General features: G+C 64.6%; 52 protein-coding genes, 1 tRNA gene and 1 pseudogene (1 of these 54 cut by a window edge). 33 read left to right on the top strand and 21 right to left on the bottom strand.

Annotation, left to right across the window (positions count from 1 at the left end; all coding sequences use genetic code 11):
- Positions 1-783: 783 nt before the first annotated feature.
- Together ELY13_RS05530 and ELY13_RS05535 are read right to left on the bottom strand one after the other, a co-directional pair.
- A tRNA-Arg gene (locus ELY13_RS05530) sits at positions 784-860 on the bottom strand.
- A 92-nt stretch (positions 861-952) separates the two neighbouring features.
- Positions 953-1357, bottom strand: a complete 405-nt coding sequence (locus ELY13_RS05535; protein ID WP_126172905.1) for a DUF6152 family protein — start codon at positions 1355-1357, stop codon at positions 953-955.
- Positions 1358-1544: 187 nt separating this feature from the next.
- On the opposite strand from ELY13_RS05535, the gene ELY13_RS05540 reads away from it, so the two are divergent.
- The 7 genes and pseudogenes from ELY13_RS05540 to ELY13_RS05570 all read left to right on the top strand — a co-directional run bounded on the left by ELY13_RS05540 (position 1545) and on the right by ELY13_RS05570 (position 8493).
- Positions 1545-2366, top strand: coding sequence for a hypothetical protein (locus ELY13_RS05540; protein ID WP_126172906.1), 822 nt, complete (start codon positions 1545-1547; stop codon positions 2364-2366).
- 85 nt (positions 2367-2451) lie between these two features.
- Entirely contained in the window at positions 2452-2982 is a 531-nt protein-coding gene (locus ELY13_RS05545; protein ID WP_164549705.1) for a MarR family winged helix-turn-helix transcriptional regulator, read from the top strand.
- Positions 2982-4655: a thiamine pyrophosphate-requiring protein gene (locus ELY13_RS05550; protein WP_126172908.1), complete on the top strand. Its 1674-nt coding sequence runs from the start codon at positions 2982-2984 to the stop codon at positions 4653-4655. The genes ELY13_RS05545 and ELY13_RS05550 overlap by 1 nt, the downstream gene beginning before the upstream one ends.
- A 310-nt stretch (positions 4656-4965) precedes the next feature.
- Positions 4966-5118: pseudogene (locus tag ELY13_RS05555) on the top strand (NADP-dependent isocitrate dehydrogenase); the annotation flags it as partial.
- A gap of 321 nt (positions 5119-5439) precedes the next feature.
- Positions 5440-6369 carry a methyltransferase domain-containing protein gene (locus ELY13_RS05560; RefSeq protein ID WP_420897419.1) on the top strand — a complete coding sequence of 310 codons (930 nt, stop codon included), beginning with the start codon at positions 5440-5442 and terminating at the stop codon, positions 6367-6369.
- Positions 6366-7550 carry a 5-methyltetrahydropteroyltriglutamate--homocysteine S-methyltransferase gene (locus tag ELY13_RS05565; protein ID WP_126172910.1) on the top strand — a complete coding sequence of 395 codons (1185 nt, stop codon included), beginning with the start codon at positions 6366-6368 and terminating at the stop codon, positions 7548-7550. The genes ELY13_RS05560 and ELY13_RS05565 overlap by 4 nt, the downstream gene beginning before the upstream one ends.
- 568 nt (positions 7551-8118) lie before the next feature.
- On the top strand, positions 8119-8493 hold the full coding sequence (locus tag ELY13_RS05570) for a DoxX family protein (protein ID WP_241233559.1): 375 nt from the start codon (positions 8119-8121) through the stop codon (positions 8491-8493).
- Between the two features lie 391 nt (positions 8494-8884).
- Here ELY13_RS05570 and gyrB read toward each other — a convergent pair whose 3' ends face one another.
- From gyrB to ELY13_RS05580, 3 genes are all read right to left on the bottom strand, one after another.
- The gene (gene gyrB, locus ELY13_RS05575) at positions 8885-11386 is read right to left on the bottom strand and encodes a DNA topoisomerase (ATP-hydrolyzing) subunit B (RefSeq protein WP_126172912.1); all 2502 of its coding nucleotides are present in this window, start codon (positions 11384-11386) and stop codon (positions 8885-8887) included.
- Between the two features lie 292 nt (positions 11387-11678).
- The gene (locus ELY13_RS15545; protein WP_277600635.1) at positions 11679-11801 is read right to left on the bottom strand and encodes a hypothetical protein; all 123 of its coding nucleotides are present in this window, start codon (positions 11799-11801) and stop codon (positions 11679-11681) included.
- Between the two features lie 240 nt (positions 11802-12041).
- Positions 12042-12344 (bottom strand): UrcA family protein, encoded by a 303-nt coding sequence (locus tag ELY13_RS05580; RefSeq protein ID WP_126172913.1) that lies wholly within the window; start codon positions 12342-12344, stop codon positions 12042-12044.
- A 236-nt stretch (positions 12345-12580) separates the two neighbouring features.
- Between ELY13_RS05580 and guaA the strand changes: the two genes are divergently transcribed.
- Complete coding sequence (gene guaA, locus ELY13_RS05585; RefSeq protein WP_126172914.1) at positions 12581-14155, top strand: glutamine-hydrolyzing GMP synthase; 1575 nt, start codon at positions 12581-12583, stop codon at positions 14153-14155.
- Between the two features lie 19 nt (positions 14156-14174).
- Here the strand turns inward: guaA and ELY13_RS05590 are convergent, their stop codons facing one another.
- The 3 genes from ELY13_RS05590 to tldD all read right to left on the bottom strand — a co-directional run bounded on the left by ELY13_RS05590 (position 14175) and on the right by tldD (position 16639).
- On the bottom strand, positions 14175-14729 hold the full coding sequence (locus ELY13_RS05590; protein ID WP_126172915.1) for a DUF924 family protein: 555 nt from the start codon (positions 14727-14729) through the stop codon (positions 14175-14177).
- Between the two features lie 5 nt (positions 14730-14734).
- Positions 14735-15148 (bottom strand): hypothetical protein, encoded by a 414-nt coding sequence (locus ELY13_RS05595; protein ID WP_241233560.1) that lies wholly within the window; start codon positions 15146-15148, stop codon positions 14735-14737.
- A 66-nt stretch (positions 15149-15214) separates the two neighbouring features.
- Positions 15215-16639 (bottom strand): metalloprotease TldD, encoded by a 1425-nt coding sequence (gene tldD / locus ELY13_RS05600; protein WP_126173173.1) that lies wholly within the window; start codon positions 16637-16639, stop codon positions 15215-15217.
- A 498-nt stretch (positions 16640-17137) separates the two neighbouring features.
- Here tldD and ELY13_RS14950 point away from each other — a divergent pair, with 498 nt between their 5' ends.
- The 6 genes from ELY13_RS14950 to ELY13_RS05625 all read left to right on the top strand — a co-directional run bounded on the left by ELY13_RS14950 (position 17138) and on the right by ELY13_RS05625 (position 21130).
- Positions 17138-17284 carry a hypothetical protein gene (locus ELY13_RS14950; protein WP_164549706.1) on the top strand — a complete coding sequence of 49 codons (147 nt, stop codon included), beginning with the start codon at positions 17138-17140 and terminating at the stop codon, positions 17282-17284.
- 57 nt (positions 17285-17341) lie between these two features.
- The gene (locus ELY13_RS05605; protein ID WP_126172916.1) at positions 17342-17851 is read left to right on the top strand and encodes a hypothetical protein; all 510 of its coding nucleotides are present in this window, start codon (positions 17342-17344) and stop codon (positions 17849-17851) included.
- Positions 17852-17978: 127 nt separating this feature from the next.
- Positions 17979-18269, top strand: a complete 291-nt coding sequence (locus tag ELY13_RS05610; protein WP_241233561.1) for a GIY-YIG nuclease family protein — start codon at positions 17979-17981, stop codon at positions 18267-18269.
- A 293-nt stretch (positions 18270-18562) separates the two neighbouring features.
- The gene (locus ELY13_RS05615) at positions 18563-18904 is read left to right on the top strand and encodes a hypothetical protein (protein WP_126172917.1); all 342 of its coding nucleotides are present in this window, start codon (positions 18563-18565) and stop codon (positions 18902-18904) included.
- A 56-nt stretch (positions 18905-18960) separates the two neighbouring features.
- Positions 18961-20538, top strand: coding sequence for a sensor histidine kinase (locus ELY13_RS05620; protein ID WP_126172918.1), 1578 nt, complete (start codon positions 18961-18963; stop codon positions 20536-20538).
- On the top strand, positions 20531-21130 hold the full coding sequence (locus ELY13_RS05625; RefSeq protein ID WP_126172919.1) for a response regulator transcription factor: 600 nt from the start codon (positions 20531-20533) through the stop codon (positions 21128-21130). The genes ELY13_RS05620 and ELY13_RS05625 overlap by 8 nt, the downstream gene beginning before the upstream one ends.
- Before the next feature lie 120 nt (positions 21131-21250).
- Here the strand turns inward: ELY13_RS05625 and ELY13_RS05630 are convergent, their stop codons facing one another.
- A complete protein-coding gene (locus ELY13_RS05630) occupies positions 21251-27058 on the bottom strand; it encodes an autotransporter domain-containing protein (protein WP_126172920.1) in 5808 nt (1935 codons plus the stop codon).
- Between the two features lie 200 nt (positions 27059-27258).
- Here ELY13_RS05630 and ELY13_RS05635 point away from each other — a divergent pair, with 200 nt between their 5' ends.
- The 7 genes from ELY13_RS05635 to ELY13_RS05665 all read left to right on the top strand — a co-directional run bounded on the left by ELY13_RS05635 (position 27259) and on the right by ELY13_RS05665 (position 31538).
- Positions 27259-27906 (top strand): alpha/beta hydrolase, encoded by a 648-nt coding sequence (locus tag ELY13_RS05635; RefSeq protein WP_126172921.1) that lies wholly within the window; start codon positions 27259-27261, stop codon positions 27904-27906.
- 118 nt (positions 27907-28024) lie between these two features.
- Positions 28025-28312 (top strand): putative quinol monooxygenase, encoded by a 288-nt coding sequence (locus ELY13_RS05640; protein WP_126172922.1) that lies wholly within the window; start codon positions 28025-28027, stop codon positions 28310-28312.
- An 84-nt stretch (positions 28313-28396) separates the two neighbouring features.
- Positions 28397-28801, top strand: coding sequence for a MarR family winged helix-turn-helix transcriptional regulator (locus ELY13_RS05645; protein WP_241233562.1), 405 nt, complete (start codon positions 28397-28399; stop codon positions 28799-28801).
- Entirely contained in the window at positions 28798-29046 is a 249-nt protein-coding gene (locus ELY13_RS05650; RefSeq protein ID WP_126172924.1) for a putative antibiotic biosynthesis monooxygenase, read from the top strand. Before ELY13_RS05645 ends, ELY13_RS05650 begins: the two co-directional genes overlap by 4 nt.
- Positions 29047-29183: 137 nt before the next feature.
- Entirely contained in the window at positions 29184-30506 is a 1323-nt protein-coding gene (locus ELY13_RS05655) for an Hsp70 family protein (protein ID WP_126172925.1), read from the top strand.
- A complete protein-coding gene (locus ELY13_RS05660) occupies positions 30503-30970 on the top strand; it encodes a GreA/GreB family elongation factor (protein WP_126172926.1) in 468 nt (155 codons plus the stop codon). The genes ELY13_RS05655 and ELY13_RS05660 overlap by 4 nt, the downstream gene beginning before the upstream one ends.
- A gap of 52 nt (positions 30971-31022) precedes the next feature.
- Positions 31023-31538, top strand: coding sequence for a hypothetical protein (locus ELY13_RS05665; protein WP_126172927.1), 516 nt, complete (start codon positions 31023-31025; stop codon positions 31536-31538).
- Between the two features lie 40 nt (positions 31539-31578).
- On the opposite strand, the gene ELY13_RS05670 is transcribed toward ELY13_RS05665, so the two are convergent.
- Positions 31579-32286 (bottom strand): hypothetical protein, encoded by a 708-nt coding sequence (locus tag ELY13_RS05670; RefSeq protein WP_126172928.1) that lies wholly within the window; start codon positions 32284-32286, stop codon positions 31579-31581.
- A gap of 285 nt (positions 32287-32571) precedes the next feature.
- Here ELY13_RS05670 and ELY13_RS05675 point away from each other — a divergent pair, with 285 nt between their 5' ends.
- Positions 32572-33519 (top strand): alpha/beta fold hydrolase, encoded by a 948-nt coding sequence (locus tag ELY13_RS05675; RefSeq protein WP_126172929.1) that lies wholly within the window; start codon positions 32572-32574, stop codon positions 33517-33519.
- Positions 33520-33561: 42 nt separating this feature from the next.
- On the opposite strand, the gene ELY13_RS05680 is transcribed toward ELY13_RS05675, so the two are convergent.
- Positions 33562-33816 (bottom strand): zinc-finger domain-containing protein, encoded by a 255-nt coding sequence (locus ELY13_RS05680; RefSeq protein ID WP_126172930.1) that lies wholly within the window; start codon positions 33814-33816, stop codon positions 33562-33564.
- Positions 33817-33941: 125 nt separating this feature from the next.
- Here ELY13_RS05680 and ELY13_RS05685 point away from each other — a divergent pair, with 125 nt between their 5' ends.
- The 9 genes from ELY13_RS05685 (at position 33942) to ELY13_RS05725 (ending at position 46571) form a co-directional block, all read left to right on the top strand.
- Positions 33942-34880 (top strand): ABC transporter ATP-binding protein, encoded by a 939-nt coding sequence (locus ELY13_RS05685; RefSeq protein ID WP_126172931.1) that lies wholly within the window; start codon positions 33942-33944, stop codon positions 34878-34880.
- A gap of 97 nt (positions 34881-34977) precedes the next feature.
- Positions 34978-36576: an L-aspartate oxidase gene (gene nadB, locus ELY13_RS05690; protein WP_126172932.1), complete on the top strand. Its 1599-nt coding sequence runs from the start codon at positions 34978-34980 to the stop codon at positions 36574-36576.
- A 185-nt stretch (positions 36577-36761) separates the two neighbouring features.
- Positions 36762-37004, top strand: a complete 243-nt coding sequence (locus ELY13_RS14955; RefSeq protein ID WP_164549707.1) for a hypothetical protein — start codon at positions 36762-36764, stop codon at positions 37002-37004.
- 625 nt (positions 37005-37629) lie between these two features.
- On the top strand, positions 37630-39639 hold the full coding sequence (locus ELY13_RS05700) for a ribonucleoside-diphosphate reductase subunit alpha (RefSeq protein ID WP_126172934.1): 2010 nt from the start codon (positions 37630-37632) through the stop codon (positions 39637-39639).
- Positions 39640-39835: 196 nt separating this feature from the next.
- Complete coding sequence (locus ELY13_RS05705) at positions 39836-40093, top strand: GlsB/YeaQ/YmgE family stress response membrane protein (protein WP_126173175.1); 258 nt, start codon at positions 39836-39838, stop codon at positions 40091-40093.
- A gap of 275 nt (positions 40094-40368) precedes the next feature.
- Entirely contained in the window at positions 40369-41580 is a 1212-nt protein-coding gene (locus ELY13_RS05710) for an efflux RND transporter periplasmic adaptor subunit (protein ID WP_126172935.1), read from the top strand.
- Complete coding sequence (locus ELY13_RS05715; RefSeq protein ID WP_126172936.1) at positions 41577-44747, top strand: efflux RND transporter permease subunit; 3171 nt, start codon at positions 41577-41579, stop codon at positions 44745-44747. The genes ELY13_RS05710 and ELY13_RS05715 overlap by 4 nt, the downstream gene beginning before the upstream one ends.
- A gap of 85 nt (positions 44748-44832) precedes the next feature.
- On the top strand, positions 44833-46047 hold the full coding sequence (locus tag ELY13_RS05720) for a DUF445 domain-containing protein (RefSeq protein WP_126173176.1): 1215 nt from the start codon (positions 44833-44835) through the stop codon (positions 46045-46047).
- An 11-nt stretch (positions 46048-46058) separates the two neighbouring features.
- A complete protein-coding gene (locus tag ELY13_RS05725; RefSeq protein WP_277600643.1) occupies positions 46059-46571 on the top strand; it encodes a GNAT family N-acetyltransferase in 513 nt (170 codons plus the stop codon).
- Between the two features lie 39 nt (positions 46572-46610).
- On the opposite strand, the gene ELY13_RS05730 is transcribed toward ELY13_RS05725, so the two are convergent.
- The 6 genes from ELY13_RS05730 to sucC all read right to left on the bottom strand — a co-directional run bounded on the left by ELY13_RS05730 (position 46611) and on the right by sucC (position 51537).
- On the bottom strand, positions 46611-47501 hold the full coding sequence (locus ELY13_RS05730; protein WP_164549708.1) for an energy transducer TonB: 891 nt from the start codon (positions 47499-47501) through the stop codon (positions 46611-46613).
- Between the two features lie 118 nt (positions 47502-47619).
- On the bottom strand, positions 47620-47748 hold the full coding sequence (locus tag ELY13_RS15550; protein ID WP_277600636.1) for a hypothetical protein: 129 nt from the start codon (positions 47746-47748) through the stop codon (positions 47620-47622).
- Between the two features lie 219 nt (positions 47749-47967).
- Positions 47968-48483, bottom strand: a complete 516-nt coding sequence (locus ELY13_RS05735) for a hypothetical protein (RefSeq protein WP_126172939.1) — start codon at positions 48481-48483, stop codon at positions 47968-47970.
- Positions 48484-48532: 49 nt separating this feature from the next.
- A complete protein-coding gene (locus tag ELY13_RS05740; RefSeq protein WP_126172940.1) occupies positions 48533-49468 on the bottom strand; it encodes an electron transfer flavoprotein subunit alpha/FixB family protein in 936 nt (311 codons plus the stop codon).
- Positions 49465-50214 carry an electron transfer flavoprotein subunit beta/FixA family protein gene (locus ELY13_RS05745; RefSeq protein WP_126173177.1) on the bottom strand — a complete coding sequence of 250 codons (750 nt, stop codon included), beginning with the start codon at positions 50212-50214 and terminating at the stop codon, positions 49465-49467. The genes ELY13_RS05740 and ELY13_RS05745 overlap by 4 nt, the downstream gene beginning before the upstream one ends.
- A 123-nt stretch (positions 50215-50337) precedes the next feature.
- Entirely contained in the window at positions 50338-51537 is a 1200-nt protein-coding gene (sucC, locus tag ELY13_RS05750; protein ID WP_126172941.1) for an ADP-forming succinate--CoA ligase subunit beta, read from the bottom strand.
- A gap of 95 nt (positions 51538-51632) precedes the next feature.
- Here sucC and ELY13_RS05755 point away from each other — a divergent pair, with 95 nt between their 5' ends.
- Complete coding sequence (locus ELY13_RS05755; RefSeq protein WP_126172942.1) at positions 51633-52421, top strand: 3'(2'),5'-bisphosphate nucleotidase CysQ; 789 nt, start codon at positions 51633-51635, stop codon at positions 52419-52421.
- 68 nt (positions 52422-52489) lie between these two features.
- Here ELY13_RS05755 and ELY13_RS05760 read toward each other — a convergent pair whose 3' ends face one another.
- Positions 52490-53176, bottom strand: a complete 687-nt coding sequence (locus ELY13_RS05760; protein WP_126172943.1) for a YiaD family glycine zipper/OmpA-like lipoprotein — start codon at positions 53174-53176, stop codon at positions 52490-52492.
- 135 nt (positions 53177-53311) lie between these two features.
- On the opposite strand from ELY13_RS05760, the gene ELY13_RS05765 reads away from it, so the two are divergent.
- Positions 53312-54637 carry a hemolysin family protein gene (locus tag ELY13_RS05765; protein ID WP_126172944.1) on the top strand — a complete coding sequence of 442 codons (1326 nt, stop codon included), beginning with the start codon at positions 53312-53314 and terminating at the stop codon, positions 54635-54637.
- Positions 54638-54668: 31 nt separating this feature from the next.
- On the opposite strand, the gene ELY13_RS05770 is transcribed toward ELY13_RS05765, so the two are convergent.
- The 3 genes in view from ELY13_RS05770 to ileS are tightly spaced (each overlapping or abutting the next) and all read right to left on the bottom strand, a layout consistent with a single transcriptional unit that may run on beyond the window.
- Positions 54669-55088: a DUF3035 domain-containing protein gene (locus ELY13_RS05770; RefSeq protein ID WP_126172945.1), complete on the bottom strand. Its 420-nt coding sequence runs from the start codon at positions 55086-55088 to the stop codon at positions 54669-54671.
- Complete coding sequence (gene lspA / locus ELY13_RS05775) at positions 55088-55618, bottom strand: signal peptidase II (RefSeq protein WP_241233563.1); 531 nt, start codon at positions 55616-55618, stop codon at positions 55088-55090. The genes ELY13_RS05770 and lspA overlap by 1 nt, the downstream gene beginning before the upstream one ends.
- Positions 55615-56545: the 3' end of an isoleucine--tRNA ligase gene (gene ileS / locus ELY13_RS05780; protein ID WP_126172947.1), read on the bottom strand. The gene runs 1916 nt beyond the window's last position; only the last 931 of its 2847 coding nucleotides appear in the window; its start codon lies beyond the right edge, outside the window; the stop codon is at positions 55615-55617. The genes lspA and ileS overlap by 4 nt, the downstream gene beginning before the upstream one ends.

Genomic DNA, 56545 nt, shown 5'->3' on the forward strand with positions numbered 1-56545 from the left:
TCAAGCAACAGCGCCGTATTGCCACCCGCTATGACAAAACCACCCTGTCCTTTGAGAGCTTCCTCAACCTCGCCGCCACGCGCCTATGGCTGAAGTCTTTTGTCAACACGGCCTAGCAGATCCGAGCGTCTCTTATTCACGGTCGCGCAATGGCACTCGAAGCTAACTTCCCGACCCAAGCCAGTGGTTGTCATCGTCGTGGCGGAAATCCGCTTAAGTTCGCCAACTTCCTCCAGAACCTTTTTTCGGATCTTATCGGGGTCGCCGTACTCGTGAATTGGATCATCACTTTGTTTCGGAATGCTGACGTGCAAGGCGAGCTCCGACAATGCGTTCCAAAGGCTGGTAATCCGCTTTGGGTTCAACCCGACCTGGGTGCCAATTTCGACATAATCGTAATCGCTTGGCGCCACCCCGTCCCGGAGTGATTCTGTGGCAACGGATAGCGTCACCGTTGCGCCGGCGTTTCGGTCGACATCGGTGATGAGCTGGCCAACGATCTTTGCAGGTTGCCAGCCCTTCAGATCCTCATGGGCGATGTAGCCATGACACTGCCTCAAGCGATCGTAACAGGCGCGCTCCAACGCAAGTCTCGCTTGGAGGGCGGCCTAGGTCACGCTTCCCTCATCGCCTGCCTCAAGCAGATTTTCGATTCGCGCGATTGCGGGCTTCAGGTCGATCATCGCGGCCCCATCCAGAAACGCCGATGGCCGATTCTTACCCCCTGCTTTCCATGCTTATTCCGTACGGGGTTCTCGGCATGGCGCTAACTGTTTGAAAAGCTGGTGCACCCGACAGGATTCGAACCTGTGACCTCTGCCTTCGGAGGGCAGCGCTCTATCCAGCTGAGCTACGGGTGCGTGTGAACGGCGGTTAGCAACAGGGGAGCGGCCCGCCAAGACAAAAGCGCGCCTGCTGTGAAGGCTTTTGAACTTTCGGTAATCCCGGACGTCTAGTCGCCGGCGGGAAGCTGGTGCAGTTCCTTGCCGTCAGCCTTCCGGACCGTGACGTTGAAGCCGCCTTTGCGAGGATCGCGCAGCGGATAATACGTCAGGTCGATCCGGTCGCCTGCACGAAGCGAGTTCTTCGACCAGCCGGCGCGCGCCAAGTGATTTGGGCTCATCCCCTCAAACGCCCAGCGTTCCGTCTTGCCGTCCTTGCCGGCCGCGGTGACGTAGAGGAACGTGTGGGGATTGGTCCATTCCCACTTGGTGACCGTGGCGTTGGACAGCGTCACTTCCTTGCCCCATTCGAACATCGCGGTCGAATGGTGGGCGATCGCCGGGATCGAAAAGGCCGCGACGCCGGCCGCTGTAACACTCCCGGCCACAGCCAGGCGAACGAACATCGTTGGCATTCTTCTCTCCTGGACCCGGATCTTGCGTCCGGTGAATTCGCGTCGGTCCCTGCCGTCCCCGGTTCTCTGCCCGGAAGCGATCCGCTTTCCTTTCACCGTATTTTCCGGACACAATCAACCCGTTGCTTGACTTCGCAACGAAAAAGACAGCAACCTTGCGAAAAGCAGAGGATTGCGGAGGGACAGGATGCCAGTCATTTTCAATCGCGCGGCCGTTGCCGCGGGGCTCGCGCTTGCCGTGTCGGCGGGACCGGCGGTAGCGCAAGATGCCTCGGCGAGCGCTCCCATCCCCCGCGCGAGCGGTTATGCCGGCATCGCCGCCCTGCCCGACTGGAGCGGAGTGTGGAACCCTGAATGGTCGCTGCTGTTCGGCGCCAACGGCCGCCGCCCGCTGGAGCCGAAGCTGACCCCGGCGGCGCAAGCGAAGCTGGACACGTTCAACGCGGAAAAAGAGCAGGGCCTCCACCTCCAGGGCCAGGACGCCAACTGCGTTCCGCCCGGGATGCCGCGCATCATGCGCATGCCGTACCCGATCGAGTTCATCTTCTCGCCCGGCCGGGTGACGCTGTTCAACGAAACGTACAGCCAGGTGCGGCGTATCCATACCGACGGACGGCCGCTGCCCGAAGATCCCGATCCCTTCTTCAACGGCAGCTCGATCGGCCACTGGGAAGGCGACACGCTGGTGGTCGATACCATCGGCTTCCATCCCTCGACCACGATTGCGGAAGGTGTCGGCCACGGTCCGAACATGAGGATTCGCGAACGGATCCGGGCTAAGGCGCCGGACGTGATCATGATCGAGACGACGATCACCGACCCCGATACGCTGGCGGAACCTTTCGTGCAGACGATGGCCTACGAGCGGCAGCCCGGCTGGGAAATTCGCGAATACGTCTGCAATGAAAACAACCGCGACGCCGCCGATGAGCAGGGCCGCCCTTCGATGGACCTGGGCCTCGACGGCGGACCGGACGATCCTTTCGGCCCATTGCCGGCGGATCAGTAGGTCGCAAATCAGGGCTGACGTGACGGCAACAACGAGCGGTCTTTCCCGATTGCAAGGGACGAACCTTTCATACAGGCCGTGCGGCATGGACACGAGGACAAGCGCAATTCTCCCAGGGCACACTTTGGAAGCGGGCAGCACTTTCCCGATTTACCGGGATGGGGGAACGACGCCCGAAATCCAGTTCACCGTCTCACTGGTACTCGTCGCGCGGCGCTGGCGCGCGCTGCTCGATGAGCGGTTGCGCCACATCGCCCAGAGCTCCGCGCGAATGGAAGCAATGGCGGCGATCATCAATGCTCCCCTCAGCGCGCAAGTGGACATCGCCCGGCGCCTGCGGATCGAAGGCCCGACGCTTACCCGCATGCTCGCCACGCTGGAGGCGGACGGACTGGTCGAACGACTGGCCGATCCCGGTGACCGGCGCGCCAAGCAGCTGCGCATCACCCCGTCCGGAGAGCAGGCGCTGGAGGAGATCTTCGGGATCGTCGAGGAACTAAGAGCCCGGCTGCTCGAAGGGGTGCCGCCGGAAATGATCGAAGTGCTCAATTCCTCCCTGTCCGGGCTGCTGGAGCGGCTGGACGCAGGATTGCCCGACGAAGCGGAGCAAGGCTGATGCGCGGCGGCGACGGCGATTCGGGCCAGCCGGTCAATTCGCGCGGCACGGTGGCCGATGCGATTGCCGCCGTGCTGAAGCGCGAAGGGGTGGAGATCGTCTTTGGCTATCCACGCAATCAGATCCTCGAAGCTGCGGCCCGGATCGACATCCGTACGGTGATTGTCCGGCAGGAGCGGACTGGGCTCCACATGGCTGACGCGATCAGTCGGATGACCAAAGGTGCGAAAATGGGCGTCTTCGTGATGCAGCAAGGGCCGGGGGCGGAAAACGCGTTCGGCGCGGTGGCCCAGGCGTTCTCCGAAAGTGTGCCGGTGCTGGTGATGCCGCAAGGCTATGCCCTGTCGCAGATGCACGTGCCGTTCAACTTCAACTCCACTCGTTCTATGGCGAGCGTTGCCAAGCATGCCGAGCCGCTGACCAGCGCGGAGCAGGTGGTGCCGGTAATGCGCCGCGCGTTTTCGATGCTGCGCAACGGCCGCCCGCAGCCGGTGGTGATCGAACTGCCTTATGATATCCTGCAGCAGCCTTTTTCAGGCACGCTCGATTACGCCCCGGCCAAGGTGGCGAAGTCGCAGCCGTCGCACGAGGGGATCGAAGCGGCGGCCGAGCGGCTGATCGCGGCGGAAAATCCCGCGATCTACGCGGGGCAGGGCGTTCATTGGGCTGAAGCGTACCAAGAATTGCGCGAACTGGCCGAACATCTCGCGGTTCCGGTGATGACCAGCCTACCAGGCAAGAGCGCGTTCCCTGAAACGCACCCGCTTTCCCTGGGATCGGGCGGCAACGGGATCAACGGCGCGGTGCGCAAGTGGCTCGACGAGTGCGACCTCCTGTTCGGAATCGGCTGCAGCTTCACCGCCACTTCCTTCGGGCTGACAATCCCGCCGGGAAAGCCGGTCATCCATGCAACACTCGATCCGATCGATATCGACAAATCGATCCCGTGCGAGGTTGCGCTGGTGGGGGACGCGAAGCTGACCTTGCAGGCGCTGATCGGCGCGGTGAAGTGCAGGGTGCCGGTTCCGCGCGACTGTTCTCCGGTGGCGGAGCGGATCAGCCGGGTACAGGCCGAATGGCTCACGGCGTGGTTGCCCAAATGCACACAGGCGACGAGTCCGCTTTCGCCGTACCGCGTGCTGTGGGACCTGCAGCGCACCGTCGACGTCGCAAACACGATCATCACCCACGATGCCGGATCTCCCCGCGATCAGCTGGTGCCGTTCTGGAAGACCGTGACCCCGCACAGCTATATCGGCTGGGGCAAGTCGACCCAGCTCGGCTATGGACTAGGCCTGATCATGGGTGCCAAGCTGGCGTTTCCCGACAAGCTGTGCATCAACGTCTGGGGCGATGCGGCGATCGGGTTCACCGGCACGGACTTGGAGACTGCGGCGCGCGAACGCATTCCGATCCTGTCGATCCTGCTGAACAATTCAGCCATGGCGATGGAAATTCCAATCATGCCGGACGCTTCGGAAAAGTACCGCGCGACCGACATATCGGGCGACTACACCGGATTTGCCCGGTCGCTTGGCTGCCATGCCGAACGAGTCGAGGCAGCAGACGACATCGTCCCCGCAATCCGCCGCGCAATTGCGGCGACCGAGCAGGGCCGGCCGGCGCTGATCGAATTCATCACCGAACGCGAAACGGCGATTTCGCGCGGGTAAGCCCTGCGCGATTTTAGGTTTTCAAAGAATCCTGCAGCCGGCGGTTGCTGATTTGCTGGTTTTTGAACGCGTGGATTTCACACCTGTCTCCACCTCTGCTCCATCGAAAGTACCTCCCTCCCGCCGGCTGAAAATTTCGCGGGAGACCTGGCCGGCGAGAGTCCGCTTCTCTGTCTCTGGTTGCTTCCGCGATCCAGAACGTCCCCGGCTGATCCCGGGCTAGACCGATCCGATCGTCGTCGGCCGCCACGCCTTTGGCGACCAGTACCGCGCGACCGACTTCAAGGTGCCCGGCCGCGGCAAGCTGCGCTGCATCCAGACCGTCGAAAGCGGCAAGATGACCAAGGACCTCGCCTTGCTGATCGGTCCGGACCAGAGCTGGATGACCACCGAGCAGTTCTTCGAGGCGATCGTCGAGAACCTCAAAAAGGAAATGGCGAACTGGACCCTGATCGCAGCGTAATCAGCTCTCCGGGTCGGTTGGCCTTATCGTCGCCGCCCGATTGCACTGGCCCCGCTCTGAGAAGGGCAGGGCGTTTTTCAATCCCGAGTTTCAGGGCTGGGGGAATCTCTCAGGAATACGTGCTGCGCTGTTGAGACACCGGATGAGGCAACTCGGCACGACGGGACGTTCTGCGGGCCAGAGGAGCAGGGCGGGTACGAGCAACATCGATGGTTGCGGATATAAAGATATCCTTATATATGATCACGCATGCGCACCGAGCAAGTCATTGCTGCCCTTGCGGATCCGACCAGACTGCGGATCATGCGCCTTCTGGCGCATATGGAACTGGCAGTCGGCGAGCTTGCGCAGGTTCTTGGCCAGAGCCAGCCTCGCGTATCGCGTCACATCGCCATCCTGTGTGACAGCCGCCTCGCCGAGCGGCGGCGTGAAGGAAGCTGGATATTTCTCCGCCAGTGCGTGTCGAAGCATTCTGGCAGGCCCCTTTCCGCAGCCATCGCAGGCCTGCTTGATGCAGCGGAAAAGGAAGACGAGGCATTTGCTGCGCGCTGCGCCGAGGATCGCCGTCACCTTGCTGCGATCCGCGAGGCCCGCGAGAAGAACGCCGCGGAATACTTTGCCCGGCACGCCGGGGAGTGGGATCAGATCCGGGCGCTCCTGGGTCCCGGAAGTACGGTTGAGGCAGCGCTTGTTGGGAGCCTCGGTCGCGACGACAGGCTGGGACGTCTTCTTGATGTCGGCACAGGCACAGGCCGTATAGCCGCCTTGCTCGCCGACAGATGCTTTCACCTCGTCGGGTTCGACAAGAGCACGGAGATGCTTCGGCTGGCCAGGGCGAAGCTGCAGGATCTCCCGGTCGAGAAGTGGGAGCTCGTCCAAGGCAACTTCAATGCGCTGCCTTTTGAGGAAGACAGCTTCGACACGATTACCCTGCACCAGGTGCTTCACTACGCGCAGGATCCTCTGCGAGTGCTGAGGGAAGTGGCGCGGGTCTGCCGATCGGCTGGCCGCGTCCTGATCGTGGATCTGGCGGCCCACGAGCGCGAGGAGCTGCGTAAGCGGCACGCGCACGTCCGGCTCGGGTTTTCGGATGAGCAGATGCTCGAGCTCCTCAGCGAAAGCGGCTTTGCACCAGACCCGCCGATTACGCTTCCGGGCGAAGCCCTGACTACCAAGCTGTGGACCGCTTCGCGGGCCGCGGCAACCAAAGTACCATCGAAGCACCAGCAGGCAAAAGGAACGACGACATGAACCAGACTGTCGCCCAGATTCGCACCGGCGAGGCGGAATCGCGCATTCCCGAAGCAGCTTCTCTCGGGAGGGTGCAGAACCTGCTCCCCTCGCGCGCCGACCATGTCGGATCGTTCCTGCGCCCGAAGGCGGTGCTCTATGCTCGCCAGGAACTGGCGGAAGGGCGGATCGGGCCTGACGAGCTGCGCGCGGTCGAGGATGCGGCGATCGCCGAGGTGGCGAAATGGCAGGAGGACCTGGGCCTGAAAGTAATCACCGACGGGGAGTTCCGGCGGTATTTCTTCCACACCGATTTCTTGCTCCAGCTTTCGGGCGTGGAGGAGCACGGCGGGATTGCCAAGGCGTTCAAGAACGATGCCGGCAAGGACGTCCATTTCGCGCCGCCCAAGATGGTCGTGACCGACAAGGTCGCCCACACGAAGCCGATCCAGGTGCGCGACTTCGCGTACTTGAAGTCGGTTACCACCGAAATACCCAAGGTTTCGATCCCCTCGCCGACGATGCTCCACTTCCGCGCCGGCCGGCAAGGCATCCCCGTTGATGTCTATCCCGAGATGGACGCGTTCTACGCCGATGTCGCGGCCGCCTACCGCAAGGAAGTGGCGGCGCTGGCTGAGGCGGGCTGCCGCTATCTCCAGATGGACGACACGAACCTCGCGTATCTGTGCGATGAGGAGCAGCGCGCCGATGCCCGCGCGCGCGGGCTCGACCCGGACGATACCCCGCGCCAGTACGCGCAGCTGATCAACGACAGCTTCCGCGATTGTCCGCAGGACATGATCCGGGCGATACACTTGTGCCGGGGCAACTTCCGCTCGAGCTGGGCGGCCGAGGGCGGTTACGAGCCGGTGGCCGAGATCATGTTCAATGAGCTCGAAATCGACGCCTTCTTCCTCGAGTACGACGATCCGCGCTCGGGCGATTTCGCCCCTCTGCGCTTCCTGCCGAAGGGCAAAACCGTTGTGCTCGGGCTGGTCACCACCAAGCTCGGTGAGCTGGAAACGAAGGACGCCATCAAGCGCCGGATCGAGGAAGCGACGAAATTCGCCGACCTCGACCAGCTCGCGCTCTCGCCGCAATGCGGCTTCGCGTCCACGGTCCACGGCAACGACATCACGGTCGAACAGCAGGCGGACAAGATCCGCCTCGTCGTCGAGGTGGCGAAGGAGGTTTGGGGCTGATCGGATGAGCGGGCGCAGGTCGCGCCCGCTCATCCCCGAGGCCGATTTGCACAGCGAGGGGCAGGACGTCAGAGGAGCACAGCTGCAAGCATCCCGCCCGAGATGGAAACCGCCGGTTCGCGTTTCTCTTGTGCGCACGGCGGAGCACCCTAACCCGTAAGAGCGTAGTAGATGGTTGAGATCAGCGTCGATACTTCTTCAGCAGATGCTGTATTGCTGCTTACGTGCTCGAGGATGACGTCAGTGGCATTGTCGGAGTAACTGCCCCTGTTACTCAGGTCCCGGTGTCAGTCTCGCTTCCGTCTCCAGCCAGGTTCCAGGATCAGAGGCGCTCGGGCGCGGCCACCAATCAGCCGAAAGGGAGGAGCGCTGACCGCCTTCGATTGCAAAGTGCAATTGCTGCGACAGCATCCCCGGAAGCGTTGCTTCCCCAAGCAGCTCATGCAGACCTGCAGAGGGTGGTCTTCGGCTCTCTTAAATGACAGGATTGGTCGGCGGGCTGGCTGCACCCGTTCAGAAAAAGGGTACGCTCGTGAGAGAAGCTTGGTTCAGCAGATGGACTCCGCTGATGCGCAGCGTGCTGCGCATCATGGCGGGACTCCTCTTCCTTGCGCACGGAACGCAAAAGTTTCTGTCGTTTCCGCAGGGTGAGCGAGCCGGTGAAGCGTGGGCGCTTTCCTCGCCGGGACACTATGCGGGGATCGTTGAACTCGTGGCGGGCTTGCTGATTGTGCTTGGCCTCTTCACGCGGCCAGCGGCATTCGTCGCGTCCGGGACCATGGCGGCTGCTTACTTCATCGCGCATGCCCCCCAGGGTTTCTTCCCGGTCAACAATGGCGGAGATGCGGCGGTTCTCTACTGTTTCGTGTTTCTTTATCTCGTCTTTGCGGGTCCTGGCCCGCTGAGCCTCGACGCTGCATGGAGGGGCCGGAAGGACGTCTGAGACGCGAACCGGATCCGCCTCGGGCCTAATCTCACATCAGAGAAGTTGCTCGACTTTGCGCCGAATAGCTTCGAGTTGGTGGTCGGCGTGAACCGGTCCGTCACTCTGCGTTCCCGATCAAGGAGGAAGTTGGTGAATTCCACTTGATCGCTTTGCTCCCGAGCAAGCCCGGTTTTTCCTCTTTGAGCCACCTGAACAGCGGTTGGCATGCGTGCCGCTCACTTCATCTTTGTCGAACACGGGCAAAGCGATGTTGTAGTTGAGCTTGCAGAATTTTACGAATTGCCAGTGGGTTCGAAGAGCCGAAGATGGGCCTGACTGCAATCAACTCGGAAAATCGCTGAAGCTCACCTTGAACAATTGCAGGGTTCTTCGAGGATCTACAGATCCGTCAGACGTCCAGATTGGCGACGTTCAGCGCGTTCTGCTGGATGAAGTCACGCCGCGGCTCGACGATGTCGCCCATCAGGCGGGTAAAGATCTCGTCCGTCACATCGGCGTCCTCGACCTTCACCTGCAACAAGGCGCGGTTGTCCGGGTCCAGCGTGGTTTCCCACAATTGCTCTGCGTTCATTTCGCCAAGACCCTTGTAGCGCTGGATAGACAGACCCTTGCGCCCGGCGGCGAGCACCGTGTCGAGCAGCTGGGTCGGGCGCGTGATCGCGCCGTCCCGGACAGCGGCGGGAGCCTGGTCCTCTTCGCCTTCCGGCGCGGGCTCGGCTTCCGGCTCGCTTTCCGCCTCGCCGCTTTTCACCAGCCGTACCGGCGCGGCATAAACCTCGGCCTGTTCCTGGCCCACGCGGTGAAGCTTGCGTGCTTCGGCGCTTGTGAGGAAGCTCGGCTCCACCCGGCGCACGTCGGTGACGCCGCGCCACACCCGGTCTAACCGGATATGGCCGTCCGCCTCGATCATCGCGCTCCATGCCGCTTCGGCATCGCTCATCTGCAATTGCCCGGCAGCGCGGTTCAACGCGGCGATCAGGCCTTCACGGTTCAGATCGGGCGCGAAGGCACCGGACAGAGCCATTGCCTCGATGATTGCCGGATCGTACTTGCGCGGCACGAAGCCCATCAAGCTGCGCAACCTCAGCGCGTGCTCGACCAGCACTCCCAGTTCGGCGCCGCCGCGCGCGCCGCCCTGCGTTTCCAGCACGCGCCCTTGCAGACCGCCTTCGACGAGGTAGCGATCGAGCGCTGCGTTGTCCTTCAGGTAGACCTCGGACCGGCCCTTGCTGACTTTGTAGAGCGGCGGCTGGGCGATGAACAAGTGCCCGGCCTTGACGATTTCCGGCATCTGACGATGGAAGAAGGTCAGCAGCAGGGTGCGGATGTGCGCCCCGTCGACGTCAGCGTCCGTCATGATGACGATCTTGTGGTAGCGCAGCTTGGCCAGGTTGAATTCGTCCCGCAGTCCGGTGCCCATTGCCTGGATCAGGGTGCCGACTTCGCGGGAGCCGATGATCCGGTCAAACCGTGCACGCTCGACGTTCAGGATCTTGCCGCGCAGGGGCAGGATCGCCTGGGTCTTGCGGTCGCGTCCCTGCTTGGCGGAACCGCCGGCCGAGTCGCCCTCGACCAGGAACAACTCGGACTTCGCCGGATCGCGTTCCTGGCAATCGGCCAGCTTGCCCGGCAGGCTGGCGATGTCCATCGCCCCCTTGCGCCGGGTCAGTTCGCGCGCCCGGCGGGCCGCTTCACGCGCGGCAGCGGCATCGACTACCTTCTGGATGATGTTCTTCGCGTCGGCCGGGTTTTCCTCCAGCCATTCGCTCATCTTGTCGCTCATCAGGCTTTCGAGCGGCTGGCGGACTTCGGAGGAAACCAGCTTGTCCTTCGTCTGCGATCCGAACTTGGGATCCGGCAGCTTGACCGAAACAATCGCGGTTAGCCCTTCGCGCATGTCCTCACCCGAAAGCTGGACCTTTTCCTTCTTCATCAGGCCCGACCGTTCGGCATAGCCGTTGAGCGTGCGGGTCAGCGCCGCGCGGAACGCAGCCAAGTGAGTGCCGCCGTCGCGCTGCGGGATGTTGTTGGTGAAGGCGAGGACATTCTCGTAATAGGAATCGTTCCATTCCAGCGCGACGTCGATCCCGATCCCGTCCTTTTCGGCGGAAATCGCGATCGGCTCCGGGATCATCGCCTGCTTGTTGCGATCGAGGTACTTCACGAACGCGGCAATCCCGCCTTCGTAGTACAAATCGTGTTCCGCCGGTTCCTCGTGCCGCTTGTCGCGCAGGAGGATACGCACGCCGGAATTGAGGAAGGCAAGCTCCCGGTAGCGGTGCTCCAGCTTGTCGAAATCGAACTCGGTGACGTTCTTGAACGTATCGGTCGAAGGCAGGAAGGTGACGCGGGTGCCCTTCTTGCCTTCCGGCCCATCGCCCACGACGCGCAGCGATTCGACGGCATTGCCGTGCTCGAACCGCATCCAGTGCTCCTTGCCGTCGCGCCAGACAACCAGTTCCAGCCATTCGGACAAGGCGTTGACGACCGACACACCGACGCCGTGGAGGCCGCCGGACACCTTGTAGGCGTTGTCTTCGGACGTGTTCTCGAACTTACCGCCGGCGTGAAGCTGGGTCATGATGACCTCGGCGGCCGAGACGCCTTCTTCCCGGTGGATGTCGGTCGGGATGCCGCGGCCGTTATCCTCGACAGAAACGGAGCCGTCGGGGTTCAGTTCGATCAGCACCAGATCGCAATGCCCGGCCAGCGCTTCGTCGATTGCGTTGTCCGACACTTCGAACACCATGTGGTGCAGGCCGGAGCCATCGTCGGTGTCGCCGATGTACATGCCAGGCCGCTTGCGGACGGCGTCGAGACCTTTGAGGACCTTGATGGATTCGGCGCCGTAGACAGCGGAACGGGGCGCGTTTTGGGGTGTTGCGTTCATGGCGCCCATATAGGCGCGAACGAGCCAATACCCAAGCTCTCCTGCCGCCCGGAAGCGCATTTTCAGTGCAAAATGCGCTGAAGGGCAAAGGATGCCGTAACGCGGGTGCAGGAAAGGCGCGAAAGGCGGTTGCCGGCTTCTTTCCTGACCCCGCTCTTGCGGTCGGCAGGTCCGTGAATCAGGGGCGGTTGGTGGCCCTGATCAGCCGGGGGTAAGATCATTCATTCGGGCTTGCGCGACAGCCAGCCAGAAGGTGCGGGAGGCGTGCAAGCCTCCCCAGCGCAAAGCTTGCTCAGAAACGCCAGAGATGCGGGATCGCGGTTTCGGAGGCGCTCTGGATGAAGCGGTCTAGGACACGCTTGGCGAAATTGATCATGGGGGTTTCCTGCTTTTGACGGGCAGCAAGCTCGCGCACCGTCAGGTGCGCGAGGTTTGCAGGCGTTCAGATCAAGGCAGCGGCAAACAAGACGCTGCTGATCGAAGCCGCCGCGATTGACGAAAAAAAGCGATGAGTGAAAATACGCACGACGTTCTCCTGGATGTCAGTGCCTTTTCAGTTATCGCCCTCCTACTCTTCCGCGGCGGCAAATGGTCGTCTCGAGCGAATGCTGCAAGTGCGAAAAACGATATAGGTGTTGCACCTTATGCAACAGGGCTAGTCGCGGTAGGCGAGCTGCTCGGTCGAGGCGATCCGGTCCAGTTGTTCCATTGCCGCGCTTTGCGCGTCTCCCCGGCAAGCCTTCCAGGCCGCCATGGTCTGGAAACTGCGAAGATCGGGGCGGACGCAGAGGGATGCGATGGCCGCTTCGATCCGGTGGCCCAGTTCGTCCATGCCTTCGGCGGTGGTCAGATCCAAGTCGTTGTAGGAAACTGCCTTGCGAGCGGTTTCTGCAGAGGCCGGCACGGCAGCCATGCCGAACAGGCAGGTGGCGAGGACATAGGAAGCCAATTTACGCATAACGGCAAACTCCTTGAATGTGGCGGTCTGCCTCTCCGACTTTCATGCTTATTTTCATGCTTATTGTATGATCATGTTTCGCCTCCGATTGTGCAGTGCGAAGAAAATTTCGCAAACGCAAAAAATGCTACGCGTTTTGCAGATTTCGCAACAGACGGATCCGGAACCGCGGCTTGCCCTGCTGATTACTCAAGACCGGCTGGACAGTCCTTGCTGCCTCGGCCTATCGCGCGGCCATGGATACTGCCCATCTCCCTGATTCCATCCTGATCGTCGATTTCGGCAGCCAGGTGACGCAATTGATCGCCCGCCGCGTGCGGGAAGCAGGCGTCTATTCCGAAATCGCTCCCTTCACGCAGGCCGAAGAGGCGTTTCACCGCCTCAAGCCGAAAGGAATCATCCTGTCGGGTTCTCCTGCCAGCGTTCCCGACGAAGGCAGCCCGCGCGCGCCGCAGGTGCTGTTCGACAGCGGATTGCCGATCCTGGGCATCTGTTACGGTCAGCAGGTGATGACGCAGCAACTCGGCGGTGAAGTTCGCCCGGGGCACGAAAGCGGCGAAGGGGGCGAATTCGGCCGGGCCTACCTGACGGTTAGCGACGAATGCGTGCTGTTCGACGGGCTGTGGAATGTCGGCGAACGGCACCAGGTCTGGATGAGCCATGGCGACAAGGTGACGCAGTTCGCCCCCGGTTTCCGGGTCGTGGCCACCTCGGAAGGCGCGCCGTTCGCGCTGATCGCCAACGATGAACGGCGATACTACGGCACCCAGTTCCATCCGGAGGTGGTCCACACGCCCGATGGGGCAAAGCTGCTCGCCAACTTCGTTCGCCATGTATGCGGCCTTGCGGGCGACTGGACGATGGCCGAGTTCCGCAAGACAAAGATCGCCGAAGTTCGGGAGCAAGTGGGGGACCGAAAGGTCATCTGCGGCCTTTCGGGCGGCGTGGACAGCGCGGTCGCCGCGGTTCTGATCCACGAGGCGATCGGAGACCAGCTGACGTGCGTGTTCGTGGATCACGGGCTGATGCGGTCGGGCGAAGCCGAGCAGGTCGTGTCCCTGTTCCGCAATTCCTACAACATCCCGCTGGTCCACGTGGACGTGGAGGATTTGTTCCTCTCTGGCCTTTCCGGCGTCACCGATCCGGAAGCCAAACGCAAGTTCATCGGCAAGACCTTCATCGACGTGTTCGAGGCGGAGGCGAAGAAGGTCGGCGGGGCCGATTTCCTGGCACAGGGCACGCTCTATCCCGATGTTATCGAAAGCGTGTCCTTCACCGGCGGACCATCGGTGACGATCAAGAGCCACCACAACGTCGGCGGCTTGCCCGAACGCATGAATATGAAGCTGGTCGAACCCTTGCGGGAGTTGTTCAAGGACGAAGTGCGCGAACTGGGCCGCGAACTTGGCCTGCCCGAAGCCTTTGTTGGCCGTCACCCGTTCCCCGGACCGGGTCTTGCCATCCGCATCCCTGGCGAAGTGACGAAGGATCGGTGCGACATCCTGCGCAAGGCGGACGCCATCTATCTGGAGGAAATCCGTGGCGCCGGATTGTACGACGCGATCTGGCAGGCTTTCGCGGTGCTGCTGCCGGTCAAGACCGTCGGTGTAATGGGCGATGCCCGCACGTACGACAGCGTCTGCGCCTTGCGCGCCGTGACCAGCACTGACGGGATGACTGCGGATGTCTATCCGTTCGACGCCGGGTTCCTGTCCCGCGTCGCGACCCGGATCGTCAACGAGGTCAAGGGCGTGAACCGCGTGGTCTACGACTACACCAGCAAGCCGCCCGGAACGATCGAGTGGGAATGACTTGCGACGGAAGGGCGGTCTACCAGGCGTAGCCCGCCGCCACCGCCCGTTCTTCCGCCTCGGTGCTTTGGCGGCCTAATGTGGCGTTGCGATGCGGGAAGCGGCCGAAGCGCGCGATCATCCCGTAATGCGCGCGGGCGAACGGCCAGCCGTAGCGGGGGCCGAGCCGGGCGAAGTATTCAAGGCTGCGCAGTTGGTCAGCGATCCGTTCGCTGTGCATCAGCGGCATTCCAAGGAACTGCCGCTGGTGCGGGGACAAGGCCGTGTCCCAGCCTTTGTCGAGCGCAGCGCGGGTGATGCGGCGGGCCAAGGGGTCGTACGCGAAGGCTTGGGGCGTATCGCGGTAGAGATTGCGCGGGATCTGGTCGAACAGCAGCACCGCGGCGAGCGCGGTTTGCGGATCGGTCAGGAAATCCTCGGCCTTGCAGGTGCGCAGCATTCGCAAGTCGGGTTCGAAGCGGCGGCGTAGCTCCGCATCGACTGCTCCGTTCACGGAGAACCAGTCCCCCGGCCCAAGCCGGTGAAACCAGTGGTAGAGCAACTCGGCCGCCCAGCGGCGAAGCGGGGCGGCCAAGGCGATCAGCTCTCAAGCTTCTTGTACGGCACGAAGTCGCCCAGGAACACGACGCCGGACATGAACCCGGTGTAGCGGTCCACCGTGCGGATGACGTCCTGCTTGCACAAGCTGCTGCTGAAGCGATCGATCACCAGGATGTCGCTGTCATCCAGCGAGCGGGGATCGGACGGGCGAGCGACCCAGACGGTGCTGCCTGCGTCATAGACCAGTGCGGTGCGATCGAGCACTTGCAGGTTCCGGCTGACCATGGCCGGAATGCAGCTTTGCGGCTGGCCGGGAACGCGGCCCTCCAGCATCTTGGCGAGGCGGGCCTCACCCCTCGCCTGCGAGGACGAGCTTCCCGCCATCGCGTGACCGGCGGATGCGCCGCCGAGAGCGAGGGAGGCTGCAGCCAGTCCAAGAAACAGTTTCTTCATGTCAAGACTCCTATCCTGGTCGCCTGATAGACGGAAGCGACTGAACCGACCCTTACTGCTGTGTTATCAAGCAGTTCCGCCGACCGTCAGGCCTTCGATCAGCAAGGTCGGCTGGCCCACCCCGGCAGGCACGCTTTGCCCGCCCTTGCCGCAGGTGCCGACGCCCTCGTCGAGGGTCATGTCGTTGCCGATGCCCTTTACCCGGGTCAGCACGCTCGGCCCGTCGCCGATCAGGGTCGCGCCCTTGATCGGGGCGCCGATCTTTCCGTTCTCCACCTTGTACGCTTCCGTGCAGGAGAACACGAACTTGCCCGAGACGATATCGACTTGCCCGCCGCCGAAGCTCTTGGCGAAGATCCCGTTCTTCATCCGCGACAGCAGCTCTGCCGGATCGTCATTCCCGGACCGCATGAAGGTGTTGGTCATGCGCGGCATCGGCGCGTGGGCGTAGTTTTCCCGGCGTCCGTTGCCGGTCGGCTCCAACCCCATCAGCCGGGCGTTGAGCCGGTCCTGCATGTAGCCCTTGAGAATTCCGTCCTCGATCAGCACGGTTTCGCCGGTCGGGGTGCCTTCATCGTCGATCGACAGCGACCCGCGCCGGTCGGCGATGGCGCCGTCATCGACCACGGTCACGCCGGGGGCGGCAACGCGCTGGCCGATCCGGCCGGAAAAGGCGCTGGTGCCCTTGCGGTTGAAATCGCCTTCCAGGCCGTGGCCGACGGCCTCGTGCAGCAGCACGCCGGGCCAGCCGGGGCCGACCAGCACGGTCATTTCGCCCGCCGGGGCCGCGACGCTTTCGAGGTTGATCAGCGCTTGCGCCAGCGCTTCGTCGATCGCCCGGTTCCATTCCGCTTCGCCGAACAGGCGATCGTAGAGATAGCGTCCGCCAAGCCCGAAGCTGCCGGTTTCGCGCCGTCCATTGCTTTCCGCGACGATCGAGACGTTGAGCCGCACCAGCGGGCGCACGTCGGTGGCGACGAAGCCATCAGGGCGGACGATTTCCACAACGCTCCAGCTGCCGACCAGCGACGCGCTGACTTGCGCAACGCGCGGATCGCGCTTCCGCGCGGCGGCGTCGATCGTCTCAAGCAAGGCGACCTTGCGTTCGAACGGCACGAGATCGAGCGGGGAGGCATCGGTGTAAAGGTGGCGGTTGTTCTTGCGCGGGGGCGGGGCGGGGGCGTTCTTTGCGGGATCGAGCAAGGCCAGCGTCTCGCCCGCGCGGGTGATCGCGGCCGCGCTGATCTCGTTCGCATGGGCAAAGCCGGTCATCTCGCCCGACACGCCGCGCAGGCCGAAACCGGCATCGCGCGAATAATCGCAGGTTTTCAGCCGCCCGTCATCGAACACGAAGGCTTCGGTCGTGCTGAACTGGAGGTACAGCTCCCCATCGTCGCACTGCTTAAGGGCGCGGGAGACGAGGGCTTGCGCTTCGTCGGGGGAAAGCTTGTCCGGGGCGTAGAGCAGGGAGCGGGGATCGGCTTGGGTCATGGCCCCAAGATAGGCGCGCCGGGGCGGCGGCGCCAGAGCCAGCGCCAGAGCCAGCGCCGGTGCGGGTGTCGGCCGGGGCAAACCGGCGCGCCCGCCGCTGCTGAGGGTGACACAGTTGACAGGTCCTACATTCGTGTCACCCACCCGGGACCGCAGGATTTCTGCGGTCCGGCGGGGGCCAGGCCGACACAACGGCGCTCCGGGGAAATCAAAATGTTGTTTCGTGCGCGGGTAATGATCGGAAAGTCTGGCGCGGCCCGGAAGGGAAGCGGCCGCGACATATGCGCAAGGATGACCGAAGCGAGGCACGCCCCGGGTCTGCCGGGTTGGCGCAGCGTAGGAAAGCGGCAATCCTGCGTGACCGCTTCGCTGGGGCGGCAGCGTCCCTTGAGGGGAATAAAGGGCGACGAATGTCGGCTTACGACCCAATGTCAGTCGTTCCGACCGGCTCCTGGCTTTCCTGATTGTGGCCATGGGGCAAGGCACGCATATAGCGTTATGGACAGCTTCACGCCGATTGAGCCGGTAGCCCTTGCGGCGATCCTCCACAAAACGCCCGGCTTCGGCGGTGCGGTGAAGCGACAGTTGCTCCGCGCCACACTGGCGGCCACCGCCGACACTCGAAAAACGAGCAGCGGTAAGTGAAGGGGGGAGGAAGAAACGGTGAGCGGGTTCGTAACTAACGCCAGGAGCCGAGCGGCTATGGTTCTATCCGCAATGGTCGTCGCCTGCACGGTGAGCCCGCACCCACAAGGTGCCTGGACCGAACCATCGATCACGCATGGTGCTTCAACAGCCGGTAAACAGCACGAAGCGTTCTTGACCGCTTTCTCCTTCCTGGATGAGAAGAATGAGCAGCTAATCCTGCCAAAGGATGTGGCTCGAGCGTTCGGTGTCGAGTTCAAGCTTCTGAGAGAAGTGAGCAATGGCCAAACCTTAGCCGGTCAGAACGACGCAAGCCGCTGGAGGGTCGAATTGTTTTCGACTCAAGAGAAATACGTTTTGAATGTGAGGTTTTTGGGTGGTCTAGGCGGATCCACAGATTTCGTGAGCGTCGAGACTATCAGCGCTCGCCTGATTGCATCTGGTTGGACGCGCGTATCGACCTTCACTCACCCGTCCCGCCTAGATACATTTAGGAAAGGCGGGCGACAGATCCGCCTGGCGCATGATGGCAGCAGACTGCTGCGGTTTGAATTGCTAAACCGCTAAATCTACCTTCGGTTTGGGGAATCCGACGCCGAGCGTCCGCTTCGGCCGTCGACCACTCTATAGCTGCCAGTCCGCAATCCACCCAGCGGCGGACATTCCTTCCTGCGTCATGCCAGCGCAGGAAGGAATGTCCTTCCTCTGGCGTCATGCTTTCGAGATGCGGGGCGGCTGGACGTACATTCTGACGAACAAGCCGCATGGAGTTCTCTACATCGGCGTGACCAGCGACATCGCCGCCCGGATGATGCAGCACCGAGTGGGTACTGGGTCTGCGTTCTGTCGTCGTTACGGACTGAAGCGGCTTATCCTCGTCGAACGGCACGCGACCATTTACGAAGCCATCGCTCGGGAAAAGGCGCTGAAGGCGTGGCAACGCGCGTGGAAGATCCGGCTGATCGAGGGAAGCAATCCCGACTGAGGCGACTTGTTCGAGGTCGCTCTGTCGGCGTCAGAGATGCCAGCCTGCGCTGGCATGAGGGAAGTCTGGAGGGTCTGATCGAGCGGCAGTTTCCCGCCCACTGCAGACATCGGCCGTCGGTTGCTTTCCTCATCGTGATGCCGGCGAACGCTGCATCGCAGCCGTGTGCTGGGGCTGGACCTGCATGCTCCCCAACAAGCCGCGCCGTGTTCTCTGCATCGGATGGCTTGTATGGTAATGCTGACGCCCCGCTGTAGGTGGGCAGCGCACGTTCAGGCGAATAAGGTAGAGGCATGGCCCGCAAATATTCAAAACACGATCGCTCCGGAGACTGGGATCGCGAGGAGGAGGAGGCTCCGGCGGCGGCTGTGCCGTGCTGGCTCTGCGGGCGGCCGACGGGCAAGACCATCGTCTGGCACCATCCCGTGCCAAAGAGCAGGGGCGGGCGCGATGTCGTGCCGATGCATTCCATCTGCCAGCAGACGCTGACCGCCAATTTCACCAATTCCGAACTTCAGCGCCACGGGATGGACGTGGAGGGCCTGCTGGCCAATCCCAACGTACGCAAGTTCGTCGACTGGGTGGCGAACAAGGACCCCGATTTCACCGCCACCATCGCCAGGAAGCAACGCTGATCGGGCTGCGCCTTCGGCATCCGGCCGGTGGAGCAGCAGGAGACGCAGCCGGTAGGATGAAGCGCGGCACACGCAGCAAGGCGGCAGGCCTTGGCCGGGATCTGGCGCTGCTCGCCGTCTATGCGGCGGCATTCGGCCTGTCGCACTACGTCGCGGCGTGGTGGGGCGGAGCGGAGTTCTACAGCCTCCTTTATCCGGCTGCCGGCGTCCGGCTGGCGTTGCTGTGGGCGGGCGGCGCGGGCTGGACCCTGCCCATCATCGCGGCCGAAGTCGCGGTGCAGCTGCTCACGGGCGTGATCGATCCGGCATCGTCCGCCGCGCTGGATCAGCTCATCGGCGTGGTGCGCGCACCGCTCACCTATGGATTGACGGTCGGGCTGGTGCAGAGCCTCGTCCGCAAGGGAGGGGGCGAGATAACCCGCCCGCCCGTGCCCTTTGCGCTGGCGGCGGTGGGCGCACCGCTGTTTGCCGCGCTGGTGACGATCGCGACGCAGCTCGTGTTGCCGGGACCGGCCCACACGCCGCCCGTCGGGCCGCTGGTCGTCGTCGCGGCTGCGTTTCTGGTCGGGGATCTGCTGGGCGTGTTGCTGGTCACGCAGCCCTTGCTCTGGATACGTTCGGCCTGGGTCGGAGGGTACCCGCGGCTTGCCGCCGTTCCGCGGCATCCGGTGGAGAGCCTTGGCCTGTTTGCGCTTTCATGGGCGGTGTCTCTCACCCTGGTGCAGGCCGGGCTCGGGCTCATGCTCAGCCCGGTGCTGCTGGCAACCGCCTGGATCGGCTTGCGGTCCGGAACCGGCGCGGCCTGGCTGGCGATCCTCGTTTCGGCTGCGATCGCGCTGTCCGCGACCGCCAGCGAGAGCGAAACCTCCGCGCGGCTGACGCTTCATCTGGAACTCGCGTCCCTGATCATCGTCAGCTACCTCGCGGCGAGCCTCGCCGAAGCGCAGCGGCGGTCGCAGGCCGCCATCGCCCGGCGGGACCGGATGCTCTACCAGGCAGAGCGGCTGAAGACCCTGCGGGCCATGTCGCTCGCGGTCATTCACGAAATCAGCCAGCCCCTCAGCACGCTCGCGATCGAGGCGAAGCACCTGGCCACGATCGGCAGAAGCGGGAAGGCCGCGCCGCTGGAAGTTGCCGAAACGGCCGCGCTGATCGAACGGAAGGTCGCGACCATGTCCGATCTGCTGCGGCGCCTGCGCACGTTCGGAGGACGGACCGTGGGCAATCCCGCGCCCCTGGCCGTCAGCACCCTGCTGACCGACGCGGTGAGCCTTCTCAAACCGGACGTACAGCGGCAGAAGGTGGTGCTGGCCGTCGGCCCTCTCGATCCGGAAATCGTCATTCTCGGGCATGAAGTGGAATTGCTTCAGGTCATGGTCAATCTGCTGCGCAACGCCATCGCCGCGACACCGCAGGGGGAGATCAGGGTGACGGCGGAGCGGGACGGGGCCGGCGTACGGATAGACATTGCCAACCCGGCGGCGGACGCGCCCGATTATCCGGGCATGGGCATCGGCATGCTGATCGCGCGCGAGATCACGAGGAAACATGGAGGGCACATCGTGGAGCAGGGAATATCCGGAAGCGAAGTGATCCACTCGCTCTGGCTGCCAAGGGCAGAGCGGGATGACTGATGCGTTCAAGGGCACTGTCTGCGTGCTCGACGACGATGCAGACTTGTCCCGCTCGCTCGCCCGTCTGCTTCGCCGGAGCGGTTATGACGCAGAGCCGTTCGTCAGTCCGGACGATCTGCTTGCGGCGTATCACGCACCCTCGCACTGCGTGCTCAGCGACGTGATGCTGGGATCGACGGATGCCTTCCAGTTCGCCCGTCGGCTGCGGGAAGTCGATCCTTCCGTCGGTATCCTGTTCATGACGGCGTGGCCGCGGACGGCCGATGCGGTCGATGCGGTGCGCCATCACGGCGGGTTCGATTATCTGGAAAAGCCGATCGAAGAGGAGCGGCTCCTCGCCGGCATCGCCGAGGCGGTCGCGTGGAGCAAGAACAGGCGGGCCGCCGAGGCCCGGCTGGCCGCGTTGTCTTCACGCGAACGCGAAGTCCTGCAACTTCTCGCCCAGGGACTCAGCAACAAGATGGTGGCGGTGGAACTCGGCCTCAGTCCCAGGACGGTCGAGGACCACCGGGCGGCGATCACGGCCAAGACGGGTGCAAAAGGACTGGCGGAACTGATCGCCATCGCCCGCTGTGTGCAGGGCCATTCCTGAAGGCGCCTTAAAACCCGGCCAAGGCAGCTCCACGCCGGGTACAAGTCCCGGGCCTGGCGCGAAAACAGAAAAGGGCGGCGCGGGGTGTCCCGCGCCGCCCTTTTTCATCGTGCCGCAGACTTAGCCGCGTTCACCGCGGGGAGTCGGCAGCGGCGGTGCCGGCGGTGCCGGCGGCGGCGGCGGGAGCGGGCAATCTGCCGTTGCCAGCATGACCGCACCGTTCGGGCAGATCTTCGTCTCGGGTCCGGTCGCTACCGGCGCCGGGATCGGAGCCGGCGCAGCGATCACCGTCACCGGAGCCGATTGCCCGAAGGACAGGACCACGCCAGCCTTGAGCCCGGCGATCTCCACCCCGCCGCCCGTGGCGTAGCTGCCGCGGACATAGGCGCTCGAGTTCCGGCCGATGTCCTCGAACAAGCCGGCCGCGAAGGTGACGTAGTCTTCCGGATCGACACCCTGCAGCCGGAATGCGTTCGCCGGCGCACCGAGGTAAGCCACATCCACCCAGGAGTCGTTGTCACCCTGGAAGCTGTAGGACACCGAAGCTTCCGGACGGACACTTGCCCCGGCGAGATTCCAGTTGCTGCCGACCTTCAGGCCCACGCTCGGCGTGATGACGGTGGTGGACGTATCCCCCACCATCAGGCCGATTGCGCCTGCACCCGTTTCCGAGAAGCCGTCGAAGTCGAACCGGCGGACTTCCACCTGACCGAAGGGCGCAACATACGCCCCGTTGAGCGGGATCATGTACTCGGCGCGAATGTCGCCCCGCAGTTCGTTGCTGTCGAACTCGGCTTGCGCCGTGCGGGACAGCGTCGGCATTACCCGCGTGGCATCCCAGTCGCTCCAGCCGTAGACCAGGTTGGCCCCGATCGCGAGCGGACCGAGCTCCTCCCGGGCATAGACGCCGACCATCCAGGTGTGCGCATCGGCTTCGATCGCACGTCCGGCTGTGTGGGAGTCGATCCGGCCGTAGCCGACCCCGACGCCGATTTCGCCGCTCCCGGTCGACACTCCGAGACCCAGCGAGCCGCCGTAGTTGTCGGCCTTGAGCCGGGTGGAACCGATCTCTTCGTCGCCGTCCAGACGGATCCAGTCGCCCGATCCGGTAAACCACAGGTTGAGGCCCGTGGCTCCTGCCGGGGCGCGGCGGTTCGAGAGGGCGTCGACGAACGGAGCCGTCGTCTTCAGGGTGGTGAGCGAACCGTAGAACGAGCCGGAGGAAAGCTCATCCAGGATCGTTGCAGCCTGATCCCGGGTGGCCAGGGTGTCGAGGCCGACGAAGAGGCCCGCCAGATCCTGGGCCATCGCGAACGGGGTACCATTCGTCCCAATCCCGCCGGGCGCGCCGTTGTTGATGGTCTGGATCACGCCCGGGAACGCGGCGCTGAGGGCAGCGCCCGCAGCAGCGGCGTTCTCGTTCAGCGCGGCGGTTTCATACCCCTGGCGATCGGCCGTGACGTAGAGGACCGTCCGGCCGCCTTCCGAACGCGTCCCCAGATCGAAGGTAACGAAGTTCGAGCCGTTGTTGACCGCCACGGTCGCTGCCTCGGTCACCGTACCCGAAACGCTTGCGATGGTGAGCGACTGGCCGTCGGTGAACAGGCCGCCGGTCGGAGAGACCAGCTGGACCGTGCCGCCGAGGTTCAGATCGCCGTCCACCGTCAGGAAGCTGCTTCCGAGATCGGCGAAAGCCGGGCCGAACGCATTCTCCGGGGTGGTGAACAGTCCAGAGGACAGCAGGGTCTGCGGAACCGCAAGCGGGCTGACCGATGCGGTGCCCGTGGAGGCTCCATTGCCGACGCGCACCAGCGTCGGCATGATTCCGACCGTCAGCGTGCCGGTGCCCGACTGGGTGAAGTCGCCGTTCTGGTAGACTTCGGTCCCGTCGATCACGCTGGCCGAAGCATTGGTGCCGAACAGCGGGGCCGGAAGTTGGACCCGGTTGCCCAGGACCAGGGCGGCGTTGTTCACCACGTCCCCGCGAATGCCGAACACGCCGTCCGCACTTGCGGTCGTCAGCTGGACCTCGCCTCCGTTGATGGTGAAGCTGCCGACATCCAGCGTATAGTCCGCGATGGGGTTGGCGTTCGTCACCGGCATGTAGTCCGCACCGGTGATGAGGAACGCGCCGGCGCCGGTCTTGTTCAGCGTGTCCACGCCGACAACCCGTGCACCGCCCTGATAGGCCCCGAGATCCTCAAGGCTGCCGTGGAAGCCGATCTGCGGGTCCATGTCGCCGAACGCATCGCCGAGCTGCGCAAGAGCGGCATCGCCGAGGCCCAGCCAGCCACCGCCGTTAAGGTTCACCGCCGTCGAGGTGTAGCGATCGCCCGTTTCCTCATCGAAATCGGCCCACACGCCTCCGCCCGTGACCGATCCCGCGTTGAGATTGACCGTCGCGGTGACGTCGCTGGTCTGGACGGTGTCATCGACAATCCCCCAGGCGCCGCCGACGTTGACCCGGCCGCCCAGCAGACCGTTCTGCGCGACCGAGTAGGCCTGCACGAACGGATCGTAGGCCGCGGTGACCGTTTCCTCGCCCATGTCGGTGGACGTGGCGACGCGCTGCGTGGCGTAGTTGTCGACGTTCGCGCCCAGGTTCACGTCGCCGCGCAGGACGCCGTTGTTGACCAGGACACCGTTGGCGGCTGCCAGCGCTGCATCCCCGGTGATCAGACCGTTGTTGGTCAATTCGGCGCTGCCGCCCATGGCCGTCAGGATCCGGTCGAAGGTGTCGACCCGGGTCACATCGCCGGCGTCGGTTGTGGTTCTGGTATTCGCGAAGTCAGACCACAAGCTGCGAACTGCAACGTCGCCGAAGATCCACCCGTTGTTGGTGAGCGAAGCGTTCGTCGTGCTGGTGACAACGACAGAAGCGGCGTCGCCGCTGTAGTCTGCACCGCCGTCGTAACCCACCCAGCCATCGTTCATCAGCGCGGAAGGCCCGCCGACGGCCGTTGAGGAGTAGGAGGATGAGCTGTCGCCGAACAGCGCGCCGTTCTGGGAAGCGTCTTGAGAGCGTACGGCCAGGTCATAGAACAAATCCCCGACCTGCAGGACCGCACCGTCCATCGCCGCAAGGACAGAACTGCCTTCCCCGATCGTGACGGTCGAACCCGACATGCCGGCCACGTAGATGTTGCCGAAGTTGGCTGGCACCGTGGGATTGGTCGCATCCACCACCAGGCTGGCAGTCCCGCCCACGGCCGTGTTGGAGAACTGCGTGGCTACAGTCCTGAGGCCAGTGTTGTCCGCCACGGTATCAACGATCAGGGCGGTATCTTCGCCGGATGCCCGGACGACAATTCCCTCCATCACCTGGCCGGTCACGGTCGCCGAGGCATCGCCAGCGCTGCTGATCAGCGACAAGTTGGTGCCGGGAGCGGAGCCGACCTCGCCGTACGCCATCGCGCCGTTGAGATTGTTGCCGATCACCCCGGCAACGTTGGCGGACACATCGCCCCCCGCTGCCGCCATCATGATGGTTTGGGTCGAGTTGGTAATTGAGCCTTCCGGGGTGTTTTCGGTCCCGTCGCTCGTTTCGGATGTCTCCAGCGTGAGATCGTTCAGGACGAACACCGCGCCGCCGACTTCGCCCGCATCGCCAAGGACGAAGCTGGCGGTCCCGCTCGATCCATCCAGGGTGACATTGCCAGCCACGGCCGCGTCGTCGATGATGACCGAGACGTCGCCCGTTCCGGCGAGCTCCTGATAGCTCAGCGCATTACTGGTGCTGGTTACGTCATCGACATAGTTGGCGGTCGTGCTGGAGCTCTGGGCGACGTCGTAACCGCTGTAGTCTCCGCTGGAGACCGACAGATCGCCGCCGATCATTGCCCCGTTGCCAAGGCTTGCGGCCGCGTTTCCGTCAGCCGAGACCGCCGCGTAGCCGCTGATCAGGCCGCCATCGACGGCAAGGACACTGTCCCCGCCGATGTAGCGTTCCCCGTCGGTATAGGTGTAGCCGCTGCCCGCACCCTGGACGGTACCTGCCGCACCGTATTCAGTGCGGGAGAACTGCGTGTAGTCCTCGGTGTACTCACGACCGGAAGCAGTGCCGGTGAAAGTGCCGAACACGGCGCCCGTGACCAGGGCCGTGCTGGTGCCGTCGGCAGACTGCACGACCGAGCCGTCGCTCCCGCTCGTTCCCGACCAGCCGGGAACGAACTGCAGCGCACCGTTGGTTCCGGCGTACGTGCCCGTCACGTCACCGCCGGAGCTTATCAAGGTGGATACGTACTGGGAGGCGCTCTCCGAAATCGTGCCGCCGTCGGCACCGGGCGTGAAGACGGTTACGTAGTTCCGCGTTTCCGTGCTTGACCGATCCGCAGCCGAGCTTTCGGCGGACGTCATTCCCGTCACGGCGCCATCGTTGATGACGATGACGTCGCCCTCACCCAGGACAGACACGTGGCCGACCACCAGGCTGCCCTCGGCGCCGCGGAACGTGGCTGCGCCGCCGAGCGATTGTCTGGCGGTTTCGTATACGGAATCGGTAGTGGTCGTTTGCGCCAGGGTGACCGGATCGGTGACAGTGCGCGTTTCGCCGGAATTGTCGTAGGTCGTGGAATTCAGGCCTGCATCCACGGCGATATCGCCATTGATACGGCCTGCGTTCTCCACCATCGCGGAAGAACCGCCGGAAGCGCGGACCAACACCGGATTAGCCGGAGTGCTGCCGATCAGGCCGCCGGCCGCATTGATGACGATCGCGTCCCCGCCCGTGCGCTCTGACGTAGAGCGGTAGTAGTTGCTGTTCCCATCCGGGCCGGTCCCACTGCCGTAGGCGAAGGTTTGATCCCAATCGGCGGTCTGGGCATAGACGGCGCCCATGACGGTTCCGGCATTGGCTGCCAGCGCACCTTCATGTCCGGTTGCGGTGATGCCGCCGATGACCTGACCCGTCGTGCCGACGCTGACTTCGGCGGTTCCGCCTTCCGTCGTGCGCACCGACGTATAGGCGATGCTTGAACGGTTTGCGTCGGTGACAGCGACGGTCGTGTAGTCCACCGCCTCGATCGCCGAGGATGCGGAGATGTACGAATAGTCATCCTCCGCCCCGACGGTTCCGTTGACCAGCACGGTGGAGCCTTCCAGCCCGGATGCCGTGATCCCTCCGGTGTTGGCGCCTTCCGCCAGCTCGACCAAGACCGCGCCGCCAACCGCCATGGTGCTGCCCCAGTCGTGAAGCGTCGTGGTGGTAGTGGCCGTGCCGTCCGTGGTTGTCGTGGTGGACGGCGTCCGTCCGATCGCCACAAGCGAATCGACGAGAATGTCGTCAAGGGAAGACGCGGCCGTATCGGTTGCCACGTTTCCGATATTCCCGGCGACGTTGATCCCGACATCGCCGCGCGTGGTGACGTAGATGCCCGTGCCTTGGCCTGCAGTGTTGACCGTGCCGGCGAGGTTGATCTCGATCGGCGCGTCGAACTGGGAATTGCCGACATAGATGGCGGTCCCGGACAGCGATTCCGAGCCGATGGAGCCGGTGCTCGTCACCGAAACGGCGCCGCCGATTCGCGACAGGCTTACGTGGCCGGTGATATCGCCGCTGTTCACCAGCGAGAATGTGTTCGTTTCGAGCCCGTCCCACCACCAGGGCACGTGGTACGAAATACCGACGGGCATCGCTTCGGTGCCGAAGGTTCCCGCGTTGTCGATCGACACCGCGCCTGGCTTGGTAGTGCTCACATAGCCGGCATAGCCGGTCGGCTGGACGACGTTGGCCGTTTCCGTGACGATCAGTGCAACATCATCGCCCGGTACCGCGGCAATCGCGCCGTTCACGGTCGTTACCGTGCTGGTGTCCGTGCAGGTGACAGTTTCGTCCGTCACGTTGCAGGCTGCGTGCGCCGGAGCCGTGTAACCGGCCGCCATTGCGGCACCCGCTACTCCGATAACCAGGCGTGCCTTGAAATTCCTCATGTATTCTACCCCCCGATGAATCACTTTGTCGCGCAGTGCCCAAGCAGGACGCCGTATCCGACGCCCTCTGGCGGAGCCATCCGAGTGAATGCCGGAGGTAAAAACCCGTGCCTGACGAAGATTTGCAAAGCGCTGCGGTACTGTGAATACTCTACGTTGAGGGCAGAAACCGGGAGGCGTCAAGCGGAGCAGGCATTGTGATGAAAATTATAAATGGATCCAGTCTGCAGCCACTGTCCGGCACGCCGCGACAGATCGTTCTTCTCCTGCACGGGTATGGAGGCAGCGGGAGCGACTTGATCGGGTTCGCGCCGCAGTTGCGCGAGAGCTTGCCGGATGCCTTGTTCCTTGCGCCCAACGCGCCGCAGTCATCGGGGTGGGGCGGCTATCAGTGGTGGGCCCTCAACGCGTTCACGCCGGCTGCGCTGGTTGCGGGCGCTGCCAGTGCCGCCGGTGCGCTGGAGGCGTTCATCGACCGCAAGCTTGCACAGTACGGGCTCACCGATGCCGATCTCGCCATCGTGGGTTTCAGCCAGGGCACGATCATGGCGCTCCACGTGGCCCTGCGGCGCCAGCGCCCGGTTGCGGCGGTCGTGGGCTATTCCGGCATGCTGGCGGGCGGCCCCGAACTGGCGCACGAAGTCGTCTCGAAGCCGCCCGTGCTGCTCGTGCATGGCTCCATGGACGCGGTCGTGCCGGTCGGGGCGCTGCACACGGCAGAGCACGCGCTGAAGGACATGGGCGTTTCCGTGACCACGCACGTCTCCTTCGGCGTGGGACACACGGTGGATCCTGTGGGCCTGCGGCTCGGCCGGGATTTTCTGGCCGCTGCTCTTGAGCGCGCGTGAGTGCGGAACCCGCGCCCATTCGCCTTTCGTCGTATGGCCATTCAGAAGATCGCTGCGTCAGCCGTGCCCTCGATCCCTCGCTGATAGCCCGTGATACATTCCTGCAAAGGAGCCGCCGATGCCCCTCTCCGTGTTTGCCACCGTCACCCCGAAGCCTGAGCATCGGGCGGAGGCCGTTGCCGCCGTCGAAGCCATTCTGGCCGATACGCGGGCCGAGGAGGGCTGCATTCGGTTCGATCTTCACGAGGGCGCCGAGACCGGACGGCTTCACCTCTACGAGGTCTGGACCGATCGGGCCGCCTTCGAAGCCCATCACGCCCAGCCCTATACCCGGGCGGTGTACGAGCAGTACGAAGCCTGGCTCGCCGAGCCGGTGGAGCTGACCTTCATGCGGCCGGTGGCTTGATCCGGTGGCAACAGACCGCTCCCGGCCCGCCTGCATGACAGAAGAACGCCTGTGTTCTTCCTGAAGGATCTCCCGTCGCGCCAGATGATCGAGGGCTACGCGGGGCTCCACGGTGTCCCCGCCGCGACCATCGCAGAAGGTCTGGTCATCATGCGCAGAGCCAGCCTCATGATCCGGCGGCTGGAGAGCTACTTCGCCGACTGCGGCTTGTCCCAGCTCCGCTTCCTGTTCCTGATCGTCATCGACCGGGAGCCGGATCGCGACAGTCTGACCGTCGGCGAGATTACCGAGCGCCTCGACGTGGCCGGTCCCGTTGTCGCGCGCACCCTGCGCGTTCTGGTGGACGACGGGCTCGTCACTGCGGAAAGGGACGCCGATGACGCCCGCACCAAACACGTGCGCCTGACGGCAGCCGGGCGTGAGAGGCTTACGGCTCTCCTGCCCGGTTACTTCGCCATTATCGCCGATGAAATGGAGAACCCCCTGTGAGCCGTCCTGTGAGCGGTCGTCACGGCGCGGCAGCGCTCCGCCTCCTTCTGGTCTGGCTGGCAGTCTGGCCGCTCGTCATGTTCGGTCTTGTTGCCGCCGAGCATCTGGCCCCGTCCTTGCCCTTCGTCTGGCGGACCCTCGTGCTCACCGGGCTTCTGGTGCCGACGATCGCCCTCGGCGTCACGCCTCTGGCGGGTCGGATCGTCGCGCAGCTGGACCGCGGGACCGGGCGCGGGCCTCGATAAGGAAGGCGAACCAATCGCTTGCTGTGCTCGCGAATGACCGGCCCTGCAACGCCGCTTTGGCCTTGCACGCGGGTTGCGGCGGCAGGATCGCGCTGCCATAGGCGCCGGCCCCCGCGGCTGAGAGAAGGATGCCGAACATGCCGAATGCCGTGGCCACCGCGCACGCCGTGGGGATCGACTTCGGCACGACCAACTCGGTCGTGGCCCGCAATCTCGGGGATGGGCGGTCGGCGCTGGTCGACTTTCATGCGCCCGGCGGCACCAGCGCGGTGTTTCGATCCGCTCTCTGCTTCTGGCAGGACGATGCGGTTCGCGGCGGGTTGGCGGCTGAGGCCGGTCCCTGGGCAATTGCCGAGTTCCTGAGCGAGCCTTCGGGAAGCCGCTTCCTCCAATCCTTCAAGTCGGTCGCGGCCAATCCCGCGTTCCAGCATGCCAGCTTGTTCGAGAAGCGCCTGCGGTTCGAGGATCTGGGGCAGGTTTTCCTCAAGCACTTGCTGGCCCACGGCGGGGAACCGCTGGACGATCTTCCTGGCCGCATCCTGATCGGCAGGCCGGTGCGCTATGCGGGGGCGCGGCCCGATCCGGCGCTGGCGCGGGCGCGTTACGACGCGATGTTCGCCATGCTCGGCCGGCCGGTCCATTATGTCTATGAGCCGCTGGGCGCCGCCTACGGCTTCGCCTCCCGGTTGACGGAACCCGCGACCTTGCTGGTGGCGGACTTCGGCGGCGGCACCAGCGATTTCTCGATCATCCGGGTGGATGCCCCCGGTGCCACACGGCGCGGGGTGCCGCTTGGCTCGGCAGGGATCGGCATCGCCGGGGACCGGTTCGATTTCCGGATCATGGATCATCTCGTGCTGCCGCTTCTGGGCAAGGGCGGGACCTATCGCTCCTTCGACAAGGTGCTGGAGATACCGGCGGGGCACTTCACCGATTTCGGCGACTGGTCCCGTCTGGCGCTGATGCGCAACCGGCGCACGCTGGCTGAACTGGAGCGATTGAAGAACAACGCGACCGATCCAGCGGCGATCGGGCGCATGATCGCGGTGATCGAGCACGAACTGGGGCATGGCCTTTACGAGGCCGTCGGGCAGTTGAAGCGCACGCTTTCCACGCAGACCCAGGGCCATCTCGTGTTCGAAGGGGCGGGCTTGTCGATCGAGGCCGAAGTCAGCCGCAGCGATTTCGAACGCTGGATCGAACCGGACCTTCAGCGGATTGCCGATACCGTCGACGCGGCGCTGGCGAGCGCCGGTCTGCTGCCCGACCAGATCGACCATGTGTTCCTGACCGGTGGATCGTCGCTGATCCCGGCGGTCCGCCAGTTGTTCGAGCAGCGCTTCGGCGAAGGGCGGATTGCAGGCGGCGAAGAGTTGACCTCGATCGCGCAAGGCCTTGCGCTGATGGCGATGGACCCTGATCTGAAGGACTGGATCGCCCCGGAGGAGGAGCCGTCATGAGTGTCGCATTCCGCCGCGAAAGCGATGACGAACATCTCGAGCCGAAATTCGAGCTGCCGCTACCGCCCGGTCCGAACCGGGTTACCGCACGCGGTCTGGCTCAGATCCGGGCCAGGGTCGCCGAACTGGAAGCGGTTCTGGGAACCCTGACAGAGGAAACCGGGATCGCCGCGACTCGGCGCGACTTGCGTTACTGGAACACCCGGCTGGCGACCGCCGAACTCGCTGACGCACCCGATGGCACCACGGTTGCGTTCGGCACGACGGTGACCATCCGGCTGGAGGGGCGGGAGCGCTCAATCCGGATCGTTGGCGATGACGAGGCGCACCCGGCATCCGGATTTCTGTCATTCTCGGCACCGCTGTGCCGCGCGATCATGGGTGCGGAAGTGGGGGATGTGGTGGATTTCGCCGGCAAGCCCGACGGGATCGAGGTTCTTGCGATCGACGTGGCCTCCGACTGAAGCGCGTTCGCCTTGAAGGGAAAGGTTCGCCTCCGCGCCCGTTCGAAACAGAATGAGGCACGGTCAGCGGAAGGAAGGGCCTTTCGGCACCGGCGATTCAAGGAGAGACGCTATCAACAAGGGTACTCTGATCCTGCTCCTGGCTCTGACCGCCTGCAGCACCGAGGGGCCGGACGAGCCGGTGCAGACCGCGGAGCTCACCGGCTTTTATGAAGGGCAGGGAGACGGGGAGCGGCGGGCGTGGATGTGCATGGTCTCGGCCCCGTCAGGCCCCACATCGTTCGGGATCGTCACGCTCGGCCCCGGCGAAGCGGCCTGCAGCGGCGCCGGCGAGGCCGCAGTGCAAGGTGAGGTGCTGAACCTTGCCATGACGGGGGACGAGGAATGCGTGATCCAGGCGCGGATCACGGGTGATCAGGTCGCCTTCCCCGCGACCCTTCCGGAAAGTTGCGCGTACTATTGCAGCCCGGGTGCATCGCTTGGCGGCAAGACGCTGGAGAAAACCGGCGGCACGGCCGAGGACGCGCTGAATGCGGCCGATCTGGCCGGCGGCAGGCTCTGCGGCTGACGGAGAGTGCCGCCCCTCCTGCGTGGATCGCTCAGCCGCTCTACCGGTTGCAGGGCGAGGTCGCACCGCGGCCGTCGGTGCCCCACTTGCGGAAGCCGCTGGTGTCGATGTGGAACCGGGAGCCGCTGTAGAAGCCGAGTCCGACGCGGTATTCCGGGCCGCGCTCGGCATGAGCGGCGCACAGCCGTGCAATCATCTCGCCGCGGTCGATGTCGCTCGCCGGAACCAGGTCCATCGCGAAGAACATGCGGTGAGCCGACCGCGGCTTGCCTTGCGAGCAATCGTTCAGATGCGCGTTGCGGAACGTCGAGAGAGCTTCGACCTCGCCGATGGCAGGCTGCACTTCGTGCTTCACGAAGGCGAGGGTGTTGACGATGTTGGCCCACAGATCCACCGGCGGCACTTCGAAGCGTTCGGCGCTGCATTCGCGCCACGACGATGAAGTGCGGACGAGCTGCCATACCGGCAACAGGCCCGCGACCCGCCTTTCGGCTAGGAAGGCGCGAAACTCGCGCACGTTCTGGCGGCTCTCCGGCGACTTGGCGAGCCAGGCAAGATAGTCGGCTTTCGACTGGCCGGGCGCGGTGCTCTGCGCCTTCGCGCCGACCGGCATCAGAAGGGAAAGTGCCGCAAGGGCCGTGGTGATGATGCGCTTTGGAATGATCGTCCCCGGGTAGCTCTTAAAGGATCGTCGTCCCCTGATCGGATCGGCCGACGCTTGGGCCGGCGTGCACGTTCTGCGCTGCATCGGCCAAAACCGACACGACACCGGGTAGAGCGGAAAAGCACAGGCGGCGGCGCGATCTTCCAGAGGCTTTTGGATTCAAGCCCCTGGCGCCGAGCGGGTTCCCGGCGATGTTCCGGCCGGGGGAAATTCGCCGGGTGATGCGCGAGGTGGAAGACGCCGTTCGGCGTGCGGAGCGTGTGTCCTGAAGCGGGCGTCTGGTGCGGCGCCCGTTCTGCTCGGCGGCGTATCCGGAAGGAACGATGTCGGCGCAGGCGCTTTCAGAAGAGGGCCGCAGGAGCTTCTTCAATGTCTGACCACCAGTTCAATCGTCGTTTTTTCATGGGCGGCTCCGCTGCGGCCGCCGTCGGGCTTGCGGCTGCTCCTGCCCTTGCGCAGACACCCGCCGCGCAACCTTCGAACCTGGGCCCGGTGACGCTGGGCGATCCGACTGCGCGGACGGGCAGCACCATGGAGGTGAACGGGGCGCGCATCTTCTATCAGGTCACCGGCGCGGGCGCACCGATGCTGCTGCTGCACGGCTATCCGCTGTCCGGCGCGCTGTTTTCACGTGTGCGGGATGAGCTCTCCCGCGATTTCCAGGTCATCACGCTGGATCATCGCGGCTACGGGAACAGCCAGGCCCCGGCTATTCCCGATTCGATCGAAGTCTATGCCGACGATGCGCTGGCCGTGATGCAGCGGCTCAACATTGCCAAGGCCCACATCGGCGGGATGTCGATGGGCGGTCCGATCGCCTTCGAAATGTACCGGAAAGCGCCCGAACGGTTCGCCGGAATGATGCTGATCGATACCATTGCCGGCGCCGCCAGTCCCGCCGAAGCGGGCATGTGGCGCGGGGTGGCCGACATGGTCCGGCAAAAAGGAGTCGATGCGCTTCCCCCGGTTCTCGTCCACGAGATGCTGTCGGGCGACACTCGCCTGGCGCAGCCGGAAATGGTGGACTACATCAAGACCATCGTTCTTCAGGCTTCGCGGGATGCCGCGATCGGAGGGGCGCTCGCGCTGGCGCAGCGGCCGGATTCAACCCAGATGCTCGGTTCCATTCACGTCCCGGTGCAGATCCTCGTCGGGCTGAACGATCATGTTTATCCGGTCGAGATCGCAAGAGGGATGAACGAGCAGATCACGAATTCGCGGCTGGACATCATCGGAGGAGCTGCGCACGCGGCGATCTTCGAAGCGCCCGAGCAATGCGCGCAGGCAATCCGCGCGTTCCACGGCACCTTGCGCTGAGGGCAGGCCGGACCGGGGAATTACCAACCCCGCCCTTGCCGCTCAGCTTTCCGGGTTCGCCATCGAAGGAATGTCGGGCAGCAGCGCCGGGTCCACGCCGTCCGCCGGGCCGCCCTTGAGGACGAAGCGCCGGTCGCAGTAGCCGCAATCGACGTAGCCATGCTCATCGATTTGAAGCCAGACGCGCGGGTGGCCGAGGACGGCCGCGACGAACCGGTCGCCGGAACGGATATCGGCCGAGCCATCGCAGCTGATGCGGCGCTGATCGACCAGCACGGTTGCGGAAGGTGGGATCATGCCGCCCTCTACCGCGCACCGGCGATTCCCGCAATATCGCCCTGCCTGTTTACGTCGGCCCCTTTACGCCACCCCTTTACGCCACCCCTTTACGTAAGCCTCGTGCTGGACCAAAGCCTCGCTCGATGAGCGATGCAGCGATCTCGATCCGCAATCTGGTGAAGGAATACGCCGGACACGGCGATGCGCCTCCCAAGCTGGCGCTGAAGGGCGTCAGCTTCGACGTGCCGCAAGGGGGCATCTTCGGTCTCCTCGGCCCGAATGGCGCGGGCAAGTCCACCCTGATCAACACGTTGGCTGGCCTGGTGATGAAGACCAGCGGCGAGGTGTCGATCTGGGGCCACGACATCGATCATGACGCCCGCAACGCCAAGGCCAGCATCGGCATCGTCCCGCAGGAAATCGTGTTCGACCCGTTCTTCACCCCGTTCGAGGTGCTGGAGAACCAGGGCGGGTTCTACGGCATCGGCAAGGCGCACCGCCGATCGGAGGAATTGCTGCGCGCCGTCCATCTGGCGGACAAGCGCGATGCTTACGCCCGCTCTCTTTCGGGCGGCATGAAGCGGCGGCTGCTGATTGCCAAGGCGATGGTCCATTCCCCGCCCGTACTGGTGCTGGATGAGCCGACCGCCGGGGTCGACGTGGAATTACGCCGGCAGCTGTGGGAACTGGTCGGCGAACTGAACGCGGAAGGTGTGACGGTGGTGCTGACCACACACTACCTGGAAGAAGCCGAGCAATTGTGTGACCGGATCGCAATCATCAACCACGGCGAGCTGATCACCAACAAGCCGACTCGCGAACTGGTGGAAATGACGCGCGAGAAGATCGTCTGCCTGACAGTCGACCGCGATGTCACCACCCCGCCAAGCCATCCGGCCTTCCTGAAAAGCGAAAAGACCGGACCGCGCGCAGTCGAGATCGCCTACGACAAGGACCGGCTCACCGCCGGGCAAGTGCTGAACCTGGTGCAGGAACAGGGATACGCGATCGAGGACGTCACCACCCGCGAGGCGGACCTGGAGGATGTCTTCGTTCAGCTGACCAGCGCAGGGGCGGCGTAGCTTCGCTGGCTCACTCCGCCTCCTTCGCCTTTGGGGAGGGAGACTGAGTTTCTCCCTCCCGCTTGCGGGAGCGGCTGGGGGTGGGCATGACACGCGCATGACTGGCACTTCCCCCGAACATGACGTCCTGATCATCGGCTCCGGCGCGGCCGGGCTGACCGCTGCCCTTACGCTGGCGGAGCACAAGCGCGTGCTGGTGCTGGCCAAGGGCAAGCTGACCAGCGGCTCCACCGCTTGGGCGCAAGGCGGGATCGCGGCGGTGCTGGATGCCGGGGACACGTTCGAGGATCATATCCGCGACACGATGATCGCCGGCGCGGGGCTGAACCGGCGCGAGACCGTGGAGTTCGTGATCGAGCAGGCGCCCCGGGCGATTGCCCGGCTGGTAGATCTGGGCGTGCCGTTCAACACCGACGATGCCGCGGGCGCCAGCCTGCACCTGACGCGGGAAGGCGGGCATTCCCACCGCCGGATCGTTCATGTCGCCGACGCGACCGGCTGGGCGGTGCAGAGCGCGCTGGTCAAGGCGGCGGAGGCGCATCCCAACATCACCCTGCTGCCCGACCGGAGCTGCATCGACCTGATCACCGGCAAGAACGAGCAGCGCTATTCCGGATCGGGCCGGGTGTGGGGCGCCTATGCCCTCGACGCCGCGACCGGCAAGGTCGAGGCCTACACCGCCCGGGCGACGATCCTGGCCGCGGGCGGGGCGGGGCGCGTGTACCGGTTTTCCACCGCGCCGCGCGGGGCGACCGGCGACGGGATCGCGATGGCCTGGCGCGCGGGCTGCCGCGTGTCGAACATGGAGATGATGCAGTTCCACCCGACGTGCCTCTACAATCTGGAGGTCAAGAACTTCCTGATTACCGAGGCGGTGCGCGGGGAAGGCGGGCAGCTGAAGCACCCGGTGACCGGCCACCGCTTCATGCCCGATTACGACGAGCGGGCCGAACTGGCGCCCCGCGACGTGGTGGCCCGGGCGATCGACGACCAGATCAAGCGCTACGGGCTCGATTACGTCCACCTCGACATCAGCCATCTTGCGCCCGAGTTCGTGATTCAGCACTTCCCGACGATCCACGAAAAGCTGCTCGGCCTCGGCATCGACATGACGAAGGAGCCGATCCCGGTGGTTCCGGCCCAGCATTACACCTGCGGCGGCATCCTGATCGACCTTGCCGGGCGGACTGACCTGCCGGGGCTCTATGCGGCCGGGGAATGCACCGAAAGCGGGCTGCACGGCGCGAACCGGCTGGCGTCCAACAGCTTGCTGGAATGCTTCGTCTTCGGGGAAGCCGCGGCGCGAGACATCCTTTCCCGTTGGGACGAGTTCGATCCTCCGCCGCCGATCCGCCAGTGGGATGAAAGCCGGGTGACCGATTCCGACGAGGAAGTCGTCATCAAGCAGAACTGGACCGAAATCCGGCGCTTCATGTGGAACTATGTCGGGATCGTCCGCACGACCAAGCGGCTCGAACGTGCTGCGCACCGGATCAAGCTGCTGCACGGCGAGATCGAGGATTATTATGGGCACTTTCGGGTAACGACCGACCTGATCGAGCTGCGCAATCTTCTGCAGTGCGCCGACCTGATCGTGCAAGGCGCGCTGCGCCGGCATGAGAGCCGCGGGCTGCACTTCATCCTCGACTACCCCGGCATGCTGGAGGAGGCGCGGGACACGGTTCTTGTGCCCTGAAGGTCGCCGCTGCGTCCGATCTGCGGGCTTGGGCCGCGCTCCGCGTTGAGCTGTGCAAAAGTATGGGTAGGCGCTCTTACGTAAGGGCTCTCCGCCGTTGATTGTGATGGCGGAATGGTGAAAAGGGGGCCTGATCCTGACTCCCAGAGTGGGGGGGGTGGGTGTCCGATGAGGAGAAGATTAGAATGACGCGTGTGAAGAGTTTCCTGGCAGCAGTCGCCCTCGGCTCTGTCGCCGTTTCGCAGTCGGTAGCTGCTCAGGCAGCGCCGGTCGCCGAACGCGCCGGTGCGGTTGAAGGCCAGGCTGAAGGCATGGGTGCCTTCGCTGGCGGCGCCGCTCTGTGGGCGGGTCTGCTCGCCGTTGCGACCGGTCTGTTCGTGTGGACCGTGGTGGACGACGACGACAACGGCCTGCCGGTCAGCCCGTAACGAATGCCGGCCCGGCTGGCCTGATGCTGGCGGGCGGGACGTTCGATACGGCCCAAGATCAGGAGCGCGCGAAGGGACATTCCGTCCTTTCGCGCGCTTTTCGTTTGGGGGCTTGCCGTTCTCGCGCCTCATGTCCGGTTGCCGGCACCGAATCGTCCACCCTCATTCCGCGCGGACCGGCCTGCGGAGATGGGAGGCAGCAGTTGCGTGCTCCCAAGGACGCCTCGCTCCGCGTGCGGAGGATGGCGCGAAAACCCGGGCGAAAGCGGGTGCATTCGCTCTGAGCGAGCGGACCCGAGGGTGGCCGCTGATCGTCGAGCGATCAAGCCGGCGGGATTCGAGGCGAGGCACGCACTGGGCGGCCCGAGTTCCGGATTATTTTTCCACCGATCTTTTTCTGGTCCGCGAAGCCGCTGTTCTCCGTGTGTTTCCGGGCTTATGAAGGGCTTGTGCGGGCCATCTGCGGAGGCCCGCCCTTGCGCAGCCCCCGAACCATAATCACAAGAGATGGTGGTCGGATGACGGCTGGCACCCAAGACCTGCGGTTCCACGCATGATGCATGGTTCCGCAACGGGATGGGGGCAGCCGGTGTCCACACAGACAGTTTGAAGCGGGATTTGCGAGATGGATTTCACGACTGGGGACAAGGCGCTGGAGCTTCCTGAGCTGGATCAGCCCGAACTGGATCAGGAGCCGGCGGCCTCCACCGCCCAGGCCTCGGCGGAAGCAGAAGGCGCGGCGCAAGTTCGCAGCGAGGCGAAGCTGGCCGAGCAGGCCGCCGATGCCATGGCGGAAGCGATGAAGTCCGCCGCGGCGGAGGATTCCAAGTCGATCCGTCCGCGCCGTTTCGATGTCCGCACCGATCCTGAGCGGGACGGCCTGCTGACCGAATTCGGCAAGGAAACGCTGATCGATCGTTACCTGCTGCCCGGCGAAAGCTTCCAGGATCTGTTTGCCCGCGTGGCCGATTGCTATGCCGACGATGCCGATCACGCGCAGCGGTTGTACGACTACATCTCGAAGCTGTGGTTCATGCCGGCCACTCCGGTGCTGTCCAATGGCGGGACCAATCGCGGCCTGCCGATTTCCTGCTACCTCAATTCGGTGGATGACAGCCTGGAAGGCATCGTCGCCACCTGGAACGAGAACGTCTGGCTGGCGTCGCGCGGGGGCGGAATCGGCACCTACTGGGGCAACGTGCGCGGGATCGGGGAGCCGGTTGGCCTCAACGGCAAGACCAGCGGGATCATCCCGTTCGTCCGGGTGATGGATTCGTTAACGCTGGCGATCAGCCAGGGATCGCTGCGGCGCGGTTCGGCCGCCTGCTACCTCGACATTTCCCATCCTGAGATCGAGGAGTTCCTGGAGATCCGCAAGCCGAGCGGCGACTTCAACCGCAAGGCGCTGAACCTGCACCACGGGGTGCTGGTGACCGATGAGTTCATGACCAAGGTCCGCGCCGGCGAGGACTTCGACCTGCGCAGCCCGCGCGACGGATCGGTCCGCAAGACGGTGGACGCGCGCGCCTTGTTCCAGAAGCTGGTGGAAACCCGGCTGGCCACGGGCGAGCCCTATATCGTGTTCTCCGACACCGTGAACCGGATGATGCCGAGCCACCACCGGGAACTGGGTCTGAAGGTTTCGACGTCCAACCTGTGTTCGGAAATCACCCTGCCGACCGGGGTCGATCACCTCGGCAACGACCGCACGGCGGTGTGCTGCCTGTCCTCGCTCAACCTGGAGAAGTGGGATGAGTGGCACGCGGACAAGGCCTTCATCGAGGATGTGATGCGCTTCCTCGACAACGTGCTGCAGGATTATATCGACCGCGCGCCCGATGAAATGGCGCGGGCGAAGTATTCCGCGATGCGCGAGCGCTCCGTCGGCATGGGGGTGATGGGCTTCCACTCCTTCCTCCAGATGAAGGGAATCGGCTTCGAAAGCGCGATGGCGAAAGCCTGGAACCTCAAGATGTTCAAGCAGGTCAACGCCCGGGCGAACGAGGCATCGATGCTGCTGGCCAAGGAGCGCGGACCCTGCCCGGATGCCGAGGACGTCGGGGTGATGGAGCGGTTCTCCTGCAAGATGGCGATCGCGCCGACCGCGTCGATTTCCATCATCTGCGGTGGAACCAGCGCCTGCATCGAGCCGATCCCGGCCAACATCTACACCCACAAGACGCTGTCCGGCAGCTTCGTGGTCAAGAATCCGTACCTTGAAAAGCTTCTGAAGCAGAAGGCCAAGGACACGACCAACGTCTGGAACTCGATCCTTGAGCGGGGCGGGTCGGTCCAGCACCTCGATTTCCTCAGCCCGGAGGAGAAGGCGGTCTACAAGACCAGCTTCGAGATCGACCAGCGCTGGCTGCTGGAATTTGCCGCCGACCGGGCGCCGTTCATCGATCAGGCGCAAAGCCTGAACCTGTTCATCCCCGCCGATGTCGACAAGTGGGACTTGATGATGCTCCACTTCCAGGCGTGGGAGAAGGGGATCAAGTCGCTTTACTACCTGCGGTCCAAGAGCGTGCAGCGCGCCGGGTTTGCCGGCGGTGTGGAGGCGGACAACACCCGCGACGCGGCGAAATACGAACTGGCCGAGCAGACCGACTACGAGGAATGCCTCAGCTGCCAGTAACCGCCGCGTCTAATCCCGGCGGGTGATTTGCTCCGCTTTTCCAATGGCTTGAATCCGGCTGCACGGCCCCCTTCGAAAGGAGGGGGCCGTGTTCGTTCCGCTTGGACGTTCCGGCGTGCCGAACGGGCCGGAACGCATCGCCTCATGCTCGGTTGATCCAGAGTCAGGTAGTGCGAAAGCGCAAGGAGAAATTAAAATGGGCTGGATTGTTGCAATTATTGTCGGTGGTATCGCCGGCTGGATCGCCAGTATGGTGATGAACCGCGATGCCTCCATGGGTATTTTCTGGAATATTGTTGTCGGCATCGTCGGCGCGATCATTGCCAGCTTCATTCTGCCGCTGTTCGGCCTGGATGGAGACGCCAACTGGTTCTGGTGGTTTATTTCCGCGATTATCGGCGCGATTGTCCTGCTGGGCATCGTGAACCTCTTCCAGCGCGGCAGCGTCCGATAAGAAATTTTCGGCAAGACGGCAGCTTTCGATAAAGCTGCGGGGCGGGCAGGCGAAAGCTTTGCCCGCCCTTTTGCATCCCCTTCGCGGTTGCCGCGTCCGGATGAACTGCCCAGAAGACGGAAACCTTCGTCGGACGAAGTCAACTTTCCGTAGAAGGGCGGATTGCCGGTTTCGTTATACGCGTCTAATTCCCGCCCGCGAGTGCCGCCATGGGCAGCGGCGCGAATATGTGGTAGAGACCTTGCCTCGAGCGAGGCGACGGGGCTGAAGCGCGCATGAACTACGAAACAAGCGTGGGGCCGGGCGGCCGGACGGCCGAGGCTGATCCGCTGATGCAGGCGGAGGCTGACGACCGCCAAAGCCGCAAGCGCACGATCCTGATCACCGTGGCGATCGGGATCGTTTTGCTGCTCGTCGCGGTCTGGCTGCTGACGCGCGGCGGCGAGGAAGCCGCGTTCGCCCCTGCCGATGCCCAGGTGCCGACCGTCAGCGTCGTTGCGCCGGGCAACACCACCGTCCAGGGCACGATCAACGCCACCGGGACGATTGCCGCACGGCGGGAAATGCCGGTCGGCGTTGTTGGCGAAGGCGGACGGATTGTCTCCGTCCCCGTCGAGGCGGGCCAATGGGTCCGCGCCGGGCAAGTCCTGGCGGTGATCGACCAGTCGGTACAAGCCCAGCAGGCGGCCAGCGCCGCCGCGCAGGTCGATGTGGCGCAAGCCGACGCCGATCTTGCCCAGGCCAATCTCGACCGGGCGCTGCAGCTGGTCGACCGGGGCTTCATCAGCCGGGCGGACGTCGATCGGCTGACCGCAACCCGCGATGCCGCCGTCGCGCGAGTGGCGGTGGCCCGGGCGCAGTACCGGGAACTTCTGGCCCGCAATGAACGGCTGAGCATCGTCGCGCCGGCAGCGGGCTTGCTGCTGCAGCGCAACGTCGAGCCTGGCCAAGTGGTCGGCGCCGGATCCGAAGCGCTGTTCACCATCGCCAGGGGCGGACAAATGGAGCTGCTGGCCGCGCTGAGCGAGGACGACCTTGCCGCGATCTCGGTCGGGGCTCCGGCCACCGTCACGCCGGTCGGCGCAGGCGAAAGCTTTGCCGGGCAAGTCTGGCAGATCTCCCCGGTCATCGATCCGCAGAACCGCCAGGGCACGGCGCGCATCGCGCTGGGGTATGAGCCTGAACTGCGGCCGGGCGGCTTTGCCAGCGCGGAGATCGGGCGGGGTGCAATCGTCGCGCCGCGCCTCCCGGAAAGCGCGATCCTGTCCGATGAGCAGGGCAGCTATGTCTACATCGTCGATGCCAACAACAAGGTAGTGCGCCGTCCGGTCACGACCGGACTGGTGACCGACCAGGGTATTGCGATCGCTTCGGGCCTGACTGGCCGTGAGCTTGTGATCCTGCGCGCCGGCGGGTTCCTCAATCCCGGGGACACGGTGCGAACGGCGCGGGTAAGCGCAGATGGGCAAGCCGGTCCCGGCGCATGAACATCAACAACATCTCTGCATGGTCGATCCGCAACCCGGTTGTCCCGATCGTCCTGTTCCTGGGCCTCACGCTGGCCGGGATCGTCTCGTTCCTGCGCATGGACGTCAACAACAGCCCGGACATCGACTTTCCGGCCGTCACCGTCACCGTCAGCCAACCGGGGGCTGCTCCGTCCGAAATCGAGACGCAGATCACCCAGAAGATCGAGGCGGCAGTCCGTTCGGTGAACGGAGTGGACGAGATTCAGTCCACCGCGCGCGAGGGCAGCAGCACCACCTCCGTTCAGTTCACCATCGGGGTCGATCCGAACGTTGCGGTGAACGAAGTAAAGAACGCCGTCGACCAGGTTCGCGGGGATTTGCCGGACGGCATTCTCGAGCCGCAGGTGACCAAGATCGATGTCGGCGGCAACGGCCCGATCGGCTATTTCGCGGTCAGCGCCGACGACATGACGATGGAGCAGCTCAGCTGGTTCATCGACGACACGATCGCGCGCCGCCTGCTTTCGATCGAGGGAATGGCCGCCGTAAGCCGCGCCGGCGGCGTCGACCGGGAAATCCGGGTGGTGATCGATCCCGCGCGGATGGAATCGCTCGGTGTCACCGCCAGCACCGTGAACGCTGCCTTGCGTCAGGTGAACACAGACGCGGCGGGCGGTGCGGCGGAAATCGCCGGGTCGCGCCAGTCCGTCCGCGTGCTCGGCAACGCCGATACCGCGCTTGAACTGGCCAATACCCGGATCAGCCTTGGCAATGGCCGGACCATCCGGCTGGACCAGATCGCCACCGTCTCCGACAGCTATTCCGAGCAGACTTCCATTGCCAAGCTGGACGACCGGCAAGTCGTCACCTTCGGGATCGAGCGTGCCAAGGGTGCTTCGGACGTCACCGTCTATGACGCAGCGATCGAGGAGCTCCGCGCGATCGAGGCGGACAATCCGGGCGTCCACTTCACCCAGCTCTACACCAGCGTCGATTATACCAAGGAGCAGTTCGCCAGCTCCATGGAAGCGATGGTGGAAGGTGCGGTCCTTGCCATTGTCGTGGTGTTCCTGTTCCTGCGCGACTGGCGCGCGACGGTGATTGCGGCGCTGGCCATCCCGCTGTCGGCGATCCCGACCTTCTGGTTCATGGACTTGCTCGGCTTCACCCTGAACGAATTGTCACTGCTCGCGCTCAGCCTGGTTGCAGGCGTGCTGGTCGACGATGCGATCGTGGAGATCGAGAACATCGTGCGCCACATGCGCATGGGCAAAAGCGCCTACCAGGCATCGATCGACGCGGCGGACGAGATCGGCCTTGCGGTGGTCGCGACCACGTTCTCGATCGTCGCGGTGTTCCTGCCCGTCGGCCTGATGCCGGGCATTTCCGGACAGTTCTTCAAGAATTTCGGGCTGACCGTGGTCGCCGCCGTGCTGATGAGCCTCGCGGTCGCCCGGCTGCTTACGCCGATGTTCGCCGCTTACTTCCTGAAGGCCAAGGGCCACGCGGAGCACGGCGGCGGATGGCTAATGGACACGTACATGAAGGTCCTGGCCTGGACGCTCAACGACACCAAGGCCAGCCGCTTCCGCGAGGCGCGCGGTGGGCGCGGCCGGTACCGCAGCTGGCTGCGCGATCACCGCTTGTGGATGTTCGGTGCAGGGCTGGCCGCCCTTGGCCTTACCGTCGTCCTGCTGATGTCCCTGCCGCAGCAGTTCCAGCCGACTACCGACGAGGACACGAGCCGCGTCAACATCGAAATGGCGCCCGGCACCACGATCGAACAGACAGAAGCGGTTGCCGACCAGGTCACCCGGATCGTGGCCGCCCAGCCCGAAGTCGATCGCATTCTGGAGCGGATCAACGAAGGATCCGCGCGCCTGTTCGTGGTTCTCAACGATGATCGCGATGTGCCGAGCTACGAATTCGAGCGGCGGCTGGCGCCGGAGTTGCAGACGGTGCCGGACGCGCGGGTCAGCTTCGCTTCCCAATCGGGCGGTGGTGGGACCGGGCGCGATATTTCGGTGATGCTGACCGGCTCCGACCCCGAACTTCTGGAGCAGACGGCGCGGGTCCTTGCCGATCAGATGCAGTCTGTCCCGGGCGCGGTCGCGCCGCGGATCGAAGCCGACTTGCAGCGCCCGGAACTGGTAATCATTCCCCGTCTGGATCTGGCCGCCCAGCTGGGCGTCACGACCACGTCGCTGAGTCAGGCGATCCGCATCGCCACGATGGGCGAGATCGATCAGAATGCGGCGAAGTTCTCTCTGAGTGACCGGCAGGTGCCGATCCGGGTGGTGTTCTCCAAGGACGCACGGCAGGACATCACCACAATCGAGAACCTGCCCGTTCCCACCAGCGCCGGAGGCTCGGTGCCGCTGAAGCGCGTTGCCGAAATTCGCTTCGGGGCAGGGCCGACGCAGATCCAGCGATTCAACCAGTCGCGGCGCATCTTCGTAGGAGCCGATCTTGGCCTTGGGGAAGTGAAGGGTCCGGTCATGGAGGCGATCAACAATCTGCCGATCATGCAGGACCTGCCCGCCGGCGTCTCGAACCGCCCTGTGGGGGACGAGAAGTGGCAGGCCGAGCTGATCCAGAACTTCATCACTGCCGTGATCAGCGGCGTTCTGATGGTGTTTGCGGTGCTGATCCTGCTGTACAAGCGCTTCGTCTCCCCGCTGGTGAACATGACGTCGCTGTTGCTGGCCCCGCTTGGCGGCTTGATCGCGCTGTGGATCCTGGGCCAGCCGCTGTCGATTTCGGTCTATATCGGCTTGCTGATGCTGCTGGGCATCGTCGCAAAGAACTCGATCCTTCTGATCGACTTCGCGCTGGAGGAAATGGAGCGGGGCGTGCCCAAGAAGGAGGCGATCCTCGATGCCGGGCACAAGCGCGCTCAGCCGATCGTGATGACGACCGTGGCGATGACCGCAGGCATGGTGCCTACCGCCCTGTCGCTTTCCGGGGACGCGGCATGGCGGGCCCCAATGGGCACGGTGGTGATCGGCGGCCTGCTGCTCTCCACGCTGCTGACGCTGGTGATCGTGCCGGCGGGCTTCAGCCTGGCCGATGGGCTGGAAAAACGGCTTGGGCCGTGGCTGCGGCACACATTCCTGACGTATCGCCCCGGTGACGACACACCGGGGAAGGGGCCCGGAGAGGGCGAGGCCGTTCCGGCCGAATGAACGGAGTGCGGGCGTGACCGATCCGGGGCGTATCGGCCCGATCATGGCCCGCGCGGCGCAGCCTGGTGCCGATCGTGCGCGGACCATGCGGATCGTCGCGGGATTGCTGCTGCTGGCGATGGCCGCGCTGTTCCTGATCGCCCATCGATATGTCGAGGTGCATCCCGCCTGGGGGTACGTGCTCGCCTTTGCCGAGGCGGCAATGGTCGGCGGGCTGGCTGACTGGTTTGCCGTTACCGCACTGTTCCGCCGGCCGCTGGGACTGCCGATCCCCCACACCGCGATCATCCCGGAAAACAAGAACCGCATAGCCGACACGATGGCCGCGTTCCTGCAAGCCAACTTCCTGACTCCTGCTGTCGTCGCCCGGCGGATGCGGGCGATGAACGTGGCGCGAGCGGCCGGGGATTTCCTGTCCGGCACCGGCTCCGGTTCCGGCTTGCAGTCCCGCGTGCGGGAAGGCGCGGGGGAACTGCTGGCCGAAATTCTCGAATCGCTCGATCCCGAACGCCTTGGCGGTCAGGTGCGGGCCGGGCTGGGGGCGCAGATCGAGAAGCTGGAAGTGTCGCCCCTGCTGGGCCGGGCCTTGTCCGCCGCGATTGCCGACAAGCGGCACCTGCCCCTGATCGAAGGGCTGATCCGCTGGGCCGGGCTGACGCTGGAAGACAACGAGGAAATGGTCCGCGCAATGGTCAGCCAGCGGTCTAACGCGCTGGTGCGCTGGGCCGGTCTGGACGATCGCCTGGCGTCTTCGGTGCTGGACGGGATTTACAAGCTCCTGGCCGAAGTGCTGGTGGATCCCGATCACCCGCTGCGCAGGAAGGTGCAGGAAGGGCTGGAGAACCTCGCGCACGACCTGGAGCACGATCCGGTCATGCGTGCCCGGGTAGAGGAAACCAAGCGGGAGCTGCTGGCCAACCCCGCGCTGGGCCAATGGTGGATGGGCGTGTGGGAGCGGATGCGCCAGCGGATGATTGACATGGCTCGCAACCCGCAGATGGAAGGCGGCGGCTGGCTGGCCTCGGCACTGGCGGAACTGGGCAGCGCCCTGCACCGCGATCCCCGCCTCCAGCGGCAGGTGAACCGCTTCGCCCGCCGCACCGCGGTGGGGGTGACGAGCCGCTATGGGGGCCAGATCGTCCAGCTGGTGTCGGAAACGGTTCGCCGGTGGGACGGGCGCACGATCAGCGACCGGATCGAAGGCGCCGTCGGGCGCGACCTGCAATTCATCCGGGTCAACGGAACCCTTGTGGGCGGGCTGGTCGGGCTGACCATCCACGCTGTAGGGCAGCTGCTGTGATCCAGCGGCCGGTGCTTTCCACTGAACGGCTTGAGCTGCGGGTGCCTGAGGGCGCCGACATGGCAGCCCTGATCGCGGTGACGGCCGATGATCGGACCCGGCGCTATCTCGGGCCTCAGAGCACCCCCGCGGACCAGTTCGGCCGCTTGTGCCGCAATGCGGGCAGCTGGCTGCTTTATGGCTATGGAAGTTTCGTGGTCCGCCCGCGCGGCTCGGACACCGTGATCGGCAGCATCGGCGTGTTCCACAGCTGGCGCGGACTGGGCGAAGACTTCGACGATCAGGCCGAGGCCGGGTGGATTCTCCATCATGACTGGGTCGGGCAGGGTCTTGCCGAAGAAGCCATGCGCGAAGTCCTCCGCTGGTTCTCGGCCTCGCACGGTAAGCGCAGGATCGTCTGCATGATTTCCGAAGGCAACAAGCCGTCGATCCGAATGGCAGACAAGCTGGGCTTCCGTTCCCTGCGGTCCGCTACGCTGCCGGATGGCGACGCGGTGCTGCTGTTTGAGCGGACGATCGTCTGATCCGCCGGCTTGCGGGAGCGTTGCCCCCGCTTGTACCTGTTACCGGAACACGATTCGTTGGGTCCAGTAGGAGCGTGTCGGCTTGCCCTCCGCATCGAGCGCAGGGTTGAAGCGGGCGACGGACATCAGAGCCTTGCAGGCAGCCTCTTCGAACGGACCGGGCTCGGCGACGTTGATGTGGCACGTGTCGGCCCGACCCAGTTCATCGACGATCAGCCGGACCTCGACGAGCCCGCCGAGACTCTGACGCAGCATTTCCCGTGGATAGCGGGCGGTGTTGCCCACTTCCGGTGCATTCAGCAGTTGCGGAGCGCATGACAGCGTTTCGAGGCGCTGGGGATCGAGGCCCCAACTGCGGACCAGATCGGCGACGCAAGCTTCCATTGCCCCGACCGGGTCCGCCATCGAGCCAAGTTGCAGTTCGATCTCCTGCTTGAAACCTTCGGTGATGACGACGGAGGAGACTGCCTTGCCGGCATCGATTTCCGCTTCCCGGACGCGAGCAAAGGGCGCCGGAAGCGGCATATCGCTCGGGCTGCTGTTGATCGCAGTAACTTCTTCGTGAGAGAGCAGCGATGCCTCGGAAAGCAACCACGACGTGCGGCCATCGGCCAGTTCCATCTTGTAGAAGCCGCTTTCCCGCTTTTTGCCTCCGGGGCCAAAGAAGAACGAGGCGTTGGCGGCGCTCTTCCAGACATCGAGCGCGCTTCCGGCCAAGCCGAGTGTCATGTGAGGTCCGGGGGAGGCTCGTTCGAATGCGGCCGTGATCGAATTCCGGCCATCGCTGAAGTTGCGGATCAGGCGACAGGAATTGTCCGCGTACTCCATGTTCCAGGGCGATGCGGGCGCATAGACCCGTCGTTCTTTCCCAACCGCCATCGTGGAAAACAGCGCGGCGCAGGCCGCCAGCAACAACGTCAGTCTCTTCATGCCCCTCGCCTCCCCTGAAGACCCATGATGCTGCATGGACTTTGGAAATCAAGCCGGTTTGTGCCGATGCAGAGTTATTGGTTCGGCGCTGAGTGTCGGAGCATTTGCCTGCCTGCGATCAGGGTCCGATGAGATAGATGATCGAGGTGTGATACATGCTGGCTACTGGAGTTCCGTCGCGGTCCAGTGCAGGTTCGAATGCGCCGGAAAGGCTGGTGCACACCGCCTTGCGGAAATCCTCATTCACGCTGCCGTGCTGGATCGTGCAGTCGCTCGGCTCTCCGGCGCTAACCCGGATGCGGACCGGGACAAAAGCGCTGACCCGCTGTTGAGCTTTCCCATGGGGTAACGCGCCTTCAGCCGGCGCACGGCGGAGCGCTTTGGGAACGGCTCCCGCGCAAGCGTTTTTGCTGCTCCGGGTCGAGCCCCCATTGCTCGTAGAGGTTATCGACGCAGTCGCGCATCGCTAGCAAGGGCATGGCCATGCTGCCGAGGTGAAGCGTAATCTCGCGACTGTGGAACTGGACGTCGAGGCGATCGACCCCGGCCTCGTAGGCGGCAGGGGCTGTCTTGCGCGCCGTTCCTCTCCCGTTTCATCGGGCGGTGCAAACTCGATGAGGAACGACACGGCGGGGATGTCGTTGGCGCTGCCGTGCAACGCGTCGGTCCGGCGGAAGTTAGGTTCCTGGAGCCTGAGCTTGATTGCACCCGCGGGATCGGAGGTCCGCGGAACCGGCCTTCCTGCCAGCAAGGCACGGTAGAACCGTCGTCCGCCGAAGGATTCGAGTTCGAAACGCAGCGTTTCGTCCTCGATCCCGAAGATCCGGATCAGGCTGCATCGTTCCGGCGCGTAGTTGAGCACCCATTTGGATGCCGGTTCGACGACCGTCTCCCTTGCCGCAGCCTGCTCGCCCAAGCCTGCAAGTGCCGCGCAGAGCGCAGATCCCCGGCCAGCCAACTTCCACAACGCCCATCCGGCCATGCCTGTCCCCTTTGCGAAAAAGATGGAGCCCGGCGCGGCGCCCGGGAAGCTAGAGCTTCTCAGTCAGTTCCGGCACGATCTGGAACAAGTCGCCAACAAGGCCGATGTCGGCCACCTGGAAGATCGGGGCGTCGGGATCCTTGTTGATCGCAATGATCGTCTTGGAATCCTTCATCCCCGCAAGGTGCTGGATCGCGCCGGAGATGCCGATGGCGAGGTAGACTTCCGGCGCAACGATCTTGCCCGTCTGGCCTACCTGGAAATCGTTGGGGATGTAGCCTGCGTCCACCGCGGCCCGGCTGGCGCCGATCGCCGCGCCGAGCTTGTCGGCGAGCGGCGTGATAAGCTGCTGGAATGTCTCGGCATCCTTCAGCGCTCGTCCACCGGAGACGACGATACGCGCGCTGGTCAGTTCGGGCCGCTCGCTCTTCGAGCCTTCGAGGGATACGAACTGCGAAACGCCCTGGTCACCGGGGCCGGAGATTTCCTCAACCGGGGCCGATCCGCCTTCGCGTGAGGCCTTGGCGAACGCGGTTCCGCGCACGGTGATGACCAGCTTCGCATCCGAGCTTTCGACCGTCGCGATGGCGTTCCCGGCATAGATCGGGCGAGTGAAGGTGCGCTCGCCTTCGACCGAGAGGATATCGGACACCTGCATCACGTCGAGCTTCGCGGCGACGCGCGGGGCGATGTTCTTGCCGGTGGACGTGGCAGCGCACAGCAGCGCCTCATAGCCGTCCATCAGCGGCACGATCAGGGCGGCAAGATTCTCCGCCAGATTCTGCCCATAAGCCGCGTCCGAGGCGAGCAGGACTTTTTGCACGCCTTCGATCTTCGCCGCGGCCTCGGCCGCTGTGCGCGCTGCTTCGCCTTCGCCCGCAACCAGCGCGTGCACGCTGCCGAGCTTCGCTGCGGCGGTGACGGTGGCCAGGCTCGCGTCCTTTACCGTGCCGTCTTCGTGTTCGATCAGGATCAGCGTGTTCATGCGGTCACTCCCAGATCCTTGAGCTTCGCCACCAGCTCATCGACAGAGCCGACTTTCACGCCCGCCTGGCGAACCGGAGGCTCGGTCACGCTCAGCGTCTTCAGCCGGGGAACGACGTCGACCGCGTAATCGGCCGGGCTCTTCGTCTCGAGCGGCTTCTTCTTCGCCTTCATGATGTTGGGCAGCGATGCATAGCGCGGCTCATTCAGGCGTAAGTCGGTGGTGACGATCGCCGGCAGGGACAACCGGACGGTTTCCAGCCCGCCGTCGACTTCGCGCGTCACGCTGACCTGATCGTCTTCGACGGTGACGGCGCTGGCGAAGGTGCCTTGCGGCCGGTCGAGCAACGCAGCGAGCATTTGCCCGGTCTGGTTGGCATCATCGTCGATCGCCTGCTTGCCCATCACGATCAGCGCGGGCTGTTCCTCATCCGCGATGGCCTTGAGGATCTTGGCGACGCCGAGCGGTTCCACATCCTGATCTATTTCGACCAGGATCGCGCGGTCCGCGCCCATGGCGAGAGCAGTGCGCAGCGTCTCCTGCGCTTTTGCCGGGCCGATGGACACCGCCACGATCTCGTCGGCGACGCCCTTTTCCTTCAGGCGAATCGCTTCCTCGACCGCGATTTCGTCAAACGGGTTCATGCTCATCTTGACGTTGGCCAGATCGACCCCGGACCCATCCGGCTTGACCCGCGGACGGACGTTGTAGTCGAGCACCCGCTTCACGGGGACGAGGATCTTCATGGGCATGGCCTCTCCTGCCATTCGGTTACAGGCGTAACAATCCTTCCGCGGTGTTCCGGTTTCCGGCTCCGGGGTCAAGGGGGGGCCGATCCGCCGGGAAGGCAAATCGGCCCTGTTTTCCCGTCAGGCGGCCTGCTTGACTTCGGCCACGATCTTCTTCGCGGCGTCGCCCAGATCTTCGGCCGGGACGATCGGCAGGCCGGAATTGGCCAGGATGTCCTTGCCCTTCTGGACGTTGGTGCCTTCCAATCGGACGACCAGCGGCACGGAGAGGTTCACTTCCTTCGCCGCGGCGACGATGCCTTCGGCAATGATGTCGCACTTCATGATCCCGCCGAAGATGTTGACCAGGATGCCCTTCACCGCCGGATCGGAAAGGATGATCTTGAACGCCGCGGTGACCTTTTCCTTGTTCGCGCCGCCGCCGACGTCGAGGAAGTTGGCCGGGAAGGCACCGTTGAGCTTGATGATGTCCATCGTCGCCATGGCAAGGCCCGCGCCGTTGACCATGCAGCCGATGTTGCCGTCCAGCTTGATGTAGGCGAGGTCGTGCTTGCTGGCTTCGACCTCCATCGGGTCTTCCTCGGTTTCGTCCCGCATCGCTTCCACGTCCTTGTGACGGTAGAGCGCGTTGGAATCGAAGCTCATCTTGGTGTCGAGCACGAGGAGATTGCCGTCCTTGGTTTCCACCAGCGGGTTGATCTCGATCATGGCGCAGTCGAGTGCGCTGAAGGCTTCGTACAGCTGCTTGGCCAGCTTCTGAGCCTGCTTGTTGAGATCGCCGGTCAGCTTCAGCGCGAAGGCCACCGCGCGGCCGTGGTGCGGCTGGAAGCCTTCGGCCGGGTCGATCGCGATCGTGGTGATCTTTTCGGGCGTGGAGTGGGCGACTTCCTCAATGTCCATGCCGCCTTCGGTGGACACGACCATCGCGATGCGGCCGGTCTTCCGATCGACCAGCATCGAAAGGTAGTATTCCTTTTCGATGTCGACGCCGTCGGTGATGTAGAGGCGGTTGACCTGCTTGCCCGCGTCGCCGGTCTGGATCGTGACCAGCGTGTTGCCGAGCATCTCGCGCGAGTGGCTTTCCACCGCTTCGATGCTGTCGGCCAGCCGCACGCCGCCCTTGGCATCCGGCCCCAGCTCCTGGAACTTGCCCTTGCCGCGTCCGCCGGCGTGGATCTGCGCCTTCACGACGTAAAGCGGCCCGGGCAGCTTCTTCGCCGCCTCGACGGCTTCCTCAACGGTGAGAGCGGGATAGCCGGCCGGAATTCCGATGCCGAAGCGGGTGAGCAGTTCCTTGGCCTGGTATTCGTGAATATTCATGAATCTGCCTATCTGTAGCAAGAGTGGCGATAGCAGCGCCTAAGCATAGCGCGCACAGGGTTGCAAACTCTTGCCGCCGGGCTCACCTCGTTTCCATGATCGATCGCACACGCCTTGAGAGTATCTGCGCCGAGGCCGGGGAAATCGCCATGCGCCAGTGGCCCGGCGCCGGGCACGAGGTGGTCAGCTGGACGAAAGCGAGCAACAGCCCGGTCTGCGCCGCCGATCTTGAGGTGGACCAGTTCCTCAAAAGCGAGCTCGGGCTGCTGCTGCCGTCGGCCGGATGGCTGTCGGAGGAAACCGCCGACGATCCCGCCCGGCTGGAGCGGGAGCTGATCTGGGTGGTCGATCCGATCGACGGCACGCGCGATTTTCTCGGCGGGCGGAGCGGCTGGGCGGTTTCGGTGGCGCTTGTCGGAAACGGGGAGCCGCTGATCGGCATCCTCGTCGCCCCGGCCCGGGAAGAAACCTGGAGCGCGGCGCGGGGCGAAGGCGCCTGGCGCAATGGGGAGCGGCTTTGCGCCAGCACCCGCAGCGCGCTGTCCGGCGCGCGCGTTCCGGTCGATGTCCTGCCGAAGGAAGACGGCGATCTAGTTACGGTCTACAAGCCGAATTCGATAGCCTTGCGCTTGGCGATGGTCGCGTCGGGGGAGGCGGACCTGGTGGCGACCGTGCGCTGGGGATCAGAATGGGACGTGGCCGCCGCCGCGCTGATCGCGCAGGAAGCGGGCGCCGGGGTCAGCGACGCCTTCGGGGAACCGCTCATGTTCAACAAGCGCGATCCGCAGGCGTTCGGCTTGCTGGTGAGCGCCCCCGGGATCCACGAAGCGGCCGTCCGCAGGCTCGGCCCGCGCGCTGCGGACCACGTCGCGCGGCCGCGCTGAACGCGGCAACTCGGGCACAAAAAAAGGGGCCGGCCCGAAAGCCGGCCCCTTTGTCGTGGGGAAGTCCCTTACTGGCGCTGTGCGGCCTGGACGTCTTCCTGCGTGATCGGGGTGATCTTCAGTTCCACCCGGCGGTTGGCGGCGCGACCTGCCTCGGTGCTGTTATCCGCGATCGGGTACTGCTCTCCGTAGCCGATCGTCTGCATCCGCGCGCGCGACACGCCGCGCATGCTGAGATAGTTCGCGACCGCTTCCGCGCGGCGGCGGGAAAGATCGAGGTTATAGGCGTCGGACCCGGTCGTGTCCGTGTGGCCCATGACGTCGATCAGGCTGTTGGGATACTGCTGCAGGCTTTGCGCTACCTGGTCGAGCGAGGCCTGGAACGACGGGCTGATGTTCGTGCTGTTCGTCGCGAAAGTGACGTCCGGCAGGTTGACCAGGATCGCGTCGCCGCCTGGCGTCTGAGTCACGTCGATGCCCGATCCGGCGGTGGTTTCCCGCAGTTCCTTGATCTGCTGGTCCATCTGGCGGCCGACTGCGGCCCCCGCCACGCCGCCGACGCCGGCGCCGATGACACGGGCGGTCTTGCCGCCGACCACGCCGCCCAGCAGGTAGCCGAGCCCGGCGCCGCCGAGACCGCCGATGGCGGTGCGGGAAATCTTCTGCTCACCGGTGTTCGGATCGGTCACGCAAGCCGACACGCCCATGAGCGATACGGCGGCCATGCTGGAAACGAAAAGGCGGGACTTCTTCATATTATGGTCCTCGATAGTGAATAAAACAGGGGCCGACATGCCCCGACAGCCGGTCCTTCGCCAAAACGCCCGCCGTAGCCGGCTGTTCCAACCGGGATTCGACTTGCGGGGGAAATCTGCTAATCGAAGCGGGCCGTGACACCTTTTCCGTGGTTTGATCTTGCCATCCTGCTTGGGCTTATTCTGCTCAACGGGGTCTTCTCCATGTCGGAGCTCGCCATCGTGTCGGCCCGCACGTCCAAGCTGCGCATCGCGGCGGAAGGCGGCAGCAAGGCGGCGCAGACGGCGCTGTCGCTGGCGTCGGATCCCGGCAAGTTCCTTTCCACCGTGCAGATCGGCATTACCCTGATCGGGATCGTGTCGGGCGCCTATTCCGGTGCCACCCTGGGCGGCCCGGTAGGGGAGCGGCTGGCGTTGATCGGCGTTCCCGCCGACGCGGCGGACCAAGCCGGCTTCATCCTGGTCATCGTCCTGACCACGTATCTCAGCCTCGTGGTGGGGGAACTTGTTCCCAAGCAGGTTGCGCTGCGCGCCGCGGTTCCGATTGCGTTGACCATGGCCCTGCCGATGGCGTGGCTGGCCCGCATCGCGGCACCGGTGGTCTGGCTGCTCGACAGTTCGGGCAGCGCGCTGCTGCGGCTGATGGGCGTGCGCAATCCCGGGGAAGCGGCGCTGACGAGCGAGGAGCTTCAGCTGATCCTTGCCGAAGCGACCCGCAGCGGCGTGATCGAGGAAGAGGAGCGGGCGATCCTGTCGGGCGTGATGCGGCTGACTGCCCGCCCGGTCCGCGAAGTCATGACCCCGCGTACCGAGATCGACTGGATCGACCGCAAGGCCGGACCGGATGAAATCAGCGCCACCATTGCCCGATCGCCGCATTCCCTGCTGCCGGTGGCCGATGGTTCGCCGGACCGAATCCTGGGCGTGGTCAAGGTGCGGGAAATCCTGGCCAGTCTGCTGGCCGGAAATCCCGTCCAGCTTGGCCAGCTGATCCACAAGACACCCGTCGTCCCCGACCAGCTCGATGCGATCGATGCGCTGCGGGTGCTGCAGCAGTCAGGCGTTGGGATGGCGATGGTGCACGACGAATACGGCCATCTGGACGGCATCGTGACCCCGGCCGACTTGCTGATGGCGATGGCCGGCCACTTTGCCAGCCACAAGGACGAAGGCGATGAGCCTGAACTGGTTGAGCGCGAGGACGGGTCCCTGCTCATCTCAGGCGCGATGAGCGCGGACGGGCTGGCTGAGCGGCTGGGCATGACCCTGCCAGAGCCGCGCGAATTCGCGACCACGGCCGGATTCGTGCTCTATCAGCTGAAGCACCTGCCGGTGGTGGGCGAAAGCTTCGAGGAGCAAGGCTGGCGATTCGAGGTAGTCGACCTTGACGGACGCCGGATTGACAAGCTGCTGGTGGGGCGGATCGCCGTTCCGGTCGAGGACGACGCCGCGGGCGACTGAAGCCCGCGTGCGACGGCACGGCGGCGGCGGATCAGCCCGGGATCACGGCCCGGGCGGCAGCGCCATCGCCTTCGGGGGCGGCAAGGATCGCCTGGGTTGTCTGGCCCTTGTCGACCGTGTGGGTGTCCGGATCCCCGACACTGGAGCGAATGCCGGGCACTGCTTCCCCGGCTTGGCCGAGCGCGCTGGTTTCCACGGCGCTGCGGGGGGCGGGGCCGCCGAACAGAGCTTCCAGCGCTTGCTGGCTGGCGCTGTTGTCGGACGGGCGCGGCGCGCCGGGGGCGGGCGGAACCAGCTCGAAATCCGGCGGTACGATCAGCGGAGCCTGCCGCTGGACCGCGAACTCATCCGGCCGGTCCCGACTGAGCAACCCGCCTGCGCCCGAGGCGCCGCAGGAAGCGAGCAACGCCGAGGAGGCGGCAAGAACAAGGGCAAGGGGAGCTTTGCGCATCAGGGTATCTCCGCAGCGTTTTCCGGCTTGCTGGTAGCATCCTCGGGTTTGTCCCGGATGAACAGCGAGCGTAAAAGAAGAAGGACCACGCCGATCGTGATTGCGGCGTCGGCGATGTTGAAAATCAGGAACGGGCGAAAGCTGCCGATGTGCAGGTCGGCATAATCGATCACATAGCCAAGCACGAAGCGGTCCCGGATGTTGCCGAGCGCCCCGCCGAGGATCAGCGCCAGCGGGGCGATATCGCCGAACCGGCGTTCCCGAAGCATCCAGACCATCACCGCCGCTGCTATAAGCCCGGTCACCACAACCAGAATCCAGCGCATTTCCATGGAGGTGGCGGTGAACAGGCCCAGCGATATGCCGTAGTTGGGGGTGAAGGTGAAATCGAAGAACGGCAGCAAGTCGATGTGCCCGACCTCACGCAGCCGCAGCGGCCCGACGACGATATACTTCACCACCTGGTCGATGATGGCAATCACAGCCGCGAGCACCAGCCCGGCGACGCGGTTGCGCGTGACGGGGCTCACGCGGCGGGCTCCGGTGCGGCAACGGCTTCGGCGCAGCGGCCGCACAAGGCGCCGTCTTCGGGCACGCCGGGCAAGTGGCGCCAGCAGCGGCCGCATTTCGGATCATCGGTCTTTTCGACCGCGACCGCTTCTTCGGCGGTCCGCGTAACCGTGCCGGTGATGAACAATTCGGCCAGCTGATCGTCGGAGAAGCCTTGCGGCACGCTCGATCCGGGCACGGCCACTTCGGCTTCGAGGCCGGAGCGGACGATCTTTTCCCGCCGCAGTGGCTCGATCGCTTCCATCACCCGTTCGCGAAGGGTGCGCAGATCACCCCAGCGGGCGTCATCGGCATCGGCGGCAGGCAGGTCCGGCCATTCGAGCAAGTGGACGCTCGTCCCATCGGGATAGCGCGTGCCCCAGACTTCCTCGGCGGTGAATACCAAGACCGGCGCGGCGTAGCGCACCAGCGCGTGGAACAGGATATCGAACACCGTGCGGCAGGACCGGCGGCGCAGGCTGTCCGCCGGATCGCAGTAGAGGCTGTCCTTGCGGATATCGAAGTAGAACGCGGACAAGTCCTCGTTACAGAACTCGGTCAGCGCCCGGACGTAGGTGTTGAAATCGTAGTCCGCGATGGCGCGGCGCAGCGTGGCGTCGAGCTGGCCGAGCAGCGCAAGGACGTAGCGTTCCAGCTCCGGCATTTCGGACGCTTCGACTCGCTCGGCTTCCTCGAACCCGTCGAGCGCGCCGAGCAGGTAGCGGAAGGTGTTGCGCAGCTTGCGGTACTGGTCGGCGACGCCCTTGAGGATTTCCGGACCAATCCGGTGATCCTCGGTGTAGTCGACGCTCAAGGCCCACAGCCGGATAATGTCCGCGCCGTAATCACGCATCACGTCCAGCGGGCTGACGGTGTTGCCCTTGGACTTGGACATCTTCTCCCCCTTG

Source organism: Altericroceibacterium xinjiangense (assembly GCF_003958635.1).
Lineage (GTDB): Bacteria > Pseudomonadota > Alphaproteobacteria > Sphingomonadales > Sphingomonadaceae > Altericroceibacterium_A > Altericroceibacterium_A xinjiangense.

Coding starts and splice junctions, on each gene's coding strand:
- ELY13_RS05675 (WP_126172929.1), top strand. CDS start 32,572: ATGTCTGACCACCAGTTCAATCGTCGTTTTTTCATGGGCGGCTCCGCT.
- ELY13_RS05670 (WP_126172928.1), bottom strand. CDS start 32,286: ATGCAGCGCAGAACGTGCACGCCGGCCCAAGCGTCGGCCGATCCGATC.
- ELY13_RS05700 (WP_126172934.1), top strand. CDS start 37,630: ATGGATTTCACGACTGGGGACAAGGCGCTGGAGCTTCCTGAGCTGGAT.
- ELY13_RS05545 (WP_164549705.1), top strand. CDS start 2,452: ATGGACACGAGGACAAGCGCAATTCTCCCAGGGCACACTTTGGAAGCG.
- ELY13_RS05550 (WP_126172908.1), top strand. CDS start 2,982: ATGCGCGGCGGCGACGGCGATTCGGGCCAGCCGGTCAATTCGCGCGGC.
- ELY13_RS05745 (WP_126173177.1), bottom strand. CDS start 50,214: ATGAAGATCCTCGTCCCCGTGAAGCGGGTGCTCGACTACAACGTCCGT.
- ELY13_RS05640 (WP_126172922.1), top strand. CDS start 28,025: ATGCCCCTCTCCGTGTTTGCCACCGTCACCCCGAAGCCTGAGCATCGG.
- ELY13_RS05565 (WP_126172910.1), top strand. CDS start 6,366: ATGAACCAGACTGTCGCCCAGATTCGCACCGGCGAGGCGGAATCGCGC.
- ELY13_RS05655 (WP_126172925.1), top strand. CDS start 29,184: ATGCCGAATGCCGTGGCCACCGCGCACGCCGTGGGGATCGACTTCGGC.
- ELY13_RS05625 (WP_126172919.1), top strand. CDS start 20,531: ATGACTGATGCGTTCAAGGGCACTGTCTGCGTGCTCGACGACGATGCA.
- ELY13_RS05685 (WP_126172931.1), top strand. CDS start 33,942: ATGAGCGATGCAGCGATCTCGATCCGCAATCTGGTGAAGGAATACGCC.
- ELY13_RS05680 (WP_126172930.1), bottom strand. CDS start 33,816: ATGATCCCACCTTCCGCAACCGTGCTGGTCGATCAGCGCCGCATCAGC.
- ELY13_RS05635 (WP_126172921.1), top strand. CDS start 27,259: ATGAAAATTATAAATGGATCCAGTCTGCAGCCACTGTCCGGCACGCCG.
- ELY13_RS05620 (WP_126172918.1), top strand. CDS start 18,961: ATGAAGCGCGGCACACGCAGCAAGGCGGCAGGCCTTGGCCGGGATCTG.
- ELY13_RS05560 (WP_420897419.1), top strand. CDS start 5,440: ATGGAACTGGCAGTCGGCGAGCTTGCGCAGGTTCTTGGCCAGAGCCAG.
- ELY13_RS05535 (WP_126172905.1), bottom strand. CDS start 1,357: ATGCCAACGATGTTCGTTCGCCTGGCTGTGGCCGGGAGTGTTACAGCG.
- ELY13_RS05770 (WP_126172945.1), bottom strand. CDS start 55,088: ATGCGCAAAGCTCCCCTTGCCCTTGTTCTTGCCGCCTCCTCGGCGTTG.
- ELY13_RS05760 (WP_126172943.1), bottom strand. CDS start 53,176: ATGAAGAAGTCCCGCCTTTTCGTTTCCAGCATGGCCGCCGTATCGCTC.
- ELY13_RS14955 (WP_164549707.1), top strand. CDS start 36,762: ATGACGCGTGTGAAGAGTTTCCTGGCAGCAGTCGCCCTCGGCTCTGTC.
- ELY13_RS05630 (WP_126172920.1), bottom strand. CDS start 27,058: ATGAGGAATTTCAAGGCACGCCTGGTTATCGGAGTAGCGGGTGCCGCA.
- ELY13_RS05595 (WP_241233560.1), bottom strand. CDS start 15,148: ATGAAGAAACTGTTTCTTGGACTGGCTGCAGCCTCCCTCGCTCTCGGC.
- ELY13_RS05720 (WP_126173176.1), top strand. CDS start 44,833: ATGCGGATCGTCGCGGGATTGCTGCTGCTGGCGATGGCCGCGCTGTTC.
- ELY13_RS05605 (WP_126172916.1), top strand. CDS start 17,342: ATGGTTCTATCCGCAATGGTCGTCGCCTGCACGGTGAGCCCGCACCCA.
- tldD (WP_126173173.1), bottom strand. CDS start 16,639: ATGACCCAAGCCGATCCCCGCTCCCTGCTCTACGCCCCGGACAAGCTT.
- ELY13_RS05610 (WP_241233561.1), top strand. CDS start 17,979: ATGTCCTTCCTCTGGCGTCATGCTTTCGAGATGCGGGGCGGCTGGACG.
- ELY13_RS05540 (WP_126172906.1), top strand. CDS start 1,545: ATGCCAGTCATTTTCAATCGCGCGGCCGTTGCCGCGGGGCTCGCGCTT.
- nadB (WP_126172932.1), top strand. CDS start 34,978: ATGACTGGCACTTCCCCCGAACATGACGTCCTGATCATCGGCTCCGGC.
- ELY13_RS05660 (WP_126172926.1), top strand. CDS start 30,503: ATGAGTGTCGCATTCCGCCGCGAAAGCGATGACGAACATCTCGAGCCG.
- sucC (WP_126172941.1), bottom strand. CDS start 51,537: ATGAATATTCACGAATACCAGGCCAAGGAACTGCTCACCCGCTTCGGC.
- ELY13_RS05730 (WP_164549708.1), bottom strand. CDS start 47,501: ATGAAGAGACTGACGTTGTTGCTGGCGGCCTGCGCCGCGCTGTTTTCC.
- ELY13_RS05755 (WP_126172942.1), top strand. CDS start 51,633: ATGATCGATCGCACACGCCTTGAGAGTATCTGCGCCGAGGCCGGGGAA.
- ELY13_RS05705 (WP_126173175.1), top strand. CDS start 39,836: ATGGGCTGGATTGTTGCAATTATTGTCGGTGGTATCGCCGGCTGGATC.
- ELY13_RS05665 (WP_126172927.1), top strand. CDS start 31,023: ATGAGGCACGGTCAGCGGAAGGAAGGGCCTTTCGGCACCGGCGATTCA.
- ELY13_RS05615 (WP_126172917.1), top strand. CDS start 18,563: ATGGCCCGCAAATATTCAAAACACGATCGCTCCGGAGACTGGGATCGC.
- guaA (WP_126172914.1), top strand. CDS start 12,581: ATGGATACTGCCCATCTCCCTGATTCCATCCTGATCGTCGATTTCGGC.
- ELY13_RS05715 (WP_126172936.1), top strand. CDS start 41,577: ATGAACATCAACAACATCTCTGCATGGTCGATCCGCAACCCGGTTGTC.
- ELY13_RS05570 (WP_241233559.1), top strand. CDS start 8,119: ATGCGCAGCGTGCTGCGCATCATGGCGGGACTCCTCTTCCTTGCGCAC.
- ELY13_RS05740 (WP_126172940.1), bottom strand. CDS start 49,468: ATGAACACGCTGATCCTGATCGAACACGAAGACGGCACGGTAAAGGAC.
- ELY13_RS05735 (WP_126172939.1), bottom strand. CDS start 48,483: ATGGCCGGATGGGCGTTGTGGAAGTTGGCTGGCCGGGGATCTGCGCTC.
- ELY13_RS05645 (WP_241233562.1), top strand. CDS start 28,397: ATGATCGAGGGCTACGCGGGGCTCCACGGTGTCCCCGCCGCGACCATC.
- ELY13_RS05580 (WP_126172913.1), bottom strand. CDS start 12,344: ATGCGTAAATTGGCTTCCTATGTCCTCGCCACCTGCCTGTTCGGCATG.
- gyrB (WP_126172912.1), bottom strand. CDS start 11,386: ATGAACGCAACACCCCAAAACGCGCCCCGTTCCGCTGTCTACGGCGCC.
- ELY13_RS14950 (WP_164549706.1), top strand. CDS start 17,138: ATGGACAGCTTCACGCCGATTGAGCCGGTAGCCCTTGCGGCGATCCTC.
- ELY13_RS05710 (WP_126172935.1), top strand. CDS start 40,369: ATGAACTACGAAACAAGCGTGGGGCCGGGCGGCCGGACGGCCGAGGCT.